The organism is Marinactinospora endophytica (genome assembly GCF_054780875.1).
This window is the reverse complement of record NZ_BAAGVM010000005.1, coordinates 281,828-336,483: the sequence shown is the minus strand read 5'-3', so window position 1 is coordinate 336,483 and position 54,656 is coordinate 281,828. Positions and strand designations below refer to the sequence as shown.

The window sequence follows — 54,656 nt, the reverse complement described above, 5'->3', positions numbered from 1 at the left end:
CCGATCGGCCGACTCGGGGTCGAGTTCGATCAGCCGATCCAGGAGCGCCCGGTTCGTCCGTTCGACGGCGGCGAGCCGCGTGTCACGGCGCACCGCCATGACCCCCCACGTGACGATCGCGGCCAAGGCCGCGACGGCGCCGTGGGTGAGCAGGGTGAGGAAGAGGCTCATTGGAGCACCCCCGGTCCCCATTCGCTGGCGATCTGCTTCATCTCGTCGGCGATCTGTCGCGCCTCAGGGCTCGTCCGCCCCTGGTCGGCGGCGACCTCGCCGAACCTCTCACTCAGACGCCACAGCTGCTGCGCGGCGTCGAAGCGGGCCTCCAGCCACTCGGCGGGGGTCACCGGGCACCTCCCTCGTGCCGGCCGGGGATGCGCCGCATCTCCTCGGTGCGGCGCCGTCGGACGATCGCTTCAGGCAGGGCCGGAGCCCCGTCGGACAGCACGCGGATGCGCAGGATGAGGCGGGCGAGCGTGTCAGCGGAAGGGGCGCCACCCATGTCGGCCACCCATTCCAGGAGCCGACGCTCGTCGGGGGTGAGGCCGATGCCGCGCAGTGCGGCGAGGAGCCGTTCGGCGGGGTCGCCGGCCGGGATGCGGGGCCGGGCGTGCAGCGCGCTCACCGGGCACCTCCGGCGCGCACCTCACGGTCGGCGTGGATCTCGGCGAGCTGGCGGAACGCGCCGGCGACGGCGGCCGCCATGTCGCGCTGGTCGGCGGGGTCGCCGGCGCCGATGGCGAGCCGGGCGACGGGTGCGTCGCCGTCGGGCAGGTAGACGCACACCTGGGGGTCGCCTTCGGCGGTGTGCTCGACTTCGACGAGGCCGAGCGCGTCCAGCACCACCGTGGTGGCCGGGCGGTGGGTCATAATGGTCATGCCCTTGTCCTTTCTTCTTGCGGGGAGGATTGGGGCTTCGAGCCCTCGTCGGGTACCGCCGGCGGGGGCTCTTTACATGTCAGGCCGCGCGGGCCGCTCGGGCGCCGTCACGGATGATCCGCTGCGTCTCGAGGGGCAGCGGTCCCGCCGCGAGGCTGGTCAGCGTGTAGTAGCGGTGGTCGGCCTCGGACACTCCGGGGCGAGGCGGGGCGTCCACCCAGCGGATGTAGGCGTCGACCGACCGGCCGGTCCGTTCGGCGAGCGAGTGGATCCGGTCTCGCACCCAGGGGTCGTCGCTGAGGCGTTCCATCACGCCACCTGCTCGTCGTTGAGGGTGGTGAGCAGGTGGGAGCAGTCGAGTGCGGCGTATTCGACGCCGAGGGCTCGGGCGATGCGTTCGAGCCGGTGCCGGGCGGGCCGGTGATGTTCGAGCTCCCAGTTGTTGAGGGTGGAGCGGTCCACGCCGACTCGCTCGGCGAGCTGTTCCAGGGTGAGGCCCCGGATCTCACGTACCGCGCGGATGGTGGCCCCGTTGACGGGGACGCCGCTTCGTTGTGCCATGACGCAAACATTAACGAACATCAGAGCCATGCACAACCATCAACAGACATCAAATCGCGCCGCACGTGCAAACACCAGCGAACATACACGCGCGCTATAGCCGGGAGGTGACCCTTTACTAGCGGCGGATATGCCGGTGGCTACAATCGCTAGGTGTTTGCTGATGTTTCCCGCATCATGCAACGGGGGCACCAGTCGCCAGCAGCTACGACCAGACACACAGAGAGTGAGTCATGAGCTCCATGACCAAGAGCCAGACCTGGGTGGAGGTAGGACGCGCCCTCCAGCGCCGACGAGCGCAGATGGGCTACCCCACCCGGAAGGGGTGGAGTACGCGCGTCGCCCGCCCTGGACTATCGGAACGGACCATCGCCGATCTCGAAAACGGGGTCCGCGACAATTACGACGAGGTCACCATCGCCCTCGCGGAAGAGGCGTACCGCCTCGCGGGAAACTCGCTGCGCCGGTCACTGGAGACCGGCGTTTTGCGTCCGAAAGCGGCCAATGCGCCGATATCCGAAGCGGCCGCTCAGCCTGAGGAAAACGGCTCGGGGGAGGCTGAGGGGTTCCCGGAGATCACGTGGACGGAAGAGGGGGCGTCCCGGTTCTACACCCTCACTCGCCACGTCCCAGGGCACCGCATGCCCCAAACCGTAGGGCATTCGATGCCGAAGGACTGGCCGCTGGCCCGAGTGAAGGCCGAGCTGGAGCAACTCGCGGACTACGCCCTTTTCCTGCAACAGCGACCGAAAAGGTGAAACCGGACAGCGTACACCATAAGCCCTATTGGGTATACGGTCTGCGCTTTTCCGGGATTACGGGGGTAGAACTCGTTTCACGTTCGGACTAATGTGATCACCCTGACGCACGCGGCATCCTCATCAATCAAGCGGCGCGAAGGGGCGTCTGGTGAAGCTGATGTACGCGATGGAAACTGTCCCCCCACTGGTCAGCGTGAAGGTGACCGTCCGCGATCTCCCCTCCCCCGAGGGGGTGATCGCCATCGGCCGCCTGAACGGCGAAACGCTGATCATGATCCAAGCCGGGGCCACCGCCGAGGCCATCTTCGCCGCGATCGAGACCAGCCAGCTCACCGCGGAGGAGCGACGACTCTACTGGCTGGGACTCGGAGTCCCCCCCGGGGACCCGCACCACCACTATCCGCGCGGTCGGCGAGCTCGCCAGGAGGACGTGCCACCTCCTCTCGCCGCATGACGCAAACGCCCCGAGCCCGCCAGGACCGGGGCGTTCGCCATGCCCGCCTCACTGGCCCTTGAAACGAATCTTGATCGTCTCCTCGGCCGACAGCTTCCGCCGCCCGATCTTGCCGGTCTTCAGGACCCGCAGCTCCTCCAGGACGCTACGCAGCGCGGCGCGCTGACGCTCCAAACCCCACGTTCTCCACGTCGCCTCCACCGCCTCCGGGGTGTCCGCGGCAAGCGCGACCGCGTGCAGATTCGCCGGCTGCGGCCGCACATCCCGCAAACCCTCCAGCTCGGTCCGCAGCCGAGCCTCATACGCCTCCGCCAACTCCAAGTTGATGTCCCCCCGGGCGACCCTGTCGAGGAGCTGCTGACGCTCCGCCTCCAACGCGGCCACACGGGCCTGCCGGGCCGCACTCTGCCCGTCCCCCCCTTCGTCGCCGAGGAACGGCGCCAGCGCGTCCGGCCTGCTGAAATGCCGGAAAAGCGCCTCCAGGACGTAGCCCTCCACCGCGTCCACATTGCGGGTGACATGGCCGGCCGGCGGAAGGTTGCCTATCCCGCTGCAGCGGTACACCCGCATCCCGGCACGACCTTTTCGCCGGTGCAAAGCAACGTACATCGGACCACCGCACACGTCGCACCGGGCAATCCCGCTCAGCAGCCAGCGGGACCGAGCGTCACCCCCGTGCGTCTCCCCGGCCAGATCGAGCTTGGCCTGGATCCGCCACCAGTCCTCCTCCGAGACGATCGGCTCCCACCCCCCGCGGGGCATGATCTCCCCGCGCCAGGCGCGCTTGCCCATGATCTCGGGGCGGCGTAGGAGCCGCACTACCGTGGCACCGACCCAGCCGTGATTGATGGACCCGTCCGGCTTCACCTCGCCTCGACGGTAGCCAGCGGGGCTCGGCACGCCCTCCTGGTTGAGGAGGATCGCGATCGCGAGCGCCGACATTCCTGCCCGCTCGCCGGTGCCGAGGTAGAGGTGCGCGATCCTGCGGACGATGGGGGCCTCGACCGGGTCGGGAATTTTCGCGGCGAGCTCCCCGGTGTCCGGGTCGTAGACGTGCCGGTAGCCGTACCCGGGGCCGGTCCCCGGGCGGCCGGCCTCGGCGAGGGCGCGCTGGTCGCGCAGGATCCGTTTGCGCGTGTCCCCGACTTCCTTGACCGCCGTGGCCATCTGCAAGTCCAAAAAAAACATGTCGCCGGGGTCGTTGGTGTCGTAGAGACGACCATTGAGCCACAGGAACATGTGCTGCTGCTGGCAGACGCGAATCAGTTTGCCCCACACCTCCCGGTCGCGGGTGAGGCGCGCGATCTCCCACCCCCACAGCCGGTCGCCGGGGCGGGCGTTGCGCTCTAGGTCGACGATGAGCCGCTCCCAGTCTTCGCGTTCTTTGGTGGCGTACTGGGAGGCTGACCGGTCGTTGTCCGTGTACTCGCCGACGATCTCCACCCCCTCTCGGTCGCATTCGCGGCGGCCGATGTCGATTTGCTGGGAGACGGAGCGCCCGTCGCGCTGGTCTTTCGAGACGCGGGCGTACAGCCACGCCCGAGGGGGGAGGGGGAATTTCTCGAGAGTTGGCGGCATGTGCTGCATCGTAACCGAAAGTAGGTTACTATCACACTTGAGCGAGTTCCCGCGGGTCGGTGTACTTACCGATCTGGAGCACGACGTGCCAGCCGGGCAGGTCGCCGTAGGCCGCCAGGCAGCGGCGGTAGAACTCCGGCTGGCGGGTGTAGGCCGAGCCCAGGGAGATCAGCAGCACGTTCTCCGCGTCCGCCGGGCGGACCCACCCGTCCGCGTTCGCCTCCGCGTCCAGACAAGGACCCACGAAGGTGACCGCGTCGGTGTCGACGCGGTCGGCGTGCGGCTGCATCGCTCGGGGGATGAGCGCCAGGGCCCGCGCGGGAGGACCGGAGAAGGCGTCCACGTCGGTGGTGGACGCCCCGCAGTCGGCGAGCCACCGCGCGAACTTCGCCCGGTAGGCGTCGGCGCCCGGTAGCCGGCGCAGGTGTGCCGCGACGTCCTGGTCGTAGCCGTCCCAGGCCACGAACGTCGGCGAGAGCTGGAGGAGGGGGCGGCCCTGTGACTCGGCGAGGGCGCGTGCGGCATAAGCCCCGATGTCGTACAGGTACACATCCGCCGGGTCGTGGTCGTAGGCCGCGCGCAGCCGGGGGAGCGCCTGGATGGCGTCGTCGAGGAAGAGCTCCATCGCGGCGATGGGGTCGTCGGGCCAGTCGTTGTCGGCGACCGGTAGTTGGGAGGGGCAGGGGAGCAGATCGGCGCCGGTGGCCGTGACCAGGTCGGCCACCGCCGGATCGTTGGCGTAGGTCACCCGGTGACCGCGGGCCACCAGCTCGCGGATGATCGCGATGCTGGGCAGGACGTGGCTGACGGCGGGGATGCCGACCATTGCGATGTGGGCGCGGCGACGGGCCATGGGAGTTCGCTCGTTTCGGGAGAGGGGAGGGGACATATGGCGGGCCGGTTGGCCCCTTCGGGGAGGCTGTGACGCGCGTGGCGGGCCGGGCACCGCGTCTCGCCTCGAGCGCCAAGGCGGCGCCGCGGACGGACGGGTGCCCGGCCGGGGTGTCAGGTGCGCGGGCCGTCCGGGGCGGCGGCCTCCAGGTCGGCGATGCTGCCCGACATGATCGTCCGCACGTGTTCGGTGATGTGCTCCGCGGGCCAGTCCCACCAGGCCACGGCCAACAGCCGGGCGATGTCCCGGTCGTTGTAGCGGGTGCGGATGAGGCGGGCCGGATTGCCCCCGACGATGCCGTAGTCGGGTACGTCGCGGGTCACCACGGAGCCGGCGCCGATGATCGCGCCGTGTCCGATCCGCACACCGGGCAGGATCGTCGCGCCGTAGCCGAACCAGACGTCGTTGCCGACGACGGTGTCGCCTCGGTTGGGCAGGCCGGTGAGCAGGTCGAAGTGTTCGGCCCAGGAGCCTCCCATGCTGGGGAAGGGGAAGGTCGAGGGGCCGTCCATGCGGTGGTTGGCGCCGTTCATGATGAACCGCACCCCCGTGCCCAGCGCTCAGAACCTGCCGATGACCAGCTTCTCCGGTCCGTAGTGGTAGAGCACGTTGCGGGTCTCGAACGCGGTCGCGTCGTCCGGGTCGTCGTAGTAGGAGTACTCCCCGACCTCGATCAGTGGGGACCGCACCAGGGGTTTGAGGAGCACCACCCGGGGCTGTCCGGGCATCGGGTGGAGGATGGTCGGGTCGGCGGGTAGGGGCATGGGGCGAGGATTCCTTGTCGCTGGCGGGTCGCTGTCCGGTCCATGATCGCGACTCGAAGCGTTTCAGGACACTCGTTTATCACCTGCGCGAACGCGGTCGGCCGAGACATCGGCGCGGGCCAGGGGCGTAGGTGGCCGCGCGCGGGGCGGTGACGGATCCCGTCACCACCGTCGAGGTCCGTCTCCCGCTTCTCCTCGGTACGACCCCCTCCCACCGCGGGATCGACTCCCGGCCCGGTGCCCCGCCGAGAAGACGGGATCCGGGCAAATGAGGGCGGAAAATGCTTTGCTGCGGTGAAGAACCGGCCGCTAAGGTCATTCCGTGACTGCCGGGTCGGCCATGGGCCAGAAACGAGTGAGGCGCCCGGCCACGCCGTGAGCGACCGGCGGGCCAGAGGTCCGCCCTCTCTTCTCCGCGTGTCCCATCGCGATATCTCCACCGACGGCGTTGAACGCCGTGCGCCATGACGCGCCCTTTCCCCATGCCGCTCACCGCGCCCGTGGCCGAACCCTTCCCAGGTCTCCGGCCCCCGCCCGCCTCCGGGACGGTCCGCGCGAGCACGACCACGCAGAAGAGAGACCGACACATGCCCACCCCCTTCAACCAGCAGGTCATCGAGGAGTTCCGAGCCAACAACGGCCGGGTCGGAGGTCCCTTCGAAGGAGCCCGCCTGCTCCTGTTGACCACCACCGGCGCCCGCTCCGGCTCCCCGCACACCACCCCTCTCGGATACCTCCACGACGAGGGAGACCGCGTCCTGGTCATCGCCTCGGCCGGTGGCGCGCCCAGGCATCCGGCCTGGTACCACAATCTGGTCGCCAACCCCCGTGTCACCGTCGAGGACGGCGTCTTCACCTACGAGGCCAAGGCCATCGTCCTGGAGGGGAGGGAACGCGACGACGCCTTCGCCCGCGCGGTCGAGGCCGATCCGGGTTGGGCCGAGTACCAGGCCAAGGCCGGGCGCCTCATCCCCGTGGTCGCCCTCCAGCAGGTCGCCGGCGGACCTCCCCAGGCGTCGTCGTGGGGAGCCGCCCTCAAGATGATCCACGGTGTCTTCCGGCGTGAACTCGCCCTCATCCGCGCCGAGGCGGCCACAGCGGGGCCCCGGCTCGGCGCCCAGCTCAAAATCAACTGCCTGACCGTCTGCCGGGGACTGCACTACCACCACACCAGCGAGGACACCGGGATGTTCCCCGCCCTCGCCGAACAGCACCCCCACCTCGCGCCGGTCCTGGAACGGCTGGACCGGGAGCACCAGAGCATCGCGGTGCTCCTGGAGGAGCTCCAGAAGGTCGTCTCCGCCGAGGGCGCCGACCCGGACGACGTGCTCGCCGAGGTCGAACGGCTCACCGAGCAGCTCGAACGCCACCTGGACTACGAGGAGGAACAGCTGATCCCGATCCTCGACGCCACCGCCTGAACCGCGTGCCCCCGCTAGGCCGCCGTTCGCGCACCGCGCGGGCGGCGGCCCGGCGAAGGGTCCTCACTCCTCGATGGCCCCGCCCACGGCCCGCAGGTGGTCGCGGAAGGACAGGGAGGGCGTCTCCCGCCGCTGCTCCAGGTAGTCGGCGAAGCGCACCTGGGAGCGGAGGGAGACCCCGGCGCGGATCAGCTCGGCCTGGCGGCGTTCGGTGTCGCGGATCGTCTCGGCGAGGCCGAACAGCTCTTCGGCGTGGGCGGCCGGCAGCAGGAGGACGCCGTCGTCGTCGCCCGCGATCAGGTCGTCGCGTCCGGTCACCCACTCGCCCAGGGCGGCGCGCTCCAGCGCGTCCCCGGGGCGAGGGTCCAGTCGTTGCGGACCGGTGGGAAGCGACCCCAGGCTGAAGACCGGAAGTCCGATCTCGCGTATGTCGGCCGTGTCGCGGTGCAGTCCCCAGATCACCACGCCCGCCATCCCCGCGGCCTGGGCCTCCAGCACCACCAGGTCGCCCACGCAGCTCTCGTCACGGCGTCCGCCGTTGTCGACCACCAGGACGTCACCGGGGCCGGCCGTCTCGAACGCCTCAAGGAAGACGTCGACGCTGCCGGCGTGACGGGCCGGGCACACCCGCCCGACCAGCCGGCCTCCCGAGACCACGGCGTTCGTGCCCGCGGGGGCGCAGCGCACCGGAACCCCCGCGCGGATGCAGGCGTCGGCCAGATGCGCGGTGGTCAGTGTCGAGAAGCGGGCCACGAGTTCCTGCTGGTCCACCTTCTGCCTCCTTACCGGCCGCGGGGCCGGGCGTCGTTCGAGCGAGGGGCCGGGCCGCGCGGCGCAAGAGCCCTGGTCCTCGGGGTGCCCTGGACGGCCCGGTCTTCGACCCTAACCGCGTGGCCCCCTGGGCGCGAGGTCCTTCGACGTGGAAGGCGCCTCCTCGTCGCGGGAGCGTCCCACGCCCAGGCAACCGCGGGAGCAGCGCGGCGGGGCGCCGCGCTTTTCGGCGCCGGGGTGATCGCCCAGCCGGGGCTTCGCTCGCCCCGTCCCGTAGGGAGGGAGCGGGGCGGGAGGGCGTCAGGAGGAACCCGCCAGGACGCGCTCGACCACTTCGGCGACGAGGGAGTCGAACTGCTCCTCGGGGAAGACGTCGGGCAGGGTGAGCCGTTCCAGGATCAGCCAGTTCAGGGCCAGGTAGAGCACGACCACACTGGTCGCGTCACCCGGCAGGCCCGAGCGCGTGTGGTGGGAGATGTTGAAGTCGACGTCGGCGCGGATGCGTTCGGTGAGCAGGCGTCGCAGCTCCGGGCGGCGGGTGGCCTCCAGACGCAGCTCCAGCAACGCCAGGTACCCGGACCGGAACCGGGTCACCCGGCCCACCACCTCGCGCATCAGTTCGGTGACCCTGTCGCGGTCGCGAGGGCCGTCCAACGAGGCGGCGATCACGGCGGGGTCGGGTTCCAGCCGTTCGTAGAAGCGGTGCCCGACCTGGGTGAACAGGTCGTCACGGTTGTTGAAGTAGTTGGAGGCCGTGCCCGTGGGGACCCCCGCCTCGGTGTCCACCGCGCGGAAGGTCAGCCCGCGCGCCCCGTCGCGCGCGAGGACCTCGATGGCGGCGTCGAGCAGGGCCGCCCGCCGCTCGGGATTTCGCCGCATCCGTCCCCCTCTCCTGGCCTCACCTCTTTCCACGTTACCCGTAGTACTACGTTTCCCGTGGTCGGGGAGGAGCGGGTGGCCGGAGCGGAGGAACCTCCCTCTCCCATGGGAGGTGAGGGAGGAGGGGCACCTTGGTCGGGCGGAGAGTGGGCGAGCGGAAAACCGCTCGACACGGACCCTGCGGCGCGCTGTGATGGGAGCGATCCCAGTCAGGGCGGGTCGAATACGAGGAGACGGTGGTGTCTGACGAGGAGAACACGAGTGGACGCCCCGACGTCTCCACCACGCTGGCCAGGAGGCTCATCGAGTCCCAGTTTCCGCAGTGGGCGGGACTGCCCCTGGAGCCGGTCCTGCCCGGAGGGTCGGACCACGCGATCTTCCGGCTCGGACGCGACCTGTCCGTCCGGCTTCCCCGCCACGCGGGAGCCATCAGTCAGGCCGAGAAGGAGTACCGGTGGTTGCCCCGACTCGCCCCCCACCTGCCGCTGGCCGTGCCGGAGCCGGTGGGCGTGGGCAGACCGGACTTCGGTTACCCATGGCCCTGGGCGGTGTCCCGCTGGCTTGACGGCGCGACCGCGACCGTCGAGGGGCTGTCGGAGTGCGCCGACACCGCGATCCGGCTGGCCGGGTTCCTGTCCGCCCTGCAACGGTCCCTCCCCGAGGAGATGAGGAGGGCGGAGGCCCATGACGGCCTGGACGCCCCCTCCCTGTCCCAACGAGACCGGTCGACGCGGGCCGACATCGCGCTGACCGGCGACGTGTTCGACGCCGGGGCCATGACCGAACTGTGGGAGGCGGCGCTGGAGGCTCCCGCATGGGACCGGGAGCCGGTCTGGTTCCACGGCGACTTCCACACCGGCAACCTCCTGACCGTGGGGGGACGCCTCAGCGCGGTCATCGACTTCGGTGGGCTCGGCATCGGCGACCCCGCGTGTGATCTCATCGTCGCCTTCACCCTGATGTCGGCCGAGAGCCGGGCCGTCTTCCGCTCCGAGCTCGGTGTGGACGAGGCCACCTGGCTACGGGGGCGTGGCTGGGCGCTGAGCACGGGCCTCAACGCCTACACCTCCTACGCCGCCACCCACCCCCGGGTCGCCGCGCAGACCACCCGACAGATCGTCCAGGCCCTCGCCGGCTAGGCCGCCGGGCCTTCCCGATGGACGGGGAGGCCCGGACCGCTGGTGCGCCATCCGCGTCTTCGGCCGGTTCCTCTCGCGGCTCCGACCTCCCGGTCCTCTCCTGACTCCGGCCCCGACAGGAGGGAAACGGTTTCGCCTGCCTGTCGATGGCCGGGGAGACGCCCTGGAGCCTCGCGCGTCACTCGGCGCGCGGAAGCCGCGTGGAGGGTTCCGTCGGCGCCGGCGAAACGGGGTGCCGCGCGTCTTCGCGCCGCTGGACGGGCAAGGCCCGGCCGACACTTCGGCCACCGCCGTACGATACGTGCCCCATCCTGGAGGAATGCACGTTCCCGAAGCGACACGCCTGGCCACCCTGGCCTCACTGCTGGCCGACCCCACCCGGGCCGGGATGTGCCTGGCCCTCTTGGACGGGCGTGCCTGGACCGCCGGCGAACTCGCCCGGCACACCGGGGTGGGCGCCCCCACCGTCAGTGAGCACCTGACCCGCCTGGTCGAAGGGGGACTGCTCGCCCAGGAACGGCAGGGACGCCACCGCTACGTCCGCCTGGCCGACGAGACGGCGGCGCAGCTGGTGGAGTCCCTGGCCGCACACGCCGCCCCCGTCCCGGACGGCGAACGTCCCCGCACCCTGCGCGCCGTGCGCGCCGGACAGGCCCTGGCCCGGGCCCGCACCTGTTACGACCACCTGGCCGGACGGCTCGGCTGTGCCGTCACCGAGGCCATGATCCGGCGGGGACTGCTCACGCGGGAGACCGGGTTCGCGCTCACCGATGCGGGCCTGGCCTGGTTCGCCGAACACGGGGTGGGACTGGAACAGCGGGGCAGACGCCCGCTGGTGCGGGCCTGTCTGGACTGGACCGAGCGCCGGGAGCATCTGGCCGGGGTGGCCGGTGCCGCCCTGTGCCGCCACGCGCTCGCCGCGGGATGGTGCGTGCGGTCGGGGTCGGGCCGGGCACTGCGCGTCACCGAGCAGGGGGAGACGGCCTGGCGGGAGCTGTTGGGAATCGACGCCGAGGCGCTTGGGTGACCGCCCTCTCTCCCACCACTCGGCCTCGGGACGATGGGTGCGGAGAGGCCCCGTCGTCCGAGTCGAAGGCGGTTCCACCCCGCTCCTCCCGCGCCTGGTGCGGTGGTCATCGAGGGGCCTCGCCCCGGAGCGCGGTGCGCGCTTTCCAGGCCGAGCGCGGGTTTCCCCAGCCAGGAGCAGCGCCACACACTGGCGCGGATACTGGTGGGCGGCCACGGGATCGACGCGGGCATCGGCGTGGCGGGCGCGGGCAAGTCCACGATCATGGCGGCTGAGCCCACGCCGGTCCCTGAGCACGCCAGCACCCACCGGGCCCCGGCTCCGGAGCCGGGGCCCGTGACGGCGCTCAGTGAGAAGCAGGCCCGCGCCGGACACGGACCGGCGGCCGCCGCGGTGGAGAAGGTCGAGCAGTACCGGTTCTGGGCGCGAGGCCACCCAGCGCGTGCAGGAGCTACGCCAGGAGCTGGAGGCGCTGGGCGGGAGCGGAAGGAATCTCGGTGAGTGTTGCTGCGCCAGGGCACCAGCCGTTGGGAGGCCGAGCAGCAGTGGGTCTGCGCCAGCGCGGAGCTGGTCGACGCCCTCACCTGGCAGGAGCGGGCCGAGTCGGTGGCGCGCGCGTGTACCAAGAGGCGGTCGAGGCCGACGTGGCTCAGGCCTGCGCCGAACAGGTGGGTGCCCGGCGGGCCGCACACGAACAACGCGCGCTACGGGCTGCGGTGGAGCTGGGGGATCTCGCGTGAGGACGCCGAGCGGCTTCCCGAGTAGACGCTGGACCTGGGAGCGCGGCAGGCGATGCGCAGGTCCGAAATGGGGCGCGGGGGCAGACGTCGGGGACCAGGAGGCCGACGTGGTCGCCAGGATCGAATGTCTCGCCGGAACCGGAACGGCGATCGCATAAGGAACTACTAGATCGAATGTGTGCGGAGGCGTACTCTTTTATGTGTACGGAGGCGCACACATCCGGGAGGGGTCATGGAACCGGATACCAACATCCGGTACCTGGCCTCAGAACAGGTCCGGGATGCGCTCGGCGCACATGTCACCTGGGTATCCAGTACCGCTGGAGTGGTGGCCATCACCGATGACGGCGCCCCGGACGGCGCGCTCGTGCACCCCGATCTGATCACCCGGGCCGGGCTGGAGGTAGTCGCAGTCCACGGCGTGCGCGACGCACGCGCCCTGTGGGGCACGGTGCGCACCAGTGCCGCGACCGACGGCCCGCAGGGCATGACCTACCACGGCGCCCTGACCGCGGTCCTGGTCGATCACCCCACCCTGACCGCGCTCATGCGGGGCCTGCCCGTGCTGGCGTTCGAGGAACTCGAGCTGACCAGCACCGGCTTCGCTCTGGCCGACGGTGTACCGGTGCCGCCCGGGGACTACGCGGTGCATGACGGGCGGGTCCTGCGTATCCACGCCCCCCAACAACCGGAGGAGACGGCAGTGAACGAAACCACCCTGTTCGACCCGGAGACCCCCGATGAGGTCATCCGCGAGACGCTGACCGGAATCGCCAACCGCCTCGTGGGCGCATACATGCGGGCGGCTCAGGCCGCCACCACTCCGGAGGCCAAGGAGGAGGCCAAGGCGAAGATGCGGCAGATGTGGGAGGTCAAGAACGACCTGGATATGGGCCGCGACGCGATGGTCGCCGAAATCCAGCGCCTCCAGGACGTGCTTGCCGAGATGAGAGAGGCCTGAAACATTGGCCGACCCCTATGAGGTCCCCAAGGGAGAGCTTCAAGACATCTTCGATGAGTACATCAAGGGACTGGTCTTCGGCGGTGTCACCCCGACCCCGCGCGGGGAGCGGCCAGTGATGGTGCAGTTGGGAGGTCAGCTTGCCGCGGGCAAGACCCGAGCTCTCAAAGCCATCATCAGCCGCCACGGTGACCGGGTCGCCCGGGTCAGCCCCGACGACTTCCGCGACTACCACACCAAGATCGATGAGATCATGCGCGAGCACCCCCAGGAGAAGGTGGCGCTGACCAACCAGGCGATGTACGCCTGGTCCGACATGGTCCGCGAGTATGCCCACGCCAACGGCTACGGACTCGTGACGGAGGGCACCTTCCGTGAGGTTGACTACCTATTGGAGTACGCCGAGGAGATGGCGCAGCCGATGGAGGGCGTGCACCCGGGGTTCGTCAACGAGGTAGTCGTGGTCGCGACTCCCGGGGACCGCAGCTGCCTGGACATGGTCGGGCGTTATCTGGCCGACCCCCCTGGGGAGGGCCGGTGGGCTGATGCGCCAGGACATGACGCCTCCTACGAGCAACTGCCGTTGTCGGTGGAGGCTCTGGAGGCCAGCCCGCACATTCACCGGGTAATCGTCATTGACCGCTCCGGCACCGTCCACTACGACAACTCCCGCGGCGCCGATGGCCAGTGGGCTCAGGAGCCCCGAGCAAGCCAGGTCCTGCGGGACACGCGCGGCGAAGGACGTGTGCCTTTCGACCAGCAGGAGGCGGCTGCGTGGCTGTCCTCCTACTGGAAGCATGCTGAGAAGCTCCTCAAGCGCGGCGAGTTAGGGCCGGTAACCGTGCCCACGATGCTGGCCCTGCACGAGCGCGCCGACCGGGTGGCGCAGGTCGCTTACGCGGGTGATACGGACCGGCTCGCCCAGCACGCGCAGTGGCAGAAGGTACAGAAGGTGGTGTTCATGGCGGCCAATCGGGGTGCGCTGAACTCCGAACTGCCGCACCACCCGGAGAAGTTCCTCAACGCCGATGCCGTGGAGAAAGCCCGGTTCATGACGGCACTGCGGTCTGTAGAGAAACCCGCACCAGGCCTGCCGAAGGATGTTGTGGAAGCGGTGAAGCGCGCGCAGCAGGGTGTGGCCCCGCCGACGATCCACGCGTCGCCCTCGTTGTCCTCTCCGGCTTCTTCTGAGCACCGCCAGGGAAGAGGAAAAGGTCCTGACATCGAACGTTAGTGGCCATGAGGGCGGTTTTGGGCACGGTCACCCCCATGACCAGAACAGTGGTCATGGGGGCTTTGATTGGCTCTGTCTCATGGGAGACGAGGGGCAGCAGGCACTGGATTTCGACGCGATCGCCGTCCTTCATCCCAAGCCGATCTGGCCCAGTCCGGGGAGCGGCGGCATATCCGCAACAACATCGCGATGTTCCACCTGCTCTGTGTCCTGGAGGACGAACAGCGTCCAGCCACGGTCGAGGAGCAGGTTCTGACCCGCTGGACGAGGCGGGGCGGCGCCGAAAGTGTCCGACGCCCGCACAAGCGACTTCGCCGCTGAGCTGCTCAGCCCCGAGGAGTACGAGGCTGCCGAAATCAACACGCTCAACGCGCACTACACCCGCTTCTCCCTGCTGGAAGGGATCTGAGAGGGGAGGCGCGGCCTGGGCTTCGAGGGCGGCAACATGCTGGAACCCGGGTGCGGCAGCGGGAACTTCATCGGCGCCGCTCCCACCGACACCTCGCCCCCGACCCGCATAGTCGGGGTCGAGCTCGATCCGACCAGCGCGGCGATTGCCCGCCACCTATACCCCGACGCTCAGATCCCCACCGAGTCGTTCACGGCCGCCGCTCCCGATCATGCCTTCGACGCCGCGGTCGGCAACGTCCCCTTCGGGGACTACTGGCTCTACAACCCTTCCCAGGAGTCCATCCACAACCACTTCATCTCCAGCGGAAACACACGAGCGGGACGGCAGAGCACAGCGGTCCCCGCTGCTCGAATCGCCCGCACGCCGAGCCGGCGACCGGCCGACACGTTGACTCCAGGGGCAGATCAAGGTTCCTCGAAGCCCACGGCCAGGGCAATGCTTAGCGCCGGATCCGGTTCCGTTGTTCCAAGGAACCGCTATTTCATCGGATGAAGTCAGCGACCACCTGACACATCCACGGGGATGCGCTGATCTGGAGGGCTTCCCGCGCTGCTCCAGGAGAAGGACAGCCAGCGTAGCGCCCCCGTGAGACCCCCATGAAGGCCCTTCTCGCCTGCACGTTTGCCAATCGATTACATCTAATGAAAGATCCTTTCGTTTGATGTAATCGGTGGAAGGTGGCGGAGCGTGACCCGAGACGGGACGGTGCCCGGGGCAGCGGGGCTGCATCTGGTCGGAGGGACCGCGCTGTTGCGCCCTCAGGAGCAGGTCGCCGAGGCGATGCTGGAGGGCTGGCGCAACCAGCAACTGGCCCGCAACCTGGCCCTGTCCACGATCGAGGGCCGCCTCAACGCGGTGAAGGCCTTCACCCGCCATGCCGACGCCTTCCCCTGGGACTGGGCACCGCAAATGGTCGACGAGTGGCTCGGGGACCTGCGGGCCGTCCACCACCTGAAACAGTCCACCCTGCGCAACTACGCCGAGGCCGTCCGCTCCTTCTGTGCCTTCCTCACCGACCCCGCCTATGGGTGGGCCGCCGAGTGCGAGAAGAGGTTCGGCACCCACCCCATCCAGGTCTGCCACGAGTGGAACACTGCCCACCACCTGCAAGAATCCGAAGCCGACCCTTCGAAGAGGGCGTTCACCCGCGCCGAGTTGCAGGCCTTCTTCGACTACGCCGACGACCAGGTCCACCGGGTGCGTGGGGCCGGCCGCAAGGGCTGGCTGCCCGCCTTCCGCGACGCCGCCCTGTTCAAGACCGCCTACGCCTACGGGCTCCGTCGCCGCGAGACGCGGATGCTCGACCTGGCCGACTTCGGCCCCAACCCTCATGCCCGCGAGTTCGGTGCCTACGGCGTCTGCTACGTGCGCTGGGGCAAGGCCATGAAGGGCTCACCGCCCAAGCGCCGCAGCGTCTTGACCGTTGGCCCGCGCGAGGGCATCGGCGGGATGGACTGGATCGTGGACGTGCTGGCCCAGTGGATCGAGGAAGCCCGCCCGGCCTGCGCCCACGCCGGCTCCCCGGCGCTCTGGCCTTCTGAGCGCGGGCCGCGCATCGGGTTCTCCCAGATGAACACCCGCTTCGCCTCCTACCGCGACGCCATCGGACTCGACAAGGGCCTGGACCTGCACTCCTTCCGGCGCTCCTACGTCACGCACCTGATCGAGGACGGCTGGGACCCCCGGTTCGTCCAGGAACAGGTCGGCCATGAACACGCCTCCACCACCTCCCTCTACACCTGCGTCTCCTCGGACTTTCGCACCCGGACCTTGCGCAAGGCGATGGATGCCACGATGAGAGCGGCCTTGGACACCGGAAGGACGAAGCGATGAAGCGGCAGGTCAGCTACCAATGGCGGTTGCGGGAGGTCATGGCCGAACACGGTATGTTCACCGCCACCGACCTCGCCCGCCCCCTGGTCGAACGGGGCATCGAGCTCTCCTCCGTCCAGGTCTGGCGCCTGGTCACCCAAAGCCCCGAACGACTCTCCCTACCAGTCCTGGCCGCGCTCTGCGACATCTTCGAGTGCACCCCCGCCGACCTCATCGCGACCCGGGCCGAGAACGCCGCCCCGCGGCGCACTGCCACTGGTGAGACCGGAGGATCCACGTCCGGAGTCGCTCCGCTGCGTCCCAAACGCGCCCGGATCGACCCCGACCGGTGAGCGCCTACCGCACCCGGGAGCAATACGAGCGCTGGCACATGGGCACCTGCGTTCGCTGCGGCCGGAAGGGAGCAAGCAGGGCCGCGTTCTGGGAAGGCCTGATCTGCCGGACCTGCTACGAGAAGGCCGCCAACACTCACGGCACCTGCCCCGAATGCGGAGCCGACCGGCTTCTGCCCGGCCGTCACGACCGGACGGCGATCTGCCGGGACTGCGCCGGCATCACCCGTGACTTCCACTGCGATCGCTGCGGCACCGAAGCCCACCTGCTCGGCGGACGTCTCTGCGAACGCTGCACCCTGGCCGACCGGCTCGATGAGTTCCTCGACGACGGCACCGGGCACCCGAACCCACAGTTGGGACTGCTTCGGGAAACGGTTCTGGCCATGCCCCGACCCAAGAGCGCTCTGGCCTGGCTACACAGGCCCAAGGCCCGTCTCCTCCTCCGGGAACTGGCCACTGGGAGCTTGCCGCTCACCCACGACGCCTTCCGCCGGCACCCCGAGTGGCGGGCCGCCGCGCACCTGCGCGACCTGCTCATGACCTGCGGGCTCCTACCTCAGGCCGACAAGTACCTGTTGCACCACGAGAGCTGGCTGCACCGCCGCCTCGGTGAACTCCACGACCAGGCGCACCTGCCGACCCTGGAACAGTTCGCCACCTGGCACCAGCTCCCCAAGCTCCGCACACGAGCTGAGCGCCGACCCTTGACCCCCAGTGCGAGCAGCCACGCCGCCCAGCAGTTCAACCGAGCCCACGAGTTCCTCACCTGGCTGAACGGGCAGGGCACGACCCTGGAGAAGGTGGGCCAAGCCGGAATCGACCGCTGGCACGCCATCCACAAACCTCACGAACAGCGCGCCCTCCGGGCATTCCTGACCTGGGCACGCGACACCGGCCGACTCCCCTCGCGGCCGGCCTTCCCCCGCCTGGCCATCACCGAAGGGCCGCAGCTCACCCAGCACCGACGCCTCGAACTCCTGCGCCGGGTCCTGGACGAGAGCGCGGGGCCGCTGCGCTCCCGGGCAGCGGCCTGCCTGATGCTGCTCTTCGCTCAACCCGCGAGCCGCATCGTCTTGCTGACCACCGACGACATCTCCCAGGACACCGGCGGCCAGGTGCTCATCCGTCTCGGCGACCCACCGGCTCCGGTCCCCGAACCCTTCGCCGACCTGCTGCTCCAAGCCAGGGACCAGCGGACCAACATGAACACCACCAACCGGGATGCGGCCTGGTTGTTCCCCGGCCGCAGGGCCGGGCGCCCCATGCACCCGCACAGCCTTGCCGACCTGATTCGCGATATCGGCATCCCCGGAACGGCGGTGCGCACCTCCGCGCTGCGCCAACTCGTTCTCCAAGCTCCCGCTCCGGTCATCGCCCGGGCGCTGGGGTTCCACGACAAGACCACCACCCGGGTCGTTGCCCAGGCGGGAGGGACCTGGAACCGCTACGCCCCCAGCGACCACGCACAGTGACCGGAGCTGGGGGAACCATGGAGAACACAGATCACTGGATCAACGACTCCTGCCAGTCACAGCCCCGAACCCCCTGCGCTCGCGGCCGGCGATGATCGTCAACTTGGGGTTGACGCAGGAAGGGCGTCAACTTATGGTTGACGCATGGAGAAGCCCGTCACCCCAACAGGACAGATCCGTCTCGACGACCTGATCGAGGCCATCAAGAAGAGCAACCCCGACGCCCTGGAACAGCTCTCCAGCGCCGTCATCGCCGCGGACCACCTCGGCGAGGTGGCCGACCACCTGATCGGCCACTTCGTGGACCAGGCACGGCGTTCCGGCGCCTCCTGGACCGAGATCGGCCGGAGTATGGGGGTCAGCAAGCAGGCGGCCCAGAAGCGCTTCGTCGCCAAGGGGGCGGCACCCGACCTCGACCCCTCCCAGGGGTTCAGCCGGTTCACCCCGCGGGCGAAGAACGTCGTGATGGCCTCCCAGAACGAGGCGCGCGCGGCCGGTAACAACGAGATCGGCCCCGAACACCTGATGCTGGGACTGCTGAGCGAGCCCGAGGCGTTCGCGGCCAAGGCGATCGCGGCGCAGGGGGTCACCCCCGAGGCCGTCCGCGAGGCAGTGACCGGTGTCCTCCCGCCCGCCGCGAAGGACGTCCCCGACCTCATCCCCTACGACCAGCGGGCGCGCAAGGCCCTGGAGCTGACCTTCCGGGAGGCCCTGCGGCTGGGGCACAACTACATCGGCACCGAACACGTCCTGCTCGCGCTGTTGGAGCTGGAGAACGGGACCGGCCCCCTCTCGGGACTGGGGCTGTCCAAGGCCGCGGCCGAAGCCTACGTCGTCGAGGCCCTGGCCGCCTTCACCGCCAGCATGAAGGACGACGACCAGGAGTAGGACCCCGCCCCTCCGGGAGCTCCTCGCGGTCCGCCCGCCCGAAAACCGGTGGCGGGCGGACCGCCGGACCTGTCACCATCGGCCCGTGTCCCACGCGATCACCGTCCTGTCCCCACGCGACCTTCCCGGCTGCCTGCGACTCGCGCAGGACCGCGAGTGGTCGCGGGAAGAGGACAAGTGGCGGCTCCTGCTCGAGGTCGGCACCGGCTATGGGGTGCGCGACGACGCCGGCGAGCTGATCGGCAGCGCGGTCCTGACCCGCTACGGCACCGAGGCGGCGGCCGTCAGCATGGTCCTGGTCGCGCGCCGCCACGGCGGTCGGGGAATCGGCCGCGCCCTCATGACCCACGTGCTGGCACAGGCCGGAGACGCGACCGTCTTCCTCAACGCCACCGGCTACGGCCGCCCCCTCTACGAGAAGCTGGGCTTCGTCCAGGTGGGCGTGACCCACACCCACACCGGCCACCTCGCCCCCCCGGGTCGAGCCGTCCACCCGGCCGGCGCGACCGGACGACCTTCCCGCGATCCGCCGGCTCGACGCGCAGGCCAACGGCGCCGACCGCACCGACGTGCTGGACCGCCTGCCGGACTTCGCCGAGCGGCTACACGTCCTCGAACGCCACGGGCGCGTCACCGGCTACGCCGGCGTGTGGCGCAACCCGGACCACGCCGTCGTCGGCCCGGTCATCGCGGACGACACCGACGACGCCATCGCGTTGATCGTCGGCCTGGCCCGTGAGACCGACGGGCCCCTGCGGCTCGACCTCGACGGCCGCCACCCGCAACTGCGCGCCTGGGCGACACAACACGGGGTCACCGAGTGGTTCACGACGGACGTCATGGTCCACGACGGACGCCCGCTGCCCGGCGACCGCGAACGCTGGTTCGTCCCCTTGATGCAGGCGCTCGGCTGAGCACGGCGTCGCCCCGAACACCCCCGGATACGCCGCGGGCAGGGGGACGAACCGTCGCTGGGAACGCCCATCCGGCCCGGTGGCCGCCGCCCGCGTAACACCACCCTCGACACCGTGGCCGGACCCGGACCCGCGTACTCGAGGGCTTTGCGCGACGAGTCGCCGCGCAAAGCCCTCGGCGTTCTTCACGCGGCCTTGCGCCGGTCCGAGCACCGAAGCCCAGGGCGGTACTTTGTCGCGTTGCCCGCGCCTACGGCGTTCCCAGTTCGGCGCGGATCTGCGGGAGCACTTTGGTGCCGAGCAGTTCGATACCGCGCAGGAAGTCACGTTGGGGCATACCACCGACGTCCATCTGCAGGATCTGGCGGGTGTGGCCAAGCAACCCGTGCAGATGCAGGATCCGGTCGGCGATCTCGTTCGGGTCGCCGACGAAGACCATGCCGCCGGCTCCCAAGGCCGCGGCGCGGTCGGTGCGCGCCGGGACGGGGCGACCGAGTTCGGCGGCACCGTCGGCCATCATCCGGTGCTCGTAGTCCAGATAGGTAGCCCGCGCCCGGTCCCCGGACTCGGCGACGAACCCGTGCACGGCCACGGCGATATCGGCCTTCTCGGCAGGGTGCCCGGCCTGGGCCCAGGCGTCGCGGTAGACGTGCCCGTACCGCGCCCAGTACTCGGGGGTGCCGCCCAGGATGCCCAGGAACATCGGCAGCCCCAATTCGGCGGCGCGGTGGACCGAGTTCGGGCTGCCGCCGGTGCCTAGCCAGATCTTCAGCGGCTCCTCGGGCCGCGGGACGATGGTGAGGTCCCGCAGCGGCCGATTCCGGTGCGGGCCATCAAAGGTGGGGCTCTCGTCGGTGTTGACGGCCATGAGCAGGGCGAGCTTGGAGGCGTAGAGCATGTCATAGTCGCGCTCGTCGTAGTCGAAGAGCGGGAACGTGATCGTCGAGGACCCGCGTCCGGCGACCAGCTCGATGCGTCCGGGGGCCAGGGCCGAGGCGGTGGCCAGCTGCTGGAACACCCGGATCGGATCGTCGGTCGACAGGACGGTGACCGCGGTGCTCAGCTTGATCCGGTTCGTGGACGCGGCGGCGGCGTTGATCACGGCGGTGGGCGAGGACAGCGGCATGGCGCGCAGGTGGTGCTCGCCCACCCCGAAGAAGTCCAGGGTGAATTCGAGGGGTCGTTGCAACACCCCTTCAGAGACGGGGTGTTGCAACGACCTCTAGAACTCAAGCTCCCTGAAGGGGGTTTGTTCAGGAGTGGGGCCTCGGCCTCCTCAGTGACCCGCCCACGACCAAGGCTTCCGCAAGGGTCTCATGGGTCGGCAGGCAAGCGTGCATGCCCGTGATGTCCAGGACCTTTCGGGTCTGGGGGCTGGGGGCGGCCAGCCTGAAGTCGATGCCCAGCCGGTCGGCCTGGGACTGTCCTGCCACCAGGAGGGCGATGCCGGCCGCACCGAAGAAGGTGACGTCGGACAGGTCCACAGCCACCAGGCCCGCTCCGGGACGGAGAGCTTCGAACAGGCGCTTTCGGAGCTGCGGGACGGTGTACAGGTCCACCTCGCCCGACAGTCTGACGACCGTGGGGGTCGGCTCCACACCTCTGGGCCGGTTCGAGGTGCGGTGACTATGCCTCTGTGATGAGGCCGGGCCCAAATTCCGGGCGCCCGCGGCGTAGAGGGTGCCTCCCTCCGACTCCCAGTCCGTCTCGGGAGATGACAGAGGAGGACGGGGGGCCAGGCTCGCGGTGTCCATGATCTGTGCGGCCTGGTCGGTGTTCGTCGTCTGTGCGGCGATCTCCATGGCCGAGTGGGCCACAAAGTCGTTCACACCGGGAGGCACCACGAGCAATCTCGTGCGCGCTCCAGTACTCCCGATGGCGACGAGCAGGTCGGAGGGGGTTGAAAGCGACCAGGAGAGTCTGATCGCGCGCCCGGCGACCTCCAGGAGTTCAGGTCGGCTCCTCCAACCGGTCGCACTAAGTTCAAGCCTTTGGACGGTTCCCCGGTACTCGTCGAGTGCGAGGACCAGACCTGGCAACTCCGCGACGGGGTTCCCGGATCGGGGCCACCATCCTCCGTCGAGCACGCTGCTGTGGCCCGGAACCGGGTGCAGGCGCAGTCGGGGAACCGATGGGGGTGTGGCGGAAACGGCGGGCGGATATGAAGTGAAGCGTGGCATGGGTCAGTGCGTCCGTAACTCCGGGAAGCCGTGCCCTGGACACACTTCCAGGCGAGAGATGGATGGGCGATCTTCCTGCTGTTTTTACAGGAAATGGGGAACCCGCCTTCGGATAGGGGACAGGACCGCGTGCCTGCCGCTGATTCGGCAGAAGCCGACGACGGAGGCGATCCCTCCACCCACCGGGTTTCCCGGCACCACCATGTCGGGTGCCGGCGGCTCCGCAGAGCCACTTCTGTCCTCCCCCACGGTATGCCGGCAAAGGCCATGGCAGGGCCACGGAAGGTGCAAGTTTCGAGGGGCGGGTTTCCAGAAGACGCCCCTGCGACGGTGAGGGCACGTGCAGCGGCCGCGCCGAGGTTGGCCTCCAGCGAACTATGGACAGGCCGCGTGTTCGATCGAGGCGACGGGCAGCCCTGTCGGTTTGGGAGTCAGAGGTTGCCGCCTCCGGCCGGGGAGAGCGGTACCACAGGAAACCGGACCGATCCCCGAAGGCCGATCCCTCTGGGAGTCTCTTCCAATACCCGGGCGCGGTCGGCAGAGTGTCCGACACCGCTTCCCGGCACGTCGCCTCGTGCCGGCAGCGCTACACGGTGGGCGCCGAGGAACCCGCCACCGCCGTCCCCGCGGATCGGCCGGCACCACGACCCGGCCGAGCCGGACGACGAAGCCGGGGGACGGTGAGGTCGGTGGGCGCCCTGACGCATCGGCACCGGTCGCACCCGCCACTCCTGCCCCTGGGACTCCCGCAGACCCGAGTCGAAGGGGCCTCCTCCCAGGACAGGAGCCGAAGGACGGTCCTGAACCCGGAAACGGGGGCGCCCGTCGTGGGGCGCGGGGTCAGGAGAAGGGAGAGGCCGCCGAGGACAGGACCTCGCGCAGCAGCCCGCCGAACTCCTCGGGCCACTTGGCGTAACCGACGTGCCCGCCCGGGAACTCCACCAGGTCCCGAGACAGGTGCTCGGCGAGGACGACGGCCGGGCGGCGCACGATCTGCGCGCGCGAATCGCGTCCGCCGGCCACCACGACGCGATCCGCCACGGGGGCGAGCGCCGCCAGGTCGGGGGTGAAGCGGACAAAGGGGTGGATCACGTGGGCCAGGAAGAAGGCCGTGTTGTCCCGCGCCTCGGGCAGCACCGGCGCGGGGCGCCCCCCGAAGACCGCGCCGAGCCGCTCCAGCGCCGCCGCGGCCCCCTCGTTCTGGAAGGCCGCGCGGACGGTGTCGAGGAAGGCCAGATGCTCCTCGGCGTCGGGAAGCAGTCGGAACGCGGGCGGTTCGTGGACGACGAGCGCCGCGATCCGCTCCGGGTATCGGGCGGCGAAATGCAGCGCGACGAGCCCGCCCGAGCAACTGCCGAACACCCGGACCGCGGCACCGGACGGATCCAGGTGGTCGAGCAGGCGGCGGACGTCGTCGGAGTGTTCCTCGACGCGCTGGTCGACCAACGGTCCCCGCAGCGGACTGCGTGAGTTGCCGCGCGGATCGAAGGAGACGACCCGGTGATCGGCGGCGAGGACGGCCGCGAGCCGTTCGAAGATGACCGCGTCCGAGTTGGCGCCCGCGATCAGGAGGAGGAGCGGGCCCCGGCCACGCGTCTCATAGTGCAGCGTCGCCCCGGGCACCGCCAGCGCGCCGGTCTCTACCCCGTCCATGCTCCTCCAGAACACGATCGATGTCGTGACAGATCGCCCTTTTGTTGTTACCCAAGGTAGTCGACCTGTGTAACATGCGTGATGGAAACGGCGGAGAACGTGCATCTCGCCTCAGCGTCCATCCTCATCGGAGGAGTGATCGACATGGCGGACGAGACCGCCACCGGGCCACGCCTCCTCCTGAACGCCGAACCGTTCGGGTTCGGACCCGCGGCGGCGACGGCGATCCTCGCCGGGGAACTGTCCCCCTTCTGCGCGGGGCTGGGTTATTTCGGCGGCGGCCACACCCTCGACCTGCAACACAGTCCCCCCTACGACACCATCCACGCGACAACGGGCCTGCCCGACGGGCAACGGCTGTCCCTCCTGCGCCGGCTGGCGCCCCACTACGACCTGTTCGTCACGGCCATGGATTTCGAGATGGCCGCGCTGGCCCGGCGCGCGGGCCTGGACGTGGCGGTCTACGACGCGCTCGCCTGGTACTGGCCCGCCGTCCCGCCGGTGGCCTTCGAGGCGGTGCTGTACCTCGCGCAGGACTTCTTCGGAGTCCGGGAACGGATCGCGGCGGAACCCGGACTGGAGGGGCGCGCCGTCGTCGTCCCCCCGCTCATCCCACCGCGACGCGCCCGAACGGCCGGCGACCACGTCCTGGTCAACCTGGGGGCCTGCAAAACCCGTTCTGGCGGCCGGCAGACGCGGTCGCCTACGCGCGCCTCATGGTGGCGACGGTCCGCGCGGCGCACCCCGCAGGGCCACCCCTGATCGTGACGGCGAGCCAGGATGTCGCCGCCGCGCTCGACGATCCCGCGGTCGCCACCTACGACCACGAGACCGTGCTCGACCTCATGAGCGGTGCCGTCTACGCCTGCATGACCCCTGGGCTGGGCAACATCTACGACGCCGCGGCGACCGATGTGCCCACCCTGTGGCTGCCGCCGGTCAACGACACCCACCCCCGCCAGGTGGGCCTGCTCCGCGACCACGGCTGCTGTGACGCGCACCTGGATTGGGCGCACATCGGCCACCCCGTCGACTACGACGCCCCGATCCCCGACATCCTGGCGGCGGTCACCCGTGTGGTGCGCCAGGTTTCGAAGCGGCGGTGCGCCAGGGACCTGTTGACGGCGCGGCTGAGGGCGCTCGCGGACGGCCTGGGACCTGCTCCCGGGAGGGCTCGGAAGCTGACCGACCGGTTCGGTCAGGACGGCACACGCCACGCCGCCACCGCGCTGCTGGGGTGCGCCGGAGGCGGGCAGAGCGGTCGGTCTCCGTCGCCCACGTGATGGCGGAACCGGACCGGCCCCAGGGGAGGACCGGCCGGCCTCCCGGTGAGCGAGGGGCGGATCCCGTTCCCGAAGGATGGCCCGTCAGGGCGGGCGGGGCCGAGACAACGTCCCTTGGACGGCGCCGTTTTGGCCGGGCGGCGTCGACCAAGGGCGGCGAGACGCCGAAGGCCACGCCGAGAACACCCGCCCCAAGGGCGTAGGGACCGGGATCGGGCCGGCCTGGCCGGGTGAGACCGGGCAGATTCGCGCGGCCGGGGGCGAGGGCACCGGTCGCCGGCGCCGACATGCTCACCGGTCGGTCCCGGCGCACCGAGGACGCACCCACATCAGCGCGGGATGACAGAGGTGTGAGGATGCGGCGGCCGGGCTCCGGGTGACCTCCTCCCCTCACCGGCTCCCTACGCGACACGGCCGGCGGGACCCCGGGTGGTGACCGCGGGGATGGGCGGGCACGGCCGCCGTCTTCCCCGGCCTCCGCCGGAAGGAGAGGCCGCCTCCGCCAAAGGTCGTAGATCGAGTGTGGACCTCGGCGAGATGTGCCGGAAGTGCCCTCCCCGGCAGGGTGGTGAGCACACCACCGGATGCCACACACGGGCAGGCCCCGAGCATCCGGTACGACCACAGACAGGAGAGGTCTCGTGACCGCCCCCGCCCCACCCCGCGTCAGCACCCCGCCCGATCGGCGACCACGAGTGTTCCCGGGGGGCCTGGCCGCCATCGTCGCCACCGGTGTGCTCGCCACCGGCTGCGCCGTCCCGGCGACCGACACGGTCGCACCCCCGCCGACCCCCTCCGGCGCCACCGCGGACCTCACCCGAGAGGACCTGGAGACCTGGCTGGACGGGCTGGTTCCGGCCGCCCTGGACCAGACGGGGATTCCGGGAGCGGCGGTCAGTGTCGTCCACGATGGAGAACTCCTCACCGCGCGCGGTTACGGCTACGCCGACACCGGCGCGGACGGGTCCGAACCGGTCCCGGTCGATCCACAGGAGACGCTCTTCCGGGTCGGGTCGGTCTCCAAGCTGTTCACCGCCACCGCGGTGATGCGGCTCGTCGAGGAGGGCCGGGTCGACCTCGACGCCGACGTCCACGAGTACATCGACTTCACCGTGCCGACCTCCTTCGACGAGCCCGTGACCCTCCGTCACCTGCTGACCCACACCCCCGGTTTCGAAGAGCGGGTCGCCGGGATGATTCTCCCCCCAGACGCCGAGGACGACCTGCGCGCGCACCTGGTCACCGACCCCCCGGAGCAGGTGTTCCCACCCGGTACGGTCCCCGCCTACTCCAACTACGGCAACGCCCTCGCCGGGTACGTCGTCGAGCGGGTCAGCGGCGTCCCGTTCGAGGAATACGTCCAGGAGAACGTGCTCGAACCGCTGGGCATGGACTCCTCCACCTTCGCCCAGCCCCTGCCCGACGGCCTCGCGCAGCGCGTCGCCGAGGGCTACACCGTCGACACCGCCGCGGCCGGCCCCTTCGAGGTCGTCGCGGGCGCCCCCGCGGGGTCGCTGACCGCCTCGGCGACCGACATGGCCCACTTCATGCTCGCCCACCTGGGGCAGGCGGACCGGCCCCTGCTGGAGCCCCAGACGCTCGATCTCATGCACGCGCCGGGGCTGGACGAGGAGACCCTGGGAACGCTGGCCCAGGGACCGCGCATGGCCCTGGGCTTCTTCGAGGAGGACCGCAACGGGCGGCGCATCCTCGGGCACGGTGGGGACACCCAGTACTTCCACTCCCACCTGCAGATCTACCCGGACGAGGGCACCGGCGTCTTCGTGGCCCTCAACGGCGGCGGCCACGGGGGGATCGAGAGCCTCCGGCTGCGCGAGGAGATCCTGTTCGGCTTCGCCGACCGTTACTTCCCCGCCGAAGACGCCCCCGCATCCAAGGCCGAGCCGACGGCGGTCGAACACGCCGCCATGGCCGAGGGCGTCTATGAGAGCTCGCGGTCGATGTACAGCACCTTCCTGTCCGTCCTGGGCGTGGCCGGCGGACAGACCCGGGTCATCGCCCGCGAGGACGGCACGATCCTGGTCACCCCGGGACCCGAGACCATGGAGCCCACGGTCTATGAGGAGGTCGAGCCGTGGGTGTGGCGCGAGGTCGGCGGTCAGCGCCTGCTGGCGATGCGCGTGGCCGGTGACCAGGTGGAGGCGATCGGTTTCGGCTCGGCCTTCACCCTGCTGCCCGTCGACACCGTGCGCACGGCGTCCCTGGCGCTCCCGGTGGTCGCCGTCTCCGTCGCGATCCTGCTCGCCGCCGCGCTGTCATGGCCTCTCGGCGCGCTGATGCGCCGCGGACGGTCCCTGCCGGCCCCCCAGCCGGCCGGGCGTCCGGCCCGGATCCTGGCCCGGGCGGGCGTGGCCTGCGCCCTGGCCGCGCTCGCGGGCTGGACCGTGGTCGTCAGCCTGGTCATGGGTTTCCAGGAGGTGCCCAAGGGAGTCCTGTACGCCCTGCTGGGCGCCCAGTGGGCCGGCGTCGCCGCCATCATCCCGGCCGCCGTGGCGCTGGTCGGCGACATCCGCCGCCGCGCGGGTTGGCGGCGCTGCCTGGGCGGCCTGCTCGTGTTGTCGGCGCTGATCGGCGTGGCCGGGTTCGCCGCCCTCTTCGGCCTGCTCTCCCCGGACATGTCCTACTGATCCGTCACGACTGGGCCGGTGGGCGGACTCCCACCGGTCCACTCCTCTCACGGCGTTACGCTCGCAATCCAGCACAGATCAAGGAATCGGTGGACGCGATGACCGAGAGCAGCCCTTCTACCGGCGCCCCCGGGGACATCCTCGGATCCGGCGGCGCGGCCGGGCCACCGTGGACGGGCGCCTTCGACGCGACGCTCAACCGTCTGGGATTGCGCTCCGCGCTCGCCCGCGACTGCCTTCTCGCGGTGGTCATGGCGGTGGCCTCCGGCGTTCTGCTCCGGTTGGCGATGGACTTCCTGGGAAGCGCGGAGGGCATCGAGATCCCCTCCTCCGCCGCGACCGCGGTCACCGTCGCGGCCTGCGCGCAGTCGTTGATGCTGTGCGTCCGGCGCAGCAACCCGGTCCTGTGCCTGGCCGCCACCGCGCTCGCCCAGGTGGCGATCGCGGCGTTCCTGCCGCCTCATGTGGCGGCGCAGGGCGTCGCGCCGCTCATCGCCGCCTACACCTGCGGGATCCTCGTGCCGCAGAACCGGTTGGTGCGGCTGCTCGCCGCCGTCATCCTCCTGCACACCGCCCTCGCGACGCTGGTGACCGGCACACTGTCGGATCCGGCCCTGGGGCTGGAGGCCCTCCCGTCCGTCCGGCCCTCGACTTCGGGGGAGTACCTGGTATTGGCCGCGGGGCTGCTGGTGTCGACCGTGCCCGTCTACGCGGGGCCGGCGTTCCTGGGGGCCTACGCGGGAACCCGGCGACGCTACACGGACCTGCTCCGCGCCCGCGCGGTCGACGCGATCCAAAGGCAGCACGAGAGGGCCGAGGCCGCGATCAAGGCCGAACGGACGCGCATGGCGCGCGAACTCCACGACATCGCGGCCCACCACCTGTCCGGCATGGTGGTGCAGGCGGCCGCCGCGGAACGCCTCATCGGCCGCGACGACCAGGCGGCCCGCGAGGCGACGGCGTGGGTGCGCGCGCAGGGACGGAGAACGCTCGACAGCCTGCGCCTGGTCGTGGGCGCCCTGCGCGATCCCGGGGAGGACCCCGCCCCGGCCGGCACCGACCTCATGCACAGCGGGGACCCGAGCGCCAGGGGCGCTCCCGTCCCCGGGGCCGGCGAGGTGGAGACGCTGGTGCGCATCGAACGCGAACTGGGCGCCCAGATCTCCTTCGGACGTGAGGGAGCGGTCTACCCGCTTCCCCCCGTCGCCGACGTCACGGTCTACCGTGTGGCCCAGGAGGCGCTGTCCAACGCGCGCGAGCACGCGGCGGGCGCCGAGGTGCGCCTGCTCCTGCACTACGGCACCTCACGCCTGGTCCTCCAGGTCGACAACGAGGAGGGCGCCGGCAGGGCGGAGCGGACCGGGCAGACCGCAGGGGCCCCGCGGGGGCTGGGACTGCTCGGCATGAGGGAACGGGCCCACCTGGTCGGCGCGACGTTGGAGACGGGACCGATGGACGGGGGCGGGTGGCGGGTGAGGCTGTCCCTGCCCGTTGACAGGGAGATCTCCGCGGCCGCGGGCCGGGAGGCGGCTGAGGGGAGCGGCGTGTGATCCGGGTGCTTTTAGTGGACGACCAGTCCGTCGTCCGGGCGGGCTTTCGCGTCATCCTCAACCTCGCAGAGGACATCGAGGTCGTCGGAGAGTGCGGTGACGGCCCCACGGCCGTCACCCTCGCCGCGCGTCTCCGACCGGACGTGATCTGCATGGACGTGCGCATGCCCGGCGGTGACGGACTGTCGGCCACCCGGCGGATCCTGGAATCCTCCTCCGAGCCGCCCGCCATCCTCATCGTGACCACCTTCGACCTGGACGAGTACGTCTTCGGCGCGTTGGAGGCAGGGGCGAGCGGATTCGTCCTCAAGGACACCGAGCCCGACGAGCTGATCGACGCCGTGCGCAGGCTCGCCAGGGGGTACGGGCTGGTGGACCAGGCCGTGACCCGACGGGTGATGGCGGAGTTCGCGCGCCGCAGGCCGGCCGCGCGCCCCCGCCCCGAGGCCCTGGACCTGCTGACCGCGCGCGAGGCCGACATCGTCCGGCTCCTCGCCCAGGGCATGTCCAACGCCGAGATCGGCCGGGCACTGTTCATCGAGGCGAGCACGGTCAAGTCCCACCTGGGGCGGGCCATGGCCAAGATCGGCACCCGCGACCGCGTACAGACCGTGGTCTGGGCGTACCGGAACGGCGTGGCCGAGGTCTAGGCCGCCCCTGTCGCGGTAGGGGCGGCCGGGGCAGTGTCGGGCATCATGATCCGATGGACTCGGATCCGCCACTGCCGCGTGAGGTCAAGGTCATCGATGCGGCGTCGCTGCTCGGCCTGGAGGAACAGGCACACGACCTCGACCTCAACCAGCGGTTGGACCCCGCCTGGGTGAGGGCCCACGCGGCGCCCGACGGGGCCCACTACCTGTGGCCCGCCCTGTGGAACACCGCCTACCACCGGCCGGACCTCCCGCGTCAGTTGAGGTGCGAGCTGCTGCTCTCGCTGCGTACGGGAGGGTACGTGATGAGCCTGCTCGACATGCTCCCCGACGCCTTCGCCCCGCTACCGCGGGTGACCTCGCGTGAAGAGGGGATGCGGGTCAGCGGACTGTTGGACCGCGTCCCCTCGGTCAGGGAGTGGTCGTTGCGCGCGGAGGAGAGGGCCGGGGAGGAGGGGTGAGGCGCGAGCGGTACCCGGTTCTCCCCACCGCCGTGGAGGAGAGACCGGCGCCCAACGCGAACGCCCCGTCGAGGCGCGGTTTATTCAGGAGCGTCCGGCAGAGCGATGGGGTACAGTCACACACGTCCTTGTCGTCTCCGATAGAGGTGGACGTTGCGCATCTGAGGTTCGCGATCACCGCGCGGTACGGCGCCGGCCGTATCCCCGCCACGACGTAGCAGGCTTCTCAGTCTCCCGTGGCCCGCGTGGACGCAACCTCGGTGCATGAGCCGTCCTTCTTCCCGGAGGGTCTCCTCCGCCTTACGGCCGACCACCGCGTGGTGCTCGCACACGAAGTCACCTGACTCACTTCGAACGCGAGGATCACCATGACAGAGTCCACCACGTCCGGCGTGACCGTCTCCTGCTCCGACCTGTCCTTCCAATGGTCGGACGGCACCCCCGTCCTCGACGGGCTGTCCCTGACCGTCGGCCGGGGCCGTACCGGCCTCATCGGGGCCAACGGCACGGGCAAGTCCACCCTGTTGCGCCTGCTCGCCGGACGGCTACGCCCCTCCCGGGGGTCGGTGACCGTGACCGGCGCGATCGCCTACCTGCCCCAGGACATCACCTTGGACACGGAGCTGCGAGTCGACCAGGCCCTCGGCATCGCCGAACGGCGCGCGGCCCTGCGCGCCATCGAGTCCGGCGACGTGGCCGAGCAGCACTTCGAGACCGTCGGCGACGATTGGGACGTCGAGGAGCGCGCCCAGGCCACGCTGGGTTCGCTCGGACTCGGCGGTCTCGACCTGGACCGCACCGTGGGCCGGATGTCAGGAGGGGAGACCGTCCTGCTGCGCCTGGCGGCGCTGCTCCTGCAACGCCCCGACGTCCTGCTGCTCGACGAGCCCACCAACAACCTCGACCTGTTCGCTCGGCGCAGGCTCTACGACGCCGTCGACTCCTGGCGTTCCGGCGTCATGATCATCGTCAGCCACGACCGTGACCTGCTGGAACGGGTGGACCGTATCGCCGAGCTGCGGGCGGGGACGGTGAACTGGTATGGGGGCGGCTGGTCCGCCTACGAGGAGGCCGTCGCCACCCAGCAGGAGGCGGCCGAGCGCATGCTGCGCGCCGCCGAAGCCGACGTCCGCCGTCAAAGGCGGGAACTGGAGGAGACCCAGACCAAACTGGCCCGCCGCCAGCGGCACAGCAAGAAGATGGACGTCCAACGGCGGGTGCCCAGGATCGTCGCCGGCGCGCGCAAGCGTTCGGCGCAGGAGTCGGCGGGCAAACTGCGCGGCCTCCATGAGGAACGTCTCACCGAGGCCCGCGAGCGACGGGAGGAGGCCGCCGACGCGATCCGCGACGACGCCGAGATCAAGGTGAGCCTTCCCCGCACCGAGGTGCCCGCGGGGCGGACCGTCCTGACCGTTCGCGGGCTGAGCCTGCCCCACGCCCGGTTGCGTGACGCCGACCTCGACGTTCGAGGCCCCGAGCGCATCGCCCTGGTCGGGCGCAACGGGGCCGGGAAGACCACGCTGCTGCGGACCATCGCCGGGGAGCTCGCCCCCGTGGCCGGCTCGGCCGAGACGTTCGTGCCGACCCGGTTCCTGCCCCAGCGTCTGAACGTGCTGGACGAGGGGTCGAGCATCGCGCACAACGTGGCGCGTATGGCCCCGGACGCCACCGACAACCACGTCCGCGCCCAGCTCGCGCGCTTCCTGTTCCGGGGCGCGCGTGCCGAACAGCCCGTGGGCACCCTCTCAGGGGGCGAGCGCTTCCGCGCCACCCTCGCGGCACTGCTGCTGGCCACCCCGGCCCCCCAGCTGCTGATGCTGGACGAGCCCACCAACAACCTCGACCTGGCCAGCATGCGCCAGCTGACCGGGGCGTTGGAGTCCTACGAGGGGGCGCTGCTGATCGCCGGCCACGATCTGGCCTTCCTCGAATCGGTGGGGGTCTCCCGGTGGCTGTTCCTGGGGGAGGAGCTCCAGGAGACCGACGCGGAGCAGGTGCGCGGGCTGCTCCAGGGGGTGGACGCCGACTGATCCGAAAAGAGGGGCGCGGGGCGCCGTGGCCGGGGAACGCCGCCACGCGCGGGATCCTCGCCGCCGTCCGGTCGCGGCGGGTTCGAGGACGCCACGGCGGGGGCGGCCGAACGCGTGGCCGCGGTGTCCTCCGCCCGGACTCCGACGGCGGCCCGTCCCGAGCCCTGCGTGATCGGGCGCGGGACGGGCCGAACGATCCCCGGCCGCCTCCTCTCGCCGCGGTCCGCCCCGGGGCCGGCGCGCGCCCGTCCCGGATGGGGACGGGAGGATGACGACGTGATCCGGGCAGACCGCGACCAGGGGAGGCGCCCCGCGGATACGCCTCGGGAGGCACCGCGTCCGTCGTCGGCGTGGATGGCCGGCGGCCGGGGCGGGCCTTCCGAGGGGTCAGTCCCGCCCGGCAGGCCGGCGCCGCCTCCCTCCCGGGGGAAGGAGGCCGGGTCCACCGACAGCTCGGCCGCTCGGGGCCTGATGGGGCAGGGCCGGATCCAGGCCGCCCGGACGCTTGGCGCGGCCGTCCCGGTCAGGTCCGGGCCCGCCCGGGAACCGTGGGCGTGGCGGCCCGGCCACAGGACACCCCGGTCACGGGAGTCGGCGGGCGCGCAGGACCGTGTCGCGCATGGTCACCTCGCGGCCGTAGGGGTCGGTGATCGTTCGAGGCCGGGCCTCGGCGACGACGACGATCTCCCATTTACTGGAGGGCGGGCCGGCCGCCACCTCCTCGGGGGTGAAGCGCGCGTGCGCCACCGCGGCGTGTGAGATGCCCGTCCGAGGATGTGCGGGATGGTGGCCGGCGATGAGCAACGTGCCGCCCGGGGCGACCACCGCCGCCAACCCGCGGAACAGGGAGTCGCGCGACGTCGCCGGGTGCACGTAGTGCGAGGAGACGAGGTCGAGGCGCTCCTCGGGCGGGGTCCACTCCGCCAGGCCGGCCCGCGCCCAGTCGATCCGTCCCGCGACGTCGTCCCCCTGGACCGCGACGCGTTCGCGCGCGACGCAACGCGGCGTCGGCGATGTCCACCGCCGTCACCCTCCAGCCGCGCGTGGCCGGCCAGACGGCGTCGGCCCCCTCGCCGCGGCCCGCCTCCAGGGCCGTGCCGGGGGGAGGTCCACGGTTTCGGCCACCAGGTGCGGACCGGGGTCGCCGGTGCCGGGGGCACCGTGGTGGCCGCGGTACCGCTCCTCCCAGCACTCTCGGGCGGATTTCCCGGTCATGCCGTCCTCCTCCAGTCTCACAGCCCGTGACCGCGCTCGCCCATCGCGAGCTCGCCGACCCGCGCCTCCGCCTCGGCCGAGAAAGGGGTCCGGTAGGAGGCGACGGCCTGTCGGGTCTCCTCCTCGACCAGGTCGGCGTTGATCTGGGCGCCGGCGGCGGCACCGGCCGCGGCCGAGGCGCCCACCTGCGCCATCAGGTCGGTGACGTTGCCGGCGGCCCACACCCCGGGCACCTCCGTGCGGCCGGTCGGGTCGGTGGGAATGTGCTCTCCGACCCCCGCCGGGTGCTCGACCGGATGGAGACCGAGCGTCGACAGGAAGCCCGCGCGCGCCACCATCCGCGGGGAGACCGCCAGCGCCTCGCGGCCGACCGTCGTGCCGTCGGCCATCCGCACCCCCACGAGCCGATCCTCGACGACCTCCAGGCGGGCCACCTCGCCGGTCACCACCCGGATCCCCCGGGCCGCCAGCTTCTCCGCCTCCTCGGCGGAGGGCGCCGGCCGGGTGTGGGAGAAGAAGGTGACGTCGTCGCTCCACTGCCGGAACAACAACGCCTGGTGGACGGACATGGGACCGCTCGCCAGCACCCCGATGGCCTGGTCGCGGACCTCCCAGCCGTGGCAGTAGGGGCAGTGCAGCACGTCTCGGCCCCAGCGGTCCCCGAGCCCGGGCACGTCCGGCAGTTCGTCGACCAGCCCGCTGGTCACCAGCAGCCTGCGGGCCCGGACCGAGCCGCCGCCCGCCAGTGTCACGGTGAACCCGTCGGCGTCGCGGGATGCCGTCGCGACCTCTCCGGACACCACGTGGCCGCCGTAGCGACGGACCTCGGCGCGACCGCGCTCCAGCAGCTCGGCGGGGGGAGTCCCGTCCAGGGCCAGCAGTCCGTGCACGCCCGAGGCCGGACGGTTGCGCGGGGCGTCCGCGTCGATCACCACCACCGATCGTCGTGCCCGGGCGAGCATCAGCGCTCCGTTCAGTCCCGCGGCCCCGCCGCCGACCACCACCACGTCGTAGTGGTCTCTCATCTGGTCATTGGTCACTTCGACCACCTCCACGACGAATATGCGGACCTGCGGTGAATATCGCAAAGTTCTTTGCCGCTATGGCAAACTGGCGGTATGGGCGACGACCTGAACCAGGCACTCGACGCGGTCGGCCCCCGGCTGCGCGCGCTGCGCCGGCAACGCGAGATCACGCTGGCGGAGCTGTCCGCGGCGACCGGCATCTCGGTGAGCACCCTGTCCCGGCTGGAGTCCGGTAGCCGTCGGCCGACCCTCGAACTCCTGCTCCCCCTCGCCAAGGCGCACGGGGTCACCCTCGACGAACTGGTCGACGCCCCGCTCACCGGCGACCCGCGCGTCCATCTGCGGCCGGTCACCCGCAACGGCATGACCATGCTGCCCCTGACCCGCCGGGCCGGGGGCATCCAGGCCTACAAGCTCGTGATCCAGGCCGCCGACCGGACGGGCGAACCCGATCCGCAGAGCCACGAGGGATACGAATGGCTCTACGTCCTCAACGGTCGCCTCAGGATCATCCTCGGCGACCACGACCTCGTGCTCTCCCCCGGTGAAGCGGCCGAGTTCGACACCCGCGTGCCGCACTGGTTCGGCCCCGCCGCCGAGGATGCGGTCGAGATCCTCAGCCTGTTCGGCCGGCAGGGCGAACGCGCGCACCTGCGCGCCCGTCCCAAGACGGACCGTTCCTCCGACCGTCTCGACTGAGGCGTCCCCGGGCGGTGGTGGTCGGCCCGCGCGCCGCCGAGGCCCCCACGTTTCTCCCGCTGAACCGGTTCGGCGCCGGAGGCGGGCTCCGCGGCGACCGCGGGGTGGCGCCCACCCGCCTCCACCAGGGACGGAACACGCGGACGGACGGCCTGGCGGCCGCGGAGCCGACCTCCGGAGGCGCCGGGACGCCTTGACGCGGGGGAACCGGTGTGGGGAACATCGGGACGTCGACGACCGTCCCGTCCGTGGGGCGGACGGACCGATCGGCGCCAGAGCCGAGAAAAGGGGTGTCGCCGTGAAGCTGCGAACCTAGCCGCCCGCCCGGAGGGTCCGGGAGTTCGGGCGGCGGTTCCAGAAGGAACGAGATGTCTCGTACGGACAAGACGAAGCCGCTGTGGGTCCGCCACGCGGAGCACCGCCCTCGGCCGGTTCACGATCACCGTTACGGCCCCTGCGACCTGCCGCCGAGGCCGACACGGGAGGAACCGGACACGCGTTGTCGGTGGGAGCACCCCGGCGTGCTGCTGTTCGGCCACACCTGCTGTTCGGGGTGTAACGTGCGCTCCTGCGTGAAGGAGTGGCAGCGGATGACCAGGGCCGACAATCGCCGGGAGCGTTACGCGGGCCGGCGCGAGGCCCACCGTCATCTCACCGGAGAGATCGACGACTGACCTCTCCCCACGTCCATCGTGGCCCGGCCCGTTCCCCAAGGAAGGGGACGGGCCTCTTTCCGGTCTCCGCCATGACCGCGCGCTCGGCCCCGGCGGGCGGGGTGGGCAAGACGCCGAAGGAACCGACGCGCCTCCTCCCGGGTGCGGTCCCGGCTCGTAGAACCTCGGGCCGGCGTTCGCGCGGTGGACGCCGGCCCGGGCCGGCTGCCCACGCGCCCCGTCCACGGGCACGGGCACGGCGCCGGGGATCAGCGCAGTGACACGTCCAACCGACGGATCAGCTCCCCGACCCGCCCGCCACCGGCCGGGGCGGGCGGATAGCGCCGCAAGACGTCCACCACGACGGGACGCGCGCGAGCCCGCGCCCGCGCGATGTGCTCGGCCGCGACGGCGGGATCGTCCCCGGCGGAGAGCTCGAACGCCCGCGCGGCATGGGCCGCCGACCCGAGGATGTGCTTGACCTGCGTGGCCTTCGCCAAGGGATGGAGGAACGCCGCGCCGCACGCGTTGGCGGCCGCGCGCGGCGTCGCTCGCCGCGGCCTGTCCCGTGTCGCGGGTCTCCTGAGCCGCCCGGTGCGCCGCCCAGGCGTTGTCGCGCAGCACCCTGGTCCGCTCGGCTCCGTCCGCGAACGCCTGCGCGGCCTCGATCGCGGCCCGTGGACGCCGGTCGTCGGGGCGTTCACGTTCGAAGATCGCCAGCGCGGGCCGCGCGCACGCCACCGCGTAGCCGGTGATCTCGCGGAGTTCGCAGCGGCTGAGCTCGATGGCCGTGGAGCCATCCGTCATGGCGCGGTCCTTCCATGCGGGGGCCGAAGTCACTTCAACGGTATCTTTGAAACCTCGGTGTGAACTTCTGGGGCGTTTTCCCTCGTGGGTGAGGATGAACCTTAAAACACGGTTGCGGCCTGTCGATCTGGCGCGTGAGCACGGCCTGTCCACGCAGGCGGTGCGCAACTACGAGGAGGCCGGATTCCTGCCTCCGGCCGAGCGTTCACCGCACGGCTATCGTCGCTACACTCCGCGCCACGCGGCGGCGCTACGGGCGTTTCTGGCCTTGATCCCCGCGCACGGTCACGCGACCGCGGGGGCGATCATGCGGGCCGCGAACAGCGGCGCCGTCGAGGAGGCGTTGCGGCTCATCGACGACGGCCACGCGCAACTGGCCGAGGATCGGCGCACGCTGGAGGCCGTGGAACGGGCGCTGGACGATCCGATGCCGCCACGCGAACCGGCGGAGCCGGGGGTGACGTTCATCGGGCCGCTGGCGCGCAGGGTCGGTGTCCGCCCGGCGACGCTGCGCGCCTGGGAGCGGGCCGGACTGGTCACGCCCCGCCGCGACCCGCGAACCGGGTACCGGATCTACACCTCCGCCGAGGTGCGCGACGTACTGCTGGCCCACCAGCTACGGCGGGGCGGGTACGGGGTGGAGCGGATCGCGCTGGTGGTGGAGCGGGTGCGGGCGGCCGGCGGACCGCACCCGCTCCAGGCGACGCTGGGGGAGTGGCGCGACCGGCTGACGGCGCGGGGCCGGGCGATGCTGGCGGGCGCGGCCGCGCTCGACACCTATCTGGGGACGCCGTAGCGCGACCCGCGCGTAGACGGTGCCGTCCCGTTCCTCGGCGCCGGGACGCGCCGGGCGCCTCCCCGAACCGGTGGAACGCGGAGAAGGGAGGCGGGCGGCATCGGCCCGGCCGGGGCCGCCGGTCTTCCGGGACCTGGCCCTGCCGTCCGACCGGTCCCCGCGCGCCGACAACCGGAAGGCCGCGACGCGCAGGCCCGCATGGTGAGCCGAGCGGCGGATCACCCGGTCGCGGCCGGCCCGGCTCGGCGGTGGACCCCGGCGACCGACCGCCAGGTCCGCGGCCGGGACCGTCACGCGGTCGGCCCTCCTGTGGAGATCCCGTGCCCCGGGGCGCCGGACCGAGCCGGTGGCCCGCCGTGTCCGGAACGGGTGCCAGGGGGTTGTCCCCGGCCATGCGGGGGCGGGGCGATTCCGCGGCCCGGCGAGCGTGGAGTGGGGGAGCACCGTCGTCGATCCACCGTCGTGGCCTGGTTTCCCCGCCGGCCCTCGCGCCGTCCCTCCCGTGTGGACCACCCTGTCCCATCCGGCCAGCCCATCCTGAAGTACTAGATCATTTTCCTAAACACATTAGGCTCCTGTATAGTCATTTATGGAAGTTGGGGGAAGTGTTATGCCACGAGCGGGACTCACCGTGGAACGACTGACCAGAGCGGGGGCGGAGCTGGCCGACGAGGTCGGCTTCGACCAGGTCACCGTCTCGGCGCTGGCCAGGCGGTTCGACGTCAAGGTCGCGAGCCTGTACTCACACCTGAGGAACTCTCAGGACCTCAGGACCAGGATCGCCCTGCTCGCCCTGGAGGAACTCGCCGATCGCGCCGCCGAGGCCCTGGCCGGCCGGGCCGGCAAGGACGCCCTGACGGCCCTCGCGAACGTCTACCGCGACTACGCCCGCGAACACCCCGGACGCTACGCCGCGGCCCAGTTCCGCCTGGACCCGGAGACGGCGGCCGCCAGCGCCGGGGTCAGGCACGCCCAGATGACCCGGGCGATCCTGCGCGGCTACGACCTGGCCGAACCGGAGCAGACCCACGCGGTCCGGCTCCTGGGCAGCGTCTTCCACGGTTACGTGTCCCTGGAGATGGGGGGAGGGTTCAGCCACAGCGCGCCCGACACCCAGGAGACGTGGACACGGACCCTGGACGCCCTCGACACCCTGTTGCGGAACTGGCCCGCTGCCTGACCGTGACGCGCGCCCGGCACGGCCCCGTGCCGACGTGGCGAACCAGAGCGACCCGAACGATCTCGAACAGCAGGCGACACGATGCACATCACCACACCCGTCACCACCGATCTCCTCCGCGGCGCGCTCGACCTGGAGCACACCGAACGCGGTGTGCTCCCACACCGGTTGCCCTCCTGGGCCCGGGCCCAGTGCGCCGACCCGCAACTGGCCATGGCGGAGTCCCAGCCCTCGGGGGTGCGCCTGGCCTTCCGCACCAGGGCCACCGTCGTGGAACTCGACACGCTTGCCACCAAACGCGCCTACGTGGGCGCCCCTCCCCGCCCGGACGGCGTATACGACCTGGTCATCGACGGCCGTCTCAGCGACCAGGCCGTCGTGGACGGCGGAAACACCCTGTCCATCGACATGGTCACCGGCAGCGTCGAGAAACGGCCCGGGCCGGCCGGCACCGTGCGGTTCGCCGGTCTGCCCGACCGCGTCAAGGACGTCGAGGTCTGGCTCCCGCACAACGAGACCACCGAGCTCCTCGCCCTGCGCACCGATGCCCCCGTCGCGCCCGTGCCGGACCGGGGGCGGCGGGTGTGGCTGCACCATGGCAGTTCGATCAGTCACGGCTCCGACGCCGCCAGTCCCACCACCACCTGGCCCGCACTCGCCGCGTCCCTCGGCTCCGTGGAACTGGTCAACCTCGGTCTGGGCGGCAGCGCCCTGCTCGACCCCTTCACCGCGCGCACCATACGGGACGTCCCCGCCGACCTGATCAGCCTCAAAATCGGTATCAACATCGTCAACGTGGACCTGATGAGGCTGCGCGCCTTCACCCCCGCGGTCCACGGTTTCCTCGACACCGTCCGCGAGGGGCACCCCACCACGCCCCTGCTGGTCGTCTCTCCGATCCACTGCCCCACCCACGAGGACACCCCCGGCCCCGGCGCCCCGGTCTTCACCGACGGGAAGGTGGAGTTCCGGGCCGTGGGCGACCCGGCGGAGCGCGCCGCGGGCAAGCTGACGCTCACCGTCATCCGCGGGGAACTCGCCCGCATCGTCGAGCAGCGGGCCGCCGACGATCCGAACCTGTACTACCTCGACGGCCGTGACCTCTACGGCGAGGCGGACTTCGCCGAGCTGCCGCTCCCCGACGGGCTCCACCCGGACGCGGCCACCCACCGCCGCATCGGCGAACGCTTCGCCGACCTCGCTTTCGGCGCCGGCGGTCCGTTCGCCCCCCGGCACCCCTGAGGGGAGCACCGCGAAATCCGGGGGAGCGGCGTTTCGAAGGCGCCGCCCCTTCCCGCCCGACGGCGCGACCGGCCGATGGGCGCCCCCGCGCGTCCCGTTCGAAGCCGTCTGCCCCGGCCAAGCGCGGTCCGGTGGACGGGGTGGGCAGAAGGGGACCGCGGTGGTCTGCGACGCCCCACGGGGCGAAGGCGCCTGCCGCCGGCTCCACGGCCGTGGCCGGGAATCCCCTTCCCCCCGACGCCCGGTGGCCTCCCGCCACGGCGCGATGCCGTCACCGCTGCCCCGGACCCGTCCACGGAGCGTCGTCCCGGGGTGCAGGCCGCCGGCACCGGTGGTGCTGGCACCGAAGGCGCGAGAACCCCGTCGCCACGGTCACGCCCCCGCCCCGGCAGGTGCCGGAGGACGGGGGCGGGGCTCACCCGTGTCGGCCGACCACGCCGCCGGCGAACGGCATCGCCCGCCACTGCTCGATGGACGGTTCCAGGTATCCCAGCAACGAGGGAAGCTGCGAAGTGAGCGTGAGACAGGCGATGACCCGCAGCATCCCCACGGCGTTCACGAAACCCAGGACGTCGCCGTTCAACGTCCTCATGCCGTTGCGCCGCGCGCCACGGTCGTAGGCGGATTCGAGGGCGGGGCCGAGCGCGGCCAGGTCCCATTCGACGGGACCCAACGTGACCAGCTCGAAGTCGGAGTAGAGGTCCCCGTCCACCCCGGGGAAGATGTTCGCGGGCGGAGAGTCGCCGTGGACGGGCTGGACGTCGATCCCCGGAAACGCCTCCTCGAACGCCGCGCGCGAGCGGACGAGGGGTTCCAGAACCTGCCACTCTCGGCGCGCGCGGTCCAGATCATCCGGGCCGATGAGGTCGCGACGCTTGTCGAGCAGGGTGAGGCTTTCCGCGACGAACTCGGGTTCGGCCGACGACAGGAACGACAGCCGGCCGGGGTAGTCGCGCATCGCGGCGTGCAGGTCGGCGACGCTCTCGGAGTTCGCCTCGTAGTCGGGCTCCCCCTCCCGCCTCTCCTCGACGAACCGCCAGAACGTCATCGAGAACCCGTCGCGCTGAACAGGTTCTCGGGGCACGAGGGGGCTGGGAGGGATCACGGGAGTTCCCCGCGCCGCGAGCCACCGCGTCACGTCCAGTTCCGCCCGCTGGCGGTGCGCCAGGGAGGCGAGGTCCGTGCAGTGCGGCAGGACGGTGGGCACCCGGGCCACGACCGGTGAGGGGGCGAGGTGGACGACGACGGAGAAGAGGTCATGGAGCACCACGGCGTCGGTCACGGCGAGCCCGAGATCACGCCCCGCCCCGACCGCGGCGTCGACCGCGGCGGAGGTGCGGCGGGCGATCTGCGATGGTGTCACGGAATCGGTCATGGGGTGATCGTTCCATGCCGCGGCGCGGGAGTGACGGCGGCTCCCGGGGCGCGGTACTCACCGGTTCGGGTTCCTCGGCGCCCCGACGAGCCGTCGAACGCCGGGGGCGAATCCCGGGGCGTGTTGTCCCGGCCGTCTCGGCGGGCTCGGACGGCCGGAGGACACCGCCGGGTCCACCCCGGCCGACACCTCGATCCCCTCACCCCCAGGTGAGGGGATCGAGGTGGAGGTAGAACCGTTCCCGGTCACGGTCGAGGACGAGGCCGTACCGATCGGCGAAGTCCTTCTCGGCCGCCTCCGCCTGCCGTTCGTCGTCCCACCTCTCCCGGGCGGTGGCGAGGAGGAGCGCGATGTCGGCGTAGGGGTCGGCCCGTCCGAGCCGCCCCAGGTCGATGAAGCCGGCCACGTCCAGGGTCTCCGGATCGAGGATGATGTTGGGCAGGCACAGGTCCCCGTGGCAGACGACACTCTCGTCGGCCTCCTGCTCCAGGCGGTGTCCGAGCTGTGGCTCCAACCGCGCGAGCAGCCGCTCGGGTGGGGTCCGCTGCTGTTCCACGGGCAGGAACTCCGGGTTGACCGCGCCCCGCGCCACAACGTCACGGGCCGCGGCGAACATGCGGGTGAGGTCCCGGGAGAACGGACAGCGGGACGGGGGAAGGTCGTGCAGCCGGCGTACGGCGTCCGTGATCGTCCCCCACGCCGCCCGGAGCCTCGAAGCGGAGAGGGTGTCGGCGCCCACTCCCCGGACGGCGCTGGTGACCAGGCAGGCCCCTTCGTCGGTGGCCCGCCAGTCGAGCACGCGTGGTCCGGGAACCGCCTGCGCGCTCAGCCACTCGACCCGATCGCGCTCCGCCTCCAACGAGACCGCCTGGTCGCCCCGGACGCACTTGGCGTACCGCGACCCGTCAGCGGAGCGGAAGACGGCGGCCCCCGACTCGCCCACCGTCACCGCCGTCCAGCCGTCGCCGGGCAACCGCGCCCACGGGGGAGGGACCGATTCGACCATGGCCGTCAGCCTAGCGCCCAAGCGTCCCGCCTCGACGGTCGACGTGGGAACCCGCGACCCCCTCGACAAGGGGGGAGCGGTCGTCCGGTCGGCCTCGACCGTGGTGAGGCGAACCCTTGACGTCCGCGTGCCGACGTTTCCCGCCCGGTCCCGATGACGCAAGGACTCCCGGGTTCCTCCGATTTGGGGAGAACACCGCCCGAGCGTCCCCCTCACAGCACCGGCCAGGCGGAGCGGGCGTGTTCGAGCGGTCTCGCCCCGCTCACCGATCGGCCCGGTCTCAGACCCACGCCGGCGCCGCGGTGGCCGCCTGGAGTACCGGAGCCGTCGCGGCGGGACGGGCGCGGCCCTACCCGGCCGGCGGTCCAAGGCGACGCGAGTGGAACAGCGCTTACACGCCTGTCGGGCCGGCACCGCCGCGTTTCCACGGCGTGGTCGGTGTCCGCACCGTGTTCGGGAGGGTCTCCTCGCCCACCGCTGAAGCGGTGTCCTGGGGCCGCGCCCTGGAGGCCGGCCCCAGGCCGGGGCGGCGCCGCCGACCTGCCGTCCGTCTCCTGCGGGGCCACCTCGACCAGCGATCGAGTTGGTGTCGGTGCCCGGTTTGGGGAAGCGCCCACGCGGCCCGCCCATCCGCGCGCAATGCCCTCACCGTGGCCGTTCGCCCCCGGGCCCGGGCAGCGCCCATCTTCGAGGCGGGCCTTCTCACGTGGGAACCTCCCTGCCGGGACCAGGAGGGGCATCCCGGTCAACCGCCCTGGAAGGCCGCTCCCGGATCCGACGCCGAGGTGGGGAGGAAGCCCTGGAAGACCCACGTGTAGCGGTCGTCCTCGCTCTCGGGGCCGTAGAGCGCGCGGGGGGTCTCGTCCTCGCCCTCGGGCTGCTCGGGCACCCCCACCCCGTCCGGCACCAACAGCATGACACCCAGCTCGTCCAGCGGGACGCCCTCGATCTCATTGCGGTTGTAGACCTTGTCCAGGCTTTTTCCGGCCCAGTAGGGCGGACCGCCACGCAGGCGGATGCTCACGTAGTCGTCGGTCATGTCTGCCATGAAGCGATCCTGCCGCGCTCGACGTCGGTCCGCAGGCGTTCCCGGCAACGAGGCTGGCCGATCCCGGCCGGGCGAGCACAAGGCGGACGCGAGGTGCGCCGACGCCGGTCCGGCGGTCTCGGGTCCTCCGCCGTCGAGGAGCGGCCCGGGTTCTTGGCGGCTCCCCGCCCCGCGTGAGGCGGGCGCGGCCCCGTTGGGCCTGGGGGCGGACCATCAACGGAACCCCGTTCCAAGGGGTTCGCCTCTGCCCGCGGCATCTGGGGCATGGCGGTGGGGTTCCGCGCAGATGAGCAGGCGGGGAGGTCAGGGGGCTCGGGGGCGTGACCGCAGGCCTTGCCGGCGAAGACACGGGTGTCCCCGGCCGCAGGGAGGGGGCGAGCCGACGTCGAGCGCTGACCCTGGGGAGAGCCGGGCGTGCCCGATCAGCGCCCCGCCGACGGCCGGGGCGAGCGGGTCATCGGGTGGGACGAGGACGGCGTCCAACCGGAGAGCGCGGGAGAAACGCCGCCCCCGCTTGTCGGACACCCGGGGTTTCCGGCCACGTTTTCTCGACGCTTTGCCGATGCTCGACCTGCCCGCGTCGATCGTTTCCGAGGGCGAAGAGCGGTTCTTCCACCAGCCGCCGGCCCAAGCGCGCGTCACGGGCTGCTTCGCGGATCGCCGAGGCTTCGGGAAACCCGGGCAGGATAGAGTCGATCCGTCCATGTGATCACCGACGCCTTGGGGTCGGTGCGCCGAGGAGCCGTCAATGCGCCGCTTCGATTCCACGTACGCGGCGCGGCTCGCCGCCTATGAGACCGTGGCCGCTCGTCTGTCGTTGTCGAGCGACCGGCGGCTCGGTGACGTCGTGGCGTCGGCCGCCGCGGTCGGATCCGGCATCGGCGGCAGGTCCGCGGAAGTGGACATCGACGGGACGCGGGTCTTCGTCAAGAGGGTGCCGTTGACCGACGTCGAGGCCCGGCCGGAAAACGTCCGGTCCACGGCGAACCTCTTCGGCCTGCCGTTGTTCTACCAGTACGGAGTGGGGTCGGCCGGGTTCGGTGCCTGGCGGGAGCTGGCGGTCCATACCATGACCAGCGCCTGGGTCCTGGACGGGGAGCACGAGGGGTTCCCCCTGATGTACCACTGGCGTGTCCTGCCCGATTCCCCTCCCGAGGGTTTCGTGGACGAGTTCGGCGGCATCGACGGCGCGGTCGCCCACTGGGAGGGCTCACCGGCCGTGCGCGAACGGCTGGAGGCCATCGGCCGTTCCTCCCACAGCCTGGTGCTTTTCCTTGAGCACGTGCCGCAGACCCTCGGCGCGTGGCTGAGCGAACACCGGGAGAACGCGGCGCCGGCCGGTGCCGGCTCTCCCTGTCCGCGGGTGGAGGACGCCTTGGCGCGGGGAGCGGCGTTCATGAGCTCTCACGGGCTCGTGCACTTCGACGCCCATTTCAACAACCTCCTGACCGACGGACAACTGATCTGCTTCGCGGACTTCGGACTGGCGCTGAGCTCGGACTTCGAGCTCTCAGCAGCCGAGAGGCGGTTCCTTTCGGATCATCTCGCCTACGACCGCCACTACATCGCGAGCCATCTGCTCCACCACCTCGTCGACCGCCTTCGGGGCGATGTGGAAAGAGACGTGTTCCTGCACAAGTGGAGCGCGGGGCGCAGGCCCGGCGGTGTTCCACCGGAGACCGCGGCGATCATCGAGCGGCATGTCCGAAGCACCGTTGTCCTGGACGACTTCCACCGCCGGCTGCTCACGAAGAGCAAGCAGACACCCTTTCCGGCCGCCGAGCTCGACCGTGCCGCGGCCGCCGGGGCAGCACGCGGTTGAGGGATCCGGATCTCCCTCCTCCTGAGAGGTGAGGAGGCCGGGGACCGGGGCCGACGGATCGCCGAGGCGGATGAGGACACGGCCGTCGTCTTGAACGATGTCGTCGCCGGCCAGTGGGGTGATGCGGATCAGGCGGAGGGCGGCGCCGGGCATGCCGCGGCCTGAGCGCGCGGTAGCCCACCGTCTCATCGAGGACGCGGTGCAGGGGTTCGAGGCGGCGGTGTCGGGCGGGCCGCTGCCCTCCGGTGATGGTCGGGCGGGGGAACGTCGGCCGCGAGGAGAGCGGGCCGCTGTCGCACGCCCAGGCCCGGCCTTGGCGCGGGATTTCGTTCCGTTGCTCGCGCACCCCCAGGTTGGCGGGGAGTTTGCCCCCGGCTTGGCATGGGCCGACGGGGCCGCAGGGAACGACCAGGCATGTCGCCTGTCGTGGTGGAAGGGGGCACGGGCATGCCGGGCAGCACGGACATCCTCGCGGGTCTGAGCCGGATCGGACCCGAGCTGGAGGCGTTGTACAGGGACCTGCACTCCCATCCCGAACTCGGCCACGCCGAGCATCGCACATCCAACCGGGTCGCGCGGCTGCTGACCGACTGCGGCTACGACGTGCGCGACGGGATCGGCGACACCGGAGTGGCGGGTGTGCTCGCCAACGGCGACGGGCCGGTGGTACTGGTCCGGGCGGACATGGAGGCCCTCCCGATCGAGGAGCGGACCGGCCTGTCCTATGCCAGCGCCACCACCGCGCCCGGGGAGGGAGGCACGCCACAGCCGGTCATGCACGCCTGCGGGCACGACGTCCACGTCACCTGCCTGCTCGGCGCCGCCCGGCTCATGGCCGAGTCCCGCGACGCCTGGAACGGCACCCTCGTCGCGCTGTTCCAGTGCGCAGAGGAAACCGGCGACGGCGCCGACGCCATGGTCGCCGACGGCCTGACCGACCGCGTTCCCCGTCCCGAGGTGTGCCTGGCCCAGCACGTCCTGCCCATGCCGGCGGGCCGTGTCGGCACCCGATCCGGCCCGGTCCTGTCGGCGGCCGACAACTACCGGATCACCGTACACGGGCGAGGCGCCCACGGCTCACAACCACAGGCGAGCGTCGACCCGGTGGTGATCGCGTCGATGATCGTCGTGCGGTTGCAGACCATCGTCTCCCGCGAGATCGGCATGCTCACCCCCGCCGTGGTGACCGTGGGCAGCGTGCACGCCGGCACCAACCCCAACAACGTCCCCGAGTCCGCCAGGATGGAGATCAACGTCCGCACCTACGACGAGGACACCCGGGCGAAGGTGCGCGCGGCCATCGAACGGATCGCCAAGGCCGAGTGCGCGGCGGCGGACACGCCGAAACCGCCGGACATCGAGCGGTTCGGCGGCTTCCCGCCGACCGTCAACGACGAGGCGACCACCGGGAAGGTCGCCCGCGCGTTCGCCCGGCACTTCGGCGACCGGGCCACCACCCTCGACCCACAGACCGCCAGCGAGGACTTCAGCGAGATCCCGAAAGCGTTCGGCGTGCCCTACACCTACTGGGGCATCGGTGGCACCGACCCCGACCAGTACGCTCGGGCGGCGAAGAACGGCACCCTCGACAGCGACGTCCCGGTCAACCACAGCGCCCGGTTCGCCCCGGTGGTCCAGCCCACCATCGACACCGGCGTGCGGGCCATCGTGGTCGCCGCCGCGCAGTGGCTCACCCGTGCTCCGTGACGTCCCCACGGGCGCGATGGGAGCGGACCATCGGCCCCGGGCGGCGGGCGTCATCGTGGGCGGACGCCCCCGAGGACTCCGGAAAGGCCGGCCCGACGGGATGGCGGGACAGCCGCGAAGCACCGGCCACGACGGGACCGGACGATGGCGTTCCGCCCGTACCTCGACGAAGCGCGCCGCCGGTTTGACCCTGACGCTACGTCAGTTTCTAGCATCGGGCCCATGCCGATCACTGTTCTCGACACCTACTCCGTCATGAGGCGGATCCTGCTGGCCCCGGCCGCAGACCGCGTCGACCTGCTGCGTTCGATGCTGGAGCCCAGCAGGGGGATGTACCGCTACCAGCCCGGTGAGGTCGACCTGCCGGCCGTGCACGTCGAGACGTCCGGGTTCCCCATCGACCGGGACGAGGAGCGTTGCCTCGACGCGCTCGAAACCCTGGCGGCGGCCGGGGCCTGGGAGCGGATGCAACGCGCCTTCGACGACGCTCTCGCCGTACTGCTGGAGGCGACACCGGGGCTGGAGGATCCGGACATCACCGTGCTGTTCGTGCTCGGCGATCCGGGGGACGAACACTTCATGGGTCCCTGCCAAGGCGTGACCGGGTTCGGCGGCATCTCGGGCCACATCGCGATCACGCTGTGGCCCTACCCCGAGAACGTGGAGCGGCTGGAGGCCACCTGCGTGCACGAGCTCCACCACAACCTGCGGTTCGGCCCCGGCGGGGTCGTGTGGGACCCGATGTCCGTCACGGTCGGCGAACACATCGTCTCCGAGGGGCTGGCCGACGCCTTCGCCCGACAGCTCTACGGCGACGAGCTCGGCCCCACCCGCATCGGTGTACCGCACCTGCGCGACGACGAGGTCTTCGCCAAGGTACTCACCGGGCTCGACGTGACAGGCATGCAGAACTTCACCGCCTGGGTGCACGGCGACCCCAGCGCCGAGCGCTTCGGCCTCACCCCGGTGGGACTGCCGATGGGCGCCGGGTACGCCGCGGGCAACCGGTTGGTCGACACCTACCTGGCGGTGACCGGGCAGACGGCGGCGCAGGCCCTGCACGCCGACAGCTCGGAGATCATCGCGGCCACGCTCCGCCGCAGGTGACGCCGGAGCGGTGGAGCGGACGGTCCAGGAGCCCGTGACGACGGCGGGCAGTCGCGCCACCAGGATCGCTTCGGGCTTCCTGGACTGTCCCCGGGGTGCCGAGAACGGCTCCTGGTCCGACCCCACGGCGGTCGCCCGGCAACAATCGGACCTGGCCGTGCACCGGCTCGGCATGGGTGTGCGGCCATCACCGAGGGCCTGGCCGACAGGGGGGCACCAAGGGCGCTGTGCTCACAGTGCCGCCCGGCGGCAAGGTCCCGGGATCCACGAATCGGCGATGACGGCGCCGTAGCCGTCCGCGATCGCTCGGCGCCGCCCGCCCGCGCCGGAAGGTTCGAGGTGGTGAGCGAGCTCGGCGCGTCGAGGGCGTCGTCGGCCGAGGAGACCGTGCCGCGGTGGCGTGGTGTGGCCGCCCGCCGATCCTCCTTTCGGATCCGGGGTGTCGGCGTCTTGGAGGCCAGGCCCTGACGGGCCGGCGCGGCCGACCTCGGCCACCCGAGGCGGCCCCGCCACCGCAGGCCCGGCCCGGGACCCGCTGTGCCGACTCGCTCGATCCGCCCAGCCGAGCTGCGGAGACACCGGTTCGGGCGAGACCTCGCCCCGGTCGGCGGCCGGCCTTCCATCCGGGCGGCCCCCCTTCCCGAACCGGGTCCAGGGACTACCCGGCGGATCACGTGATCACTAGGCTCCGGGAATGGACCGAGTCACCGACATGCCTGGGACTCCCGCCCGGGCCGCGCGTCCGGGCCAGGCGAACGACTACGACGGCTTCGCCGAGGCCTATATGGCGGACAACGAGAACAACCTCCAGAACGCCTACTACGAGCGGCCCGCGATGCTGGCCCTCGCCGGTGAGGTGGCCGGCCGCCGGATCCTGGACGCCGGCTGCGGCGCGGGCCCCCTGTCCGCTGCTCTGCGCGACCGCGGTGCCGACGTCACCGGCATCGACGCCAGTGCCGGAATGCTGGCGTTGGCCAGGCGGCGGCTCGGCGATGATGTGGACCTGCGCGTATGCGACCTGAGCGACCCCCTCCCCTTCCCCGACGGGGCGTTCGACGACGTGGTCGCGTCACTGGTCCTGCACTACCTGGAGGACTGGGGGCCGACGCTGGCCGAGATGCGGCGCGTGCTCAGGCCCGGCGGCCGGCTGATCGCCTCGGTGCACCACCCGTTCGTGGACTACGCGATCCAAGCCCCCGGCCCGACTATTTCGCGACCACCAGCTATATCGAGGATTTCACGTTCAGCGGACAGCCCGTCACGCTGAAGCTGTGGCGCAGGCCGTTGCACGCGATGACCGATGCCTTCACGGCCGCCGGTTTCCGCCTTGCCGTCGTCAGCGAGCCGCAGCCCGATCCGGCCGCCCGCGAGCTGTTCCCCGACGACTTCCACGCCCTGTCGACCGGGATCGGTTTCCTCTTCTTCGTCCTTGAGGTGCCGCCGTCGCCCACGCCTTAGAACGACGAGCCGGTCGCAGATCATGAGCGGAGCCGGAGGTCCGGCGAGGCGACGGTGAGGTGAGACGGGCGACGAGCCCGTTCAGCGCCCGCGGGGTTCCGATGACGCCTCCGGCTCCCTCATGGCCGCCGCTGGATTCGCCACCGTTTCCCCTATCCAGCGTCTGGTGACGGAGTGAGCCGAACGCGCCGGGGCCCCAACCTCGCCTCCTCGATGAACATCGGCATGTTCAACCTCGGCAACGCCATCGGTGCCCGGTTCGGCGGCTACGTCATCAGCGCGGGACTCGGCGACAGCAGCCCCAACCTCGCCGGAGGGCCGCTCGCGTTCGGCGCCCTCATGGTCGACCCCCTCATCCGGCTGCCATCCAAGAAGTCTCTCAGCGGACAGCGACATCCGGTCATCGAACAGGTGTGTTGAGGCTCTCGGCGTCGTGCCTCTTCCGCGCAGGCTACGTCCGATGAACGGGAGCCGGTCCGTCTGGCGTTCATCGGCCTGGTCCGGGTCAGCACCGACGAGAAGAGAGACCAACGGCGGCATGCGGCTTGGGCCAGATCGTTCGAGAAGAAGACCAGCGGCGAGCTCGCCGCGTCGCGGACCGGTCCGCGCTGTCGCGCATCCGTGAGGGGACATGCTGACCGTCCACGAGTCGATCGCCCGGGCCGCAACCCATCGGAGGGGCTGATCGTCTTCAGTGACCTGCTCCAGCGGGGGATCGCGGTCGAGGTGCGGGAGGGCGCCGTGGCCGATGGGGCGCACGGGAAGTTCCACCGCGGGTGGCTCCCGTGGGAACAGGTCGTGGCGGGGCCCTGCTCATCGCCGAACCGAAGCCCGGCTCTCCACCGCTGATTCCTCCCGCGCTCGGCCTTCCCATGGGCGGGGGGCCGAGCGCTGCTGCGACCACCTCGTCGCGCGAGCGGACACCCCCCGCCAATTTCGTTTCGTTAACAACGTAATGAAGCTACTTAATACGTTAACCTCAAACGTTAGCACCTCCGAAGGCATGGGATTTCTGGCCTCCGATAAGTGAACCTTATCGGAGGCTTAGAACGAGTATTAATACAAAATGGCCAGCGGAAGGGGATTACGTTTGCGGGGCCCATCCCCGCGAGGGTGGGGCGGGTGCGGCACCCCAGAGAGGGGGCGTCCAAGTCCACCCCACAACGAAGAGGGCGATCCCGCCCGACCTGGCCGACTCGGACCTGGACGAGGGGGTGTCCGGTGGGACGCTCCGCGCGACGCGCTCCACGAGAAACGAGGAGGCCTCCCCGAAAGGGGAGCATTGGACATCCGTTCAACTACACTGAGCAATGAATGGACACGGACGGTGACAATGCTTCTATATGGCCCTGAGGGCGAGTTGGAGGGAGTGTCGTCTCGTCAGGATCTATGACACCGGTCCGTGCAAGAAAAGCCGTCAGCGTCGATTCTGTGGCGTCAATTTTCGGTACAACCTGTCGTGAAAATTACGCAAAACGTACTTAACGGACAAGAAGTTGGCGGAGGGGACGGCGCCGCGACGGTGACTCCGACGTCCCTCCTGGTCGGCAGGGGGCCTGGGGAACGGGGGCCGGCGACGGACAGGATGCTCTCTCCCGCCTCGAAGCCCCTTCGGTCCGGCTCCCAGGGAAGGGGATTGCTCCGCCCGGCGGTTTCCCCGGTGCTTGGGCGCCGCCACGTGATCGGGGATGGTGCCGGACCAGGGGCGCCGCCCCGGGTGGAGGAGCCCGCGATGCTCTCCATCCCGGACCACCACACCTCGGGTTGCCGCCGTACCGAAGGAATCCTCCCCGTGAATCACCAGCCGGTGATTCGTACCCGACCGCGTAACAGTCCACGGATTCCCCGCCCTGTCCCGGCCCTTCGGGAGAACCGGATCCGGACGTGACCGTGCTGCTCGACCCGCTCGACACCCTCCGTCATTCGCATGCCATGTCTTCAGCGCAGACACGGCTTCATCCGCGATCCCTCCACCGTGGGACAACCGACGCTGGGCTACCGGAGCGTCATGAAAGGACACGAATGAGGTCCGCTCTGGCATGTCAGCAGCGCCCTGCGCGCACTCGTGGATTCCGGCTTATCTGTCCGCGCCTTCTCGGGGCCGGACGGGCCGGTGAATCCGGCGGACGCGGACCGCCGGAGCCGAGGCGGCGAATCGGACGGGCTCCGTCGAGGAGGAAGGTGACCGCGCTGGTCATGGCGCGCGCACGTCAGTCGGTGATGATGACCTCGCGGTGGATCCAGGCGGGATCGTGGACCGCGTCGTGCATGAAGTGCCCGACGTCGGCGCGGCTGATCCGGGGAACCCCCTTCATCTCGATGTGATCGCCCACGCGGTAGGCGCCCTTGGCCGGACCGTTGGTGAGGGCGGTGGGGTAGACGATCGTCCAGTCCAGTCCGCTCGCGCGGATGGTCTTCTCGGAGAGGGCCTTGTTGGCGTAGATGTCGCGCAGGAACGTCTTGTACATGGCCTTCTGAAGGGGCGCTGCCGATTCGTATGTGGCGCCCACCCCGTACGACGACATCCAGACGAGGCGGGAGACCCCGGTCTTCTTCGCCACCGCGTCCACCGCACTCGCCGCTCGCGTGAAGAGATCATTGGCGCGGATGGAGGTGCCGCGGCCGATGGTGGAGATGACCGCGTCCTGGTCGGCCATCGCCTTCGCCAGGTCGTCGGCCGACGTCGCGTCTCCCGCGACGACGGTGACGCGCCCCGCCAGGGGAGCGAGCCTCTCCGGCCGGCGGGCGAGGACGGTGACCGTGTCGCCGTGTTCGAGCGCGCGTTCGACGACATGCTTCCCTGTGTGGCCGGTCGCCCCCAGGATCAGCAGCTTCATACCCGTGTCCCTCTCTGCGCCCGAGCATCGCGGCCTTCCAGGAAGGCGACACCCGCCAAGCGGACAGCTGTCCGGCTGACCGGAGCGTAGCGGACGACTGTCCGCCTGACAAGGACGCCCAGAGGGACGACGTTACCGGAGGGCGCGGGGTCCCGCCTGGAGCGCTGCCATGACCAGATCGAGGAGCCGCTCGGCGCGGGCCTCCCACCGCTCATCGGGGGCGATCTGCCACAGGCCGGAGACCAGGATGACGAAGTCCTCGACCGTGATGTCCGGCCGGATGGTGCCGGCTCGCCGATTCGCGGCGAGGAGGGTCTCGATGGCCCCGATGACCAGGGCGTACCCCGGGCGGGCGGATGTGTCCTCGGCGCCGTCCGTCTGACGTGTCACGCCGCCCAGGCCGGCCTTGGTGAGCGCGAAGCGGGCCAGCTGTGACATCCACGCCCGCAGCGCGCGGTCGGGCTCGGTCGCCTCGGTCAGTTCGTGGGCGGAGCCGACGAGCCCTTCGACTTCGCGCTGGTGGACCGCCCAGAGAAGGGCTTCCCGGTCGGGGAAGTGGCGGTACAGGGTGCCCTGGCCGACCCCGGCGCGTTTGCCGATCGCGCTCAGTGACACGTCCGCGTCGCGTGCGAGCTCCACGACGGCGGCCTTGAGAATGCGCTCCCTGTTGCGCTGCGCGTCAGCGCGCTGCACCGCTTCGCCGGCTCGGGTCATGTCTCATCCTCCCGGTACAAGCGGACGGCTCTCCGTTTGTACTGTACGCCCACGCCGGAGAGTGAAGGAGGCGATCTGCCTGGCCGCACCTGGAGACCCCGGTCTCGTAGGAGACGGCCGGCGCTGTGACCATGCGGGGCCGGTGGGACCACATGGTCGGCCGCGGCCGTGCCGTCCACCGTGGTAGGGATCGTCCTGGCCGAGGCGGAGAGGGGTTGACGCGATCGACCGCGAGGCGGTGATCCGGCTATCCAACACACTCCTGACCTCGGTCCAGGGCCACGCCCCCGAGGACCGCCTGCGCGTCGAGGCCGTCTACGACGAGGAACGCGCCATCCTCAAGATCATCGTGCTGAGGGCGTTCGGCGCCATGTCGGAGGTGCTGAGGAGCATCGGCACGCTGATCGGGGACGCGTCCGCTCCACGGGCTCCCGCGCCGGTGGTGGAGGGTGCGGCCCGCCCACCGGCCGGGGTGGCCACGCTCCGGCTCCCGCGGGAACCGCGTCCACCAGGTGTTCCGCGAGGTCGGCCGGTCGAGCATCCCGGGATCGAGAGGCGATGAGCGCGGGGCAGACGCTCAGAGGGAACGCTCGGGGAAGGTGACCTTCGTCAGCTCTTCGGAGACCTCCCACAGGCGGCGCGCCACCTCGGTGTCGCGCGCCCGCGCCGAGCGGCCGACCGGCTTCGGGGCGCCGCGTCCCTCCCGGAAGCCCCCCGGGCCCACGTAACCGTCGCCCGGCATCTCCGCCACGGCCGCGTAGAGCGTCGGAAGGGCCCCGTCCTCGTCGCTCTGCGTGAAAAGCGCGATCGCCGCCTTCTGCGCGAGGTGGACCGCGCGTCGCCGGCCGTCGGGTCTCAGCAGGTTCGTGGCCGCTACGCCGGGGTGCGCGGCGGTCGCGATCACCGGTGAGCCGACGCGGGCGAGCCGTCGTTGGAGTTCGGTCGTGAACAGCAAATTGGCCAGCTTGGATTGTGCGTAGGCGGCTATCGCGCGGTAGGGCCTGTGCTCCCAGTTGAGGTCGCCGAAATCGATCGCGCCCACCCTGTGCCCGTTGGAGGAGACGGTGACGACCCGCTCCCGGATCCGTGGCAGGAGCAGGTTGGTGAGCGCGAAGTGTCCCAGGTGGTTGGTCCCGAACTGTAGCTCGAAGCCGTCGGCCGTGCGGGAGAGCGGCGGGATCATGACCCCCGCGTTGTTGATCAGCACGTCGACGGGCTCGGTGAAGTTCTCGGCGAACGCGCGGACCGAGGAGAGGTCGGCGAGGTCGAGCGGCCGGACCTCGACGTGGCCGGTCATCGTGGCGGCGGCCGCGCGGCCCTTCTCGGGGCTGCGCACGGCGAGCACGACGCGCGCCTCCCTGGCGGCGAGGACACGGGCGGTCACGCGGCCGATCCCGCTGTTCGCGCCGGTGATGACGACGGTGCGTCCCGCCAGGGAGGGGATGTCGGAAACGGAGAATGTTGTCATGGACTACAAAGTAGTCAGCGAAAACAAAGTAGTCAATGCAAACATGACTGCTATCGTAGATCCCATGGCAGACGTGACCCAAGGGCGGCCCTACCACCACGGAAACCTCCGGGCCGCGCTGCTCGACGCG

General features: G+C 71.0%; 56 protein-coding genes and 4 pseudogenes (2 of these 60 running past the window's edge). 36 read left to right on the top strand and 24 right to left on the bottom strand.

Annotation, left to right across the window (positions count from 1 at the left end; all coding sequences use genetic code 11):
• The 6 genes from ACYVHU_RS12335 to ACYVHU_RS12310 form a co-directional block, all read right to left on the bottom strand.
• Window positions 1-171 carry the 5' portion of a hypothetical protein gene (locus ACYVHU_RS12335; protein WP_498948431.1) on the bottom strand. Its footprint begins 45 nt before the window's first position, so the window shows 171 of its 216 coding nt (coding positions 1-171); the start codon lies at window positions 169-171; its stop codon lies off the left edge, out of view.
• On the bottom strand, window positions 168-344 hold the full coding sequence (locus ACYVHU_RS12330) for a hypothetical protein (protein ID WP_498948429.1): 177 nt from the start codon (window positions 342-344) through the stop codon (window positions 168-170). Before ACYVHU_RS12330 ends, ACYVHU_RS12335 begins: the two co-directional genes overlap by 4 nt.
• Window positions 341-622 carry a hypothetical protein gene (locus tag ACYVHU_RS12325; RefSeq protein ID WP_498948428.1) on the bottom strand — a complete coding sequence of 94 codons (282 nt, stop codon included), beginning with the start codon at window positions 620-622 and terminating at the stop codon, window positions 341-343. Before ACYVHU_RS12325 ends, ACYVHU_RS12330 begins: the two co-directional genes overlap by 4 nt.
• The gene (locus tag ACYVHU_RS12320) at window positions 619-876 is read right to left on the bottom strand and encodes a hypothetical protein (RefSeq protein ID WP_498948426.1); all 258 of its coding nucleotides are present in this window, start codon (window positions 874-876) and stop codon (window positions 619-621) included. Before ACYVHU_RS12320 ends, ACYVHU_RS12325 begins: the two co-directional genes overlap by 4 nt.
• Window positions 877-955: 79 nt before the next feature.
• Window positions 956-1,186 carry a hypothetical protein gene (locus ACYVHU_RS12315; RefSeq protein WP_498948424.1) on the bottom strand — a complete coding sequence of 77 codons (231 nt, stop codon included), beginning with the start codon at window positions 1,184-1,186 and terminating at the stop codon, window positions 956-958.
• A complete protein-coding gene (locus tag ACYVHU_RS12310; RefSeq protein ID WP_498948423.1) occupies window positions 1,186-1,437 on the bottom strand; it encodes a helix-turn-helix domain-containing protein in 252 nt (83 codons plus the stop codon). The genes ACYVHU_RS12315 and ACYVHU_RS12310 overlap by 1 nt, the downstream gene beginning before the upstream one ends.
• A gap of 233 nt (window positions 1,438-1,670) precedes the next feature.
• On the opposite strand from ACYVHU_RS12310, the gene ACYVHU_RS12305 reads away from it, so the two are divergent.
• Together ACYVHU_RS12305 and ACYVHU_RS12300 are read left to right on the top strand one after the other, a co-directional pair.
• Entirely contained in the window at window positions 1,671-2,195 is a 525-nt protein-coding gene (locus tag ACYVHU_RS12305) for a hypothetical protein (protein WP_498948421.1), read from the top strand.
• Between the two features lie 169 nt (window positions 2,196-2,364).
• Window positions 2,365-2,652, top strand: a complete 288-nt coding sequence (locus ACYVHU_RS12300; protein WP_498948420.1) for a hypothetical protein — start codon at window positions 2,365-2,367, stop codon at window positions 2,650-2,652.
• 48 nt (window positions 2,653-2,700) lie between these two features.
• Here the strand turns inward: ACYVHU_RS12300 and ACYVHU_RS12295 are convergent, their stop codons facing one another.
• The 3 genes and pseudogenes from ACYVHU_RS12295 to ACYVHU_RS12285 all read right to left on the bottom strand — a co-directional run bounded on the left by ACYVHU_RS12295 (window position 2,701) and on the right by ACYVHU_RS12285 (window position 5,886).
• On the bottom strand, window positions 2,701-4,239 hold the full coding sequence (locus ACYVHU_RS12295) for a recombinase family protein (protein ID WP_498948419.1): 1,539 nt from the start codon (window positions 4,237-4,239) through the stop codon (window positions 2,701-2,703).
• 22 nt (window positions 4,240-4,261) lie between these two features.
• On the bottom strand, window positions 4,262-5,083 hold the full coding sequence (locus ACYVHU_RS12290; protein ID WP_498948417.1) for a glycosyltransferase: 822 nt from the start codon (window positions 5,081-5,083) through the stop codon (window positions 4,262-4,264).
• A gap of 152 nt (window positions 5,084-5,235) precedes the next feature.
• A pseudogene (locus tag ACYVHU_RS12285) lies at window positions 5,236-5,886 on the bottom strand (CatB-related O-acetyltransferase).
• Window positions 5,887-6,473: 587 nt separating this feature from the next.
• Here ACYVHU_RS12285 and ACYVHU_RS12280 point away from each other — a divergent pair.
• Window positions 6,474-7,307: a nitroreductase/quinone reductase family protein gene (locus ACYVHU_RS12280; RefSeq protein WP_078761103.1), complete on the top strand. Its 834-nt coding sequence runs from the start codon at window positions 6,474-6,476 to the stop codon at window positions 7,305-7,307.
• A gap of 63 nt (window positions 7,308-7,370) precedes the next feature.
• On the opposite strand, the gene ACYVHU_RS12275 is transcribed toward ACYVHU_RS12280, so the two are convergent.
• Window positions 7,371-8,078, bottom strand: a complete 708-nt coding sequence (locus tag ACYVHU_RS12275; RefSeq protein WP_078761104.1) for an RraA family protein — start codon at window positions 8,076-8,078, stop codon at window positions 7,371-7,373.
• Between the two features lie 300 nt (window positions 8,079-8,378).
• Window positions 8,379-8,957: a TetR/AcrR family transcriptional regulator gene (locus ACYVHU_RS12270; protein WP_078761105.1), complete on the bottom strand. Its 579-nt coding sequence runs from the start codon at window positions 8,955-8,957 to the stop codon at window positions 8,379-8,381.
• A gap of 239 nt (window positions 8,958-9,196) precedes the next feature.
• Here ACYVHU_RS12270 and ACYVHU_RS12265 point away from each other — a divergent pair, with 239 nt between their 5' ends.
• From ACYVHU_RS12265 to ACYVHU_RS12205, 13 genes and pseudogenes are all read left to right on the top strand, one after another.
• A complete protein-coding gene (locus tag ACYVHU_RS12265; protein ID WP_144390033.1) occupies window positions 9,197-10,096 on the top strand; it encodes an aminoglycoside phosphotransferase family protein in 900 nt (299 codons plus the stop codon).
• Between the two features lie 319 nt (window positions 10,097-10,415).
• On the top strand, window positions 10,416-11,123 hold the full coding sequence (locus ACYVHU_RS12260) for an ArsR/SmtB family transcription factor (protein ID WP_432940656.1): 708 nt from the start codon (window positions 10,416-10,418) through the stop codon (window positions 11,121-11,123).
• 501 nt (window positions 11,124-11,624) lie between these two features.
• Window positions 11,625-11,888, top strand: coding sequence for a hypothetical protein (locus tag ACYVHU_RS12255; protein WP_078761108.1), 264 nt, complete (start codon window positions 11,625-11,627; stop codon window positions 11,886-11,888).
• A gap of 207 nt (window positions 11,889-12,095) precedes the next feature.
• Window positions 12,096-12,824, top strand: a complete 729-nt coding sequence (locus tag ACYVHU_RS12250) for a hypothetical protein (RefSeq protein WP_144390034.1) — start codon at window positions 12,096-12,098, stop codon at window positions 12,822-12,824.
• A gap of 4 nt (window positions 12,825-12,828) precedes the next feature.
• Complete coding sequence (locus ACYVHU_RS12245) at window positions 12,829-14,058, top strand: zeta toxin family protein (RefSeq protein WP_078761110.1); 1,230 nt, start codon at window positions 12,829-12,831, stop codon at window positions 14,056-14,058.
• Between the two features lie 286 nt (window positions 14,059-14,344).
• On the top strand, window positions 14,345-14,467 hold the full coding sequence (locus ACYVHU_RS12240) for a hypothetical protein (RefSeq protein WP_268805285.1): 123 nt from the start codon (window positions 14,345-14,347) through the stop codon (window positions 14,465-14,467).
• Window positions 14,468-14,503: 36 nt separating this feature from the next.
• Window positions 14,504-14,962 carry a methyltransferase domain-containing protein gene (locus ACYVHU_RS12235; protein WP_394330043.1) on the top strand — a complete coding sequence of 153 codons (459 nt, stop codon included), beginning with the start codon at window positions 14,504-14,506 and terminating at the stop codon, window positions 14,960-14,962.
• Window positions 14,963-15,157: 195 nt separating this feature from the next.
• Window positions 15,158-16,303, top strand: coding sequence for a tyrosine-type recombinase/integrase (locus tag ACYVHU_RS12230; protein WP_235000866.1), 1,146 nt, complete (start codon window positions 15,158-15,160; stop codon window positions 16,301-16,303).
• The gene (locus tag ACYVHU_RS12225) at window positions 16,300-16,635 is read left to right on the top strand and encodes a helix-turn-helix domain-containing protein (RefSeq protein ID WP_078761111.1); all 336 of its coding nucleotides are present in this window, start codon (window positions 16,300-16,302) and stop codon (window positions 16,633-16,635) included. Before ACYVHU_RS12230 ends, ACYVHU_RS12225 begins: the two co-directional genes overlap by 4 nt.
• A complete protein-coding gene (locus tag ACYVHU_RS12220) occupies window positions 16,632-18,110 on the top strand; it encodes a site-specific integrase (RefSeq protein WP_078761112.1) in 1,479 nt (492 codons plus the stop codon). The genes ACYVHU_RS12225 and ACYVHU_RS12220 overlap by 4 nt, the downstream gene beginning before the upstream one ends.
• Window positions 18,111-18,254: 144 nt before the next feature.
• The gene (locus tag ACYVHU_RS12215) at window positions 18,255-18,998 is read left to right on the top strand and encodes a Clp protease N-terminal domain-containing protein (RefSeq protein ID WP_078761113.1); all 744 of its coding nucleotides are present in this window, start codon (window positions 18,255-18,257) and stop codon (window positions 18,996-18,998) included.
• Window positions 18,999-19,083: 85 nt separating this feature from the next.
• Window positions 19,084-19,443: pseudogene (locus ACYVHU_RS12210) on the top strand (GNAT family N-acetyltransferase); the annotation flags it as partial.
• 79 nt (window positions 19,444-19,522) lie between these two features.
• The gene (locus ACYVHU_RS12205) at window positions 19,523-19,912 is read left to right on the top strand and encodes a GNAT family N-acetyltransferase (RefSeq protein WP_498948585.1); all 390 of its coding nucleotides are present in this window, start codon (window positions 19,523-19,525) and stop codon (window positions 19,910-19,912) included.
• Window positions 19,913-20,162: 250 nt separating this feature from the next.
• Here ACYVHU_RS12205 and ACYVHU_RS12200 read toward each other — a convergent pair whose 3' ends face one another.
• From ACYVHU_RS12200 to ACYVHU_RS12190, 3 genes are all read right to left on the bottom strand, one after another.
• A complete protein-coding gene (locus tag ACYVHU_RS12200; protein WP_200813576.1) occupies window positions 20,163-21,101 on the bottom strand; it encodes an LLM class flavin-dependent oxidoreductase in 939 nt (312 codons plus the stop codon).
• A gap of 64 nt (window positions 21,102-21,165) precedes the next feature.
• Window positions 21,166-22,092, bottom strand: coding sequence for an STAS domain-containing protein (locus tag ACYVHU_RS12195; protein ID WP_432940636.1), 927 nt, complete (start codon window positions 22,090-22,092; stop codon window positions 21,166-21,168).
• A gap of 840 nt (window positions 22,093-22,932) precedes the next feature.
• Complete coding sequence (locus tag ACYVHU_RS12190; protein WP_078761117.1) at window positions 22,933-23,745, bottom strand: alpha/beta fold hydrolase; 813 nt, start codon at window positions 23,743-23,745, stop codon at window positions 22,933-22,935.
• Window positions 23,746-23,889: 144 nt separating this feature from the next.
• Here ACYVHU_RS12190 and ACYVHU_RS12185 point away from each other — a divergent pair, with 144 nt between their 5' ends.
• The 7 genes from ACYVHU_RS12185 (at window position 23,890) to ACYVHU_RS12155 (ending at window position 32,367) form a co-directional block, all read left to right on the top strand.
• The gene (locus tag ACYVHU_RS12185) at window positions 23,890-24,507 is read left to right on the top strand and encodes a hypothetical protein (RefSeq protein ID WP_078761118.1); all 618 of its coding nucleotides are present in this window, start codon (window positions 23,890-23,892) and stop codon (window positions 24,505-24,507) included.
• A gap of 2 nt (window positions 24,508-24,509) precedes the next feature.
• Complete coding sequence (locus ACYVHU_RS12180) at window positions 24,510-25,028, top strand: hypothetical protein (protein ID WP_144390035.1); 519 nt, start codon at window positions 24,510-24,512, stop codon at window positions 25,026-25,028.
• A 641-nt stretch (window positions 25,029-25,669) separates the two neighbouring features.
• Window positions 25,670-27,676 (top strand): serine hydrolase domain-containing protein, encoded by a 2,007-nt coding sequence (locus ACYVHU_RS12175; protein ID WP_235000868.1) that lies wholly within the window; start codon window positions 25,670-25,672, stop codon window positions 27,674-27,676.
• A 98-nt stretch (window positions 27,677-27,774) separates the two neighbouring features.
• Window positions 27,775-29,226: a sensor histidine kinase gene (locus tag ACYVHU_RS12170; RefSeq protein ID WP_498948410.1), complete on the top strand. Its 1,452-nt coding sequence runs from the start codon at window positions 27,775-27,777 to the stop codon at window positions 29,224-29,226.
• On the top strand, window positions 29,223-29,876 hold the full coding sequence (locus ACYVHU_RS12165; RefSeq protein WP_432940628.1) for a response regulator: 654 nt from the start codon (window positions 29,223-29,225) through the stop codon (window positions 29,874-29,876). Before ACYVHU_RS12170 ends, ACYVHU_RS12165 begins: the two co-directional genes overlap by 4 nt.
• Window positions 29,877-29,929: 53 nt before the next feature.
• Entirely contained in the window at window positions 29,930-30,337 is a 408-nt protein-coding gene (locus tag ACYVHU_RS12160) for a hypothetical protein (protein ID WP_078761123.1), read from the top strand.
• A 368-nt stretch (window positions 30,338-30,705) separates the two neighbouring features.
• Window positions 30,706-32,367, top strand: coding sequence for an ATP-binding cassette domain-containing protein (locus tag ACYVHU_RS12155; protein WP_498948407.1), 1,662 nt, complete (start codon window positions 30,706-30,708; stop codon window positions 32,365-32,367).
• Between the two features lie 582 nt (window positions 32,368-32,949).
• Here the strand turns inward: ACYVHU_RS12155 and ACYVHU_RS12150 are convergent.
• A complete protein-coding gene (locus ACYVHU_RS12150) occupies window positions 32,950-33,240 on the bottom strand; it encodes a hypothetical protein (RefSeq protein WP_432940624.1) in 291 nt (96 codons plus the stop codon).
• A 359-nt stretch (window positions 33,241-33,599) separates the two neighbouring features.
• Complete coding sequence (locus ACYVHU_RS12145) at window positions 33,600-34,607, bottom strand: NAD(P)/FAD-dependent oxidoreductase (RefSeq protein WP_432941759.1); 1,008 nt, start codon at window positions 34,605-34,607, stop codon at window positions 33,600-33,602.
• Window positions 34,608-34,700: 93 nt separating this feature from the next.
• Here ACYVHU_RS12145 and ACYVHU_RS12140 point away from each other — a divergent pair, with 93 nt between their 5' ends.
• Both ACYVHU_RS12140 and ACYVHU_RS12135 read left to right on the top strand, forming a co-directional pair.
• Window positions 34,701-35,306: a helix-turn-helix domain-containing protein gene (locus ACYVHU_RS12140; RefSeq protein WP_078761129.1), complete on the top strand. Its 606-nt coding sequence runs from the start codon at window positions 34,701-34,703 to the stop codon at window positions 35,304-35,306.
• 521 nt (window positions 35,307-35,827) lie between these two features.
• The gene (locus tag ACYVHU_RS12135) at window positions 35,828-35,980 is read left to right on the top strand and encodes a hypothetical protein (protein WP_235000870.1); all 153 of its coding nucleotides are present in this window, start codon (window positions 35,828-35,830) and stop codon (window positions 35,978-35,980) included.
• Between the two features lie 248 nt (window positions 35,981-36,228).
• Here ACYVHU_RS12135 and ACYVHU_RS12130 read toward each other — a convergent pair whose 3' ends face one another.
• Both ACYVHU_RS12130 and ACYVHU_RS12125 read right to left on the bottom strand, forming a co-directional pair.
• Entirely contained in the window at window positions 36,229-36,459 is a 231-nt protein-coding gene (locus ACYVHU_RS12130; protein ID WP_498948404.1) for a hypothetical protein, read from the bottom strand.
• A gap of 103 nt (window positions 36,460-36,562) precedes the next feature.
• Window positions 36,563-36,766: pseudogene (locus tag ACYVHU_RS12125) on the bottom strand (putative immunity protein); the annotation flags it as partial.
• Between the two features lie 94 nt (window positions 36,767-36,860).
• Here ACYVHU_RS12125 and ACYVHU_RS12120 point away from each other — a divergent pair.
• From ACYVHU_RS12120 to ACYVHU_RS12110, 3 genes are all read left to right on the top strand, one after another.
• Window positions 36,861-37,562, top strand: a complete 702-nt coding sequence (locus tag ACYVHU_RS12120) for a TioE family transcriptional regulator (RefSeq protein WP_432940617.1) — start codon at window positions 36,861-36,863, stop codon at window positions 37,560-37,562.
• Window positions 37,563-38,172: 610 nt separating this feature from the next.
• Window positions 38,173-38,742, top strand: a complete 570-nt coding sequence (locus tag ACYVHU_RS12115) for a TetR/AcrR family transcriptional regulator (protein ID WP_498948403.1) — start codon at window positions 38,173-38,175, stop codon at window positions 38,740-38,742.
• Window positions 38,743-38,823: 81 nt separating this feature from the next.
• Complete coding sequence (locus tag ACYVHU_RS12110; protein WP_078761137.1) at window positions 38,824-39,984, top strand: GDSL-type esterase/lipase family protein; 1,161 nt, start codon at window positions 38,824-38,826, stop codon at window positions 39,982-39,984.
• Between the two features lie 415 nt (window positions 39,985-40,399).
• On the opposite strand, the gene ACYVHU_RS12105 is transcribed toward ACYVHU_RS12110, so the two are convergent.
• The 3 genes from ACYVHU_RS12105 to ACYVHU_RS12095 all read right to left on the bottom strand — a co-directional run bounded on the left by ACYVHU_RS12105 (window position 40,400) and on the right by ACYVHU_RS12095 (window position 43,413).
• Window positions 40,400-41,359 carry a phosphotransferase gene (locus ACYVHU_RS12105; RefSeq protein WP_078761138.1) on the bottom strand — a complete coding sequence of 320 codons (960 nt, stop codon included), beginning with the start codon at window positions 41,357-41,359 and terminating at the stop codon, window positions 40,400-40,402.
• 199 nt (window positions 41,360-41,558) lie between these two features.
• Window positions 41,559-42,365, bottom strand: a complete 807-nt coding sequence (locus ACYVHU_RS12100; RefSeq protein WP_078761139.1) for an APH(3'') family aminoglycoside O-phosphotransferase — start codon at window positions 42,363-42,365, stop codon at window positions 41,559-41,561.
• Between the two features lie 745 nt (window positions 42,366-43,110).
• Window positions 43,111-43,413 (bottom strand): hypothetical protein, encoded by a 303-nt coding sequence (locus tag ACYVHU_RS12095; RefSeq protein WP_498948402.1) that lies wholly within the window; start codon window positions 43,411-43,413, stop codon window positions 43,111-43,113.
• Between the two features lie 562 nt (window positions 43,414-43,975).
• On the opposite strand from ACYVHU_RS12095, the gene ACYVHU_RS12090 reads away from it, so the two are divergent.
• From ACYVHU_RS12090 to ACYVHU_RS12065, 6 genes and pseudogenes are all read left to right on the top strand, one after another.
• Window positions 43,976-44,122, top strand: coding sequence for a hypothetical protein (locus ACYVHU_RS12090; protein WP_159457235.1), 147 nt, complete (start codon window positions 43,976-43,978; stop codon window positions 44,120-44,122).
• Between the two features lie 39 nt (window positions 44,123-44,161).
• Window positions 44,162-45,235 (top strand): protein kinase family protein, encoded by a 1,074-nt coding sequence (locus ACYVHU_RS12085; protein WP_498948400.1) that lies wholly within the window; start codon window positions 44,162-44,164, stop codon window positions 45,233-45,235.
• A 447-nt stretch (window positions 45,236-45,682) separates the two neighbouring features.
• Complete coding sequence (locus ACYVHU_RS12080; RefSeq protein WP_498948399.1) at window positions 45,683-46,942, top strand: zinc-binding metallopeptidase family protein; 1,260 nt, start codon at window positions 45,683-45,685, stop codon at window positions 46,940-46,942.
• A gap of 222 nt (window positions 46,943-47,164) precedes the next feature.
• Window positions 47,165-48,049: a DUF2268 domain-containing putative Zn-dependent protease gene (locus ACYVHU_RS12075; RefSeq protein ID WP_078761143.1), complete on the top strand. Its 885-nt coding sequence runs from the start codon at window positions 47,165-47,167 to the stop codon at window positions 48,047-48,049.
• A 694-nt stretch (window positions 48,050-48,743) separates the two neighbouring features.
• Window positions 48,744-49,507: pseudogene (locus ACYVHU_RS12070) on the top strand (class I SAM-dependent methyltransferase).
• A 174-nt stretch (window positions 49,508-49,681) separates the two neighbouring features.
• Entirely contained in the window at window positions 49,682-49,927 is a 246-nt protein-coding gene (locus tag ACYVHU_RS12065; protein WP_144390038.1) for an MFS transporter, read from the top strand.
• Between the two features lie 1,790 nt (window positions 49,928-51,717).
• Here the strand turns inward: ACYVHU_RS12065 and ACYVHU_RS12060 are convergent.
• Together ACYVHU_RS12060 and ACYVHU_RS12055 are read right to left on the bottom strand one after the other, a co-directional pair.
• A complete protein-coding gene (locus tag ACYVHU_RS12060) occupies window positions 51,718-52,344 on the bottom strand; it encodes an NAD(P)-dependent oxidoreductase (protein WP_078761145.1) in 627 nt (208 codons plus the stop codon).
• Window positions 52,345-52,476: 132 nt separating this feature from the next.
• Window positions 52,477-53,058 (bottom strand): TetR/AcrR family transcriptional regulator, encoded by a 582-nt coding sequence (locus tag ACYVHU_RS12055; RefSeq protein WP_078761146.1) that lies wholly within the window; start codon window positions 53,056-53,058, stop codon window positions 52,477-52,479.
• Window positions 53,059-53,296: 238 nt separating this feature from the next.
• On the opposite strand from ACYVHU_RS12055, the gene ACYVHU_RS12050 reads away from it, so the two are divergent.
• Window positions 53,297-53,620: a hypothetical protein gene (locus ACYVHU_RS12050; RefSeq protein ID WP_432940600.1), complete on the top strand. Its 324-nt coding sequence runs from the start codon at window positions 53,297-53,299 to the stop codon at window positions 53,618-53,620.
• 15 nt (window positions 53,621-53,635) lie between these two features.
• Here the strand turns inward: ACYVHU_RS12050 and ACYVHU_RS12045 are convergent, their stop codons facing one another.
• Entirely contained in the window at window positions 53,636-54,526 is an 891-nt protein-coding gene (locus ACYVHU_RS12045) for an SDR family NAD(P)-dependent oxidoreductase (protein WP_498948395.1), read from the bottom strand.
• Between the two features lie 64 nt (window positions 54,527-54,590).
• On the opposite strand from ACYVHU_RS12045, the gene ACYVHU_RS12040 reads away from it, so the two are divergent.
• Window positions 54,591-54,656, top strand: the start of a protein-coding gene (locus tag ACYVHU_RS12040; RefSeq protein ID WP_078761149.1) for a TetR/AcrR family transcriptional regulator. 540 nt of this gene lie beyond the right edge of the window; the window shows 66 of its 606 coding nt (coding positions 1-66); the start codon lies at window positions 54,591-54,593; its stop codon lies off the right edge, out of view.

What these genes read in the sequence shown, in the direction of transcription:
- ACYVHU_RS12320 (WP_498948426.1), bottom strand. Translation starts at nt 876, where the DNA reads ATGACCATTATGACCCACCGCCCGGCCACCACGGTGGTGCTGGACGCG.
- ACYVHU_RS12315 (WP_498948424.1), bottom strand. Translation starts at nt 1,186, where the DNA reads ATGGAACGCCTCAGCGACGACCCCTGGGTGCGAGACCGGATCCACTCG.
- ACYVHU_RS12310 (WP_498948423.1), bottom strand. Translation starts at nt 1,437, where the DNA reads ATGGCACAACGAAGCGGCGTCCCCGTCAACGGGGCCACCATCCGCGCG.
- ACYVHU_RS12305 (WP_498948421.1), top strand. Translation starts at nt 1,671, where the DNA reads ATGAGCTCCATGACCAAGAGCCAGACCTGGGTGGAGGTAGGACGCGCC.
- ACYVHU_RS12300 (WP_498948420.1), top strand. Translation starts at nt 2,365, where the DNA reads ATGGAAACTGTCCCCCCACTGGTCAGCGTGAAGGTGACCGTCCGCGAT.
- ACYVHU_RS12295 (WP_498948419.1), bottom strand. Translation starts at nt 4,239, where the DNA reads ATGCAGCACATGCCGCCAACTCTCGAGAAATTCCCCCTCCCCCCTCGG.
- ACYVHU_RS12290 (WP_498948417.1), bottom strand. Translation starts at nt 5,083, where the DNA reads ATGGCCCGTCGCCGCGCCCACATCGCAATGGTCGGCATCCCCGCCGTC.
- ACYVHU_RS12280 (WP_078761103.1), top strand. Translation starts at nt 6,474, where the DNA reads ATGCCCACCCCCTTCAACCAGCAGGTCATCGAGGAGTTCCGAGCCAAC.
- ACYVHU_RS12270 (WP_078761105.1), bottom strand. Translation starts at nt 8,957, where the DNA reads ATGCGGCGAAATCCCGAGCGGCGGGCGGCCCTGCTCGACGCCGCCATC.
- ACYVHU_RS12260 (WP_432940656.1), top strand. Translation starts at nt 10,416, where the DNA reads ATGCACGTTCCCGAAGCGACACGCCTGGCCACCCTGGCCTCACTGCTG.
- ACYVHU_RS12250 (WP_144390034.1), top strand. Translation starts at nt 12,096, where the DNA reads ATGGAACCGGATACCAACATCCGGTACCTGGCCTCAGAACAGGTCCGG.
- ACYVHU_RS12235 (WP_394330043.1), top strand. Translation starts at nt 14,504, where the DNA reads ATGCTGGAACCCGGGTGCGGCAGCGGGAACTTCATCGGCGCCGCTCCC.
- ACYVHU_RS12225 (WP_078761111.1), top strand. Translation starts at nt 16,300, where the DNA reads ATGAAGCGGCAGGTCAGCTACCAATGGCGGTTGCGGGAGGTCATGGCC.
- ACYVHU_RS12215 (WP_078761113.1), top strand. Translation starts at nt 18,255, where the DNA reads ATGGAGAAGCCCGTCACCCCAACAGGACAGATCCGTCTCGACGACCTG.
- ACYVHU_RS12195 (WP_432940636.1), bottom strand. Translation starts at nt 22,092, where the DNA reads ATGCCACGCTTCACTTCATATCCGCCCGCCGTTTCCGCCACACCCCCA.
- ACYVHU_RS12190 (WP_078761117.1), bottom strand. Translation starts at nt 23,745, where the DNA reads ATGGACGGGGTAGAGACCGGCGCGCTGGCGGTGCCCGGGGCGACGCTG.
- ACYVHU_RS12185 (WP_078761118.1), top strand. Translation starts at nt 23,890, where the DNA reads ATGGCGGACGAGACCGCCACCGGGCCACGCCTCCTCCTGAACGCCGAA.
- ACYVHU_RS12170 (WP_498948410.1), top strand. Translation starts at nt 27,775, where the DNA reads ATGACCGAGAGCAGCCCTTCTACCGGCGCCCCCGGGGACATCCTCGGA.
- ACYVHU_RS12160 (WP_078761123.1), top strand. Translation starts at nt 29,930, where the DNA reads ATGGACTCGGATCCGCCACTGCCGCGTGAGGTCAAGGTCATCGATGCG.
- ACYVHU_RS12155 (WP_498948407.1), top strand. Translation starts at nt 30,706, where the DNA reads ATGACAGAGTCCACCACGTCCGGCGTGACCGTCTCCTGCTCCGACCTG.
- ACYVHU_RS12145 (WP_432941759.1), bottom strand. Translation starts at nt 34,607, where the DNA reads ATGAGAGACCACTACGACGTGGTGGTGGTCGGCGGCGGGGCCGCGGGA.
- ACYVHU_RS12140 (WP_078761129.1), top strand. Translation starts at nt 34,701, where the DNA reads ATGGGCGACGACCTGAACCAGGCACTCGACGCGGTCGGCCCCCGGCTG.
- ACYVHU_RS12120 (WP_432940617.1), top strand. Translation starts at nt 36,861, where the DNA reads ATGAACCTTAAAACACGGTTGCGGCCTGTCGATCTGGCGCGTGAGCAC.
- ACYVHU_RS12115 (WP_498948403.1), top strand. Translation starts at nt 38,173, where the DNA reads ATGCCACGAGCGGGACTCACCGTGGAACGACTGACCAGAGCGGGGGCG.
- ACYVHU_RS12110 (WP_078761137.1), top strand. Translation starts at nt 38,824, where the DNA reads ATGCACATCACCACACCCGTCACCACCGATCTCCTCCGCGGCGCGCTC.
- ACYVHU_RS12105 (WP_078761138.1), bottom strand. Translation starts at nt 41,359, where the DNA reads ATGACCGATTCCGTGACACCATCGCAGATCGCCCGCCGCACCTCCGCC.
- ACYVHU_RS12100 (WP_078761139.1), bottom strand. Translation starts at nt 42,365, where the DNA reads ATGGTCGAATCGGTCCCTCCCCCGTGGGCGCGGTTGCCCGGCGACGGC.
- ACYVHU_RS12095 (WP_498948402.1), bottom strand. Translation starts at nt 43,413, where the DNA reads ATGGCAGACATGACCGACGACTACGTGAGCATCCGCCTGCGTGGCGGT.
- ACYVHU_RS12090 (WP_159457235.1), top strand. Translation starts at nt 43,976, where the DNA reads ATGCTCGACCTGCCCGCGTCGATCGTTTCCGAGGGCGAAGAGCGGTTC.
- ACYVHU_RS12085 (WP_498948400.1), top strand. Translation starts at nt 44,162, where the DNA reads ATGCGCCGCTTCGATTCCACGTACGCGGCGCGGCTCGCCGCCTATGAG.
- ACYVHU_RS12080 (WP_498948399.1), top strand. Translation starts at nt 45,683, where the DNA reads ATGCCGGGCAGCACGGACATCCTCGCGGGTCTGAGCCGGATCGGACCC.
- ACYVHU_RS12075 (WP_078761143.1), top strand. Translation starts at nt 47,165, where the DNA reads ATGCCGATCACTGTTCTCGACACCTACTCCGTCATGAGGCGGATCCTG.
- ACYVHU_RS12060 (WP_078761145.1), bottom strand. Translation starts at nt 52,344, where the DNA reads ATGAAGCTGCTGATCCTGGGGGCGACCGGCCACACAGGGAAGCATGTC.
- ACYVHU_RS12055 (WP_078761146.1), bottom strand. Translation starts at nt 53,058, where the DNA reads ATGACCCGAGCCGGCGAAGCGGTGCAGCGCGCTGACGCGCAGCGCAAC.
- ACYVHU_RS12045 (WP_498948395.1), bottom strand. Translation starts at nt 54,526, where the DNA reads ATGACAACATTCTCCGTTTCCGACATCCCCTCCCTGGCGGGACGCACC.